General features: G+C 63.6%; 56 protein-coding genes (2 of these 56 cut by a window edge). 39 read left to right on the top strand and 17 right to left on the bottom strand.

Annotated features, from left to right (window positions below; translation table 11 throughout):
* From FCU66_RS09225 to FCU66_RS09120, 22 genes are all read left to right on the top strand, one after another.
* Positions 1-364 carry the 3' portion of a MotE family protein gene (locus FCU66_RS09225; protein ID WP_168991769.1) on the top strand. It extends 221 nt beyond the left edge of the window, so 364 of the gene's 585 nt are visible here — the last part of the coding sequence; its start codon lies off the left edge, out of view; it ends in the stop codon at positions 362-364.
* Positions 361-1,071 (top strand): flagellar basal body L-ring protein FlgH, encoded by a 711-nt coding sequence (gene flgH / locus FCU66_RS09220; RefSeq protein ID WP_136616775.1) that lies wholly within the window; start codon positions 361-363, stop codon positions 1,069-1,071. Before FCU66_RS09225 ends, flgH begins: the two co-directional genes overlap by 4 nt.
* Before the next feature lie 19 nt (positions 1,072-1,090).
* A complete protein-coding gene (locus FCU66_RS09215) occupies positions 1,091-1,585 on the top strand; it encodes a flagellar basal body-associated FliL family protein (protein ID WP_136616774.1) in 495 nt (164 codons plus the stop codon).
* Positions 1,582-2,313, top strand: coding sequence for a flagellar type III secretion system pore protein FliP (fliP, locus tag FCU66_RS09210; protein WP_136616773.1), 732 nt, complete (start codon positions 1,582-1,584; stop codon positions 2,311-2,313). Before FCU66_RS09215 ends, fliP begins: the two co-directional genes overlap by 4 nt.
* Positions 2,314-2,545: 232 nt before the next feature.
* Positions 2,546-3,547 (top strand): flagellin N-terminal helical domain-containing protein, encoded by a 1,002-nt coding sequence (locus tag FCU66_RS09205; RefSeq protein WP_136616772.1) that lies wholly within the window; start codon positions 2,546-2,548, stop codon positions 3,545-3,547.
* 268 nt (positions 3,548-3,815) lie between these two features.
* Positions 3,816-4,883: a flagellin N-terminal helical domain-containing protein gene (locus tag FCU66_RS09200; RefSeq protein WP_136616771.1), complete on the top strand. Its 1,068-nt coding sequence runs from the start codon at positions 3,816-3,818 to the stop codon at positions 4,881-4,883.
* Positions 4,884-5,035: 152 nt separating this feature from the next.
* Positions 5,036-6,682: a flagellar basal-body MS-ring/collar protein FliF gene (gene fliF / locus FCU66_RS09195; RefSeq protein WP_136616770.1), complete on the top strand. Its 1,647-nt coding sequence runs from the start codon at positions 5,036-5,038 to the stop codon at positions 6,680-6,682.
* Between the two features lie 3 nt (positions 6,683-6,685).
* Positions 6,686-7,312 carry a hypothetical protein gene (locus FCU66_RS09190; RefSeq protein ID WP_136616769.1) on the top strand — a complete coding sequence of 209 codons (627 nt, stop codon included), beginning with the start codon at positions 6,686-6,688 and terminating at the stop codon, positions 7,310-7,312.
* On the top strand, positions 7,309-8,679 hold the full coding sequence (locus FCU66_RS09185) for a MotB family protein (RefSeq protein ID WP_136616768.1): 1,371 nt from the start codon (positions 7,309-7,311) through the stop codon (positions 8,677-8,679). Before FCU66_RS09190 ends, FCU66_RS09185 begins: the two co-directional genes overlap by 4 nt.
* Entirely contained in the window at positions 8,676-10,058 is a 1,383-nt protein-coding gene (locus FCU66_RS09180) for a chemotaxis protein MotC (RefSeq protein ID WP_136616767.1), read from the top strand. The genes FCU66_RS09185 and FCU66_RS09180 overlap by 4 nt, the downstream gene beginning before the upstream one ends.
* Positions 10,055-11,446: a flagellar hook-length control protein FliK gene (fliK, locus tag FCU66_RS09175; RefSeq protein WP_136616766.1), complete on the top strand. Its 1,392-nt coding sequence runs from the start codon at positions 10,055-10,057 to the stop codon at positions 11,444-11,446. The genes FCU66_RS09180 and fliK overlap by 4 nt, the downstream gene beginning before the upstream one ends.
* A complete protein-coding gene (locus FCU66_RS09170; protein ID WP_168991768.1) occupies positions 11,376-11,963 on the top strand; it encodes a transglycosylase SLT domain-containing protein in 588 nt (195 codons plus the stop codon). Before fliK ends, FCU66_RS09170 begins: the two co-directional genes overlap by 71 nt.
* 223 nt (positions 11,964-12,186) lie before the next feature.
* Positions 12,187-12,855, top strand: a complete 669-nt coding sequence (locus tag FCU66_RS09165; protein ID WP_013529780.1) for a response regulator transcription factor — start codon at positions 12,187-12,189, stop codon at positions 12,853-12,855.
* A gap of 79 nt (positions 12,856-12,934) precedes the next feature.
* Positions 12,935-14,191, top strand: a complete 1,257-nt coding sequence (locus tag FCU66_RS09160) for a flagellar hook protein FlgE (RefSeq protein WP_136616765.1) — start codon at positions 12,935-12,937, stop codon at positions 14,189-14,191.
* 27 nt (positions 14,192-14,218) lie between these two features.
* Positions 14,219-15,673, top strand: coding sequence for a flagellar hook-associated protein FlgK (flgK, locus tag FCU66_RS09155; RefSeq protein WP_136616764.1), 1,455 nt, complete (start codon positions 14,219-14,221; stop codon positions 15,671-15,673).
* A gap of 3 nt (positions 15,674-15,676) precedes the next feature.
* Positions 15,677-16,720, top strand: a complete 1,044-nt coding sequence (locus tag FCU66_RS09150) for a flagellar hook-associated family protein (RefSeq protein WP_136616763.1) — start codon at positions 15,677-15,679, stop codon at positions 16,718-16,720.
* Between the two features lie 31 nt (positions 16,721-16,751).
* A complete protein-coding gene (gene flaF, locus FCU66_RS09145; protein WP_136616762.1) occupies positions 16,752-17,099 on the top strand; it encodes a flagellar biosynthesis regulator FlaF in 348 nt (115 codons plus the stop codon).
* The gene (flbT, locus tag FCU66_RS09140; protein WP_109659360.1) at positions 17,096-17,539 is read left to right on the top strand and encodes a flagellar biosynthesis repressor FlbT; all 444 of its coding nucleotides are present in this window, start codon (positions 17,096-17,098) and stop codon (positions 17,537-17,539) included. Before flaF ends, flbT begins: the two co-directional genes overlap by 4 nt.
* A complete protein-coding gene (flgD, locus tag FCU66_RS09135; RefSeq protein WP_136616761.1) occupies positions 17,539-17,946 on the top strand; it encodes a flagellar hook assembly protein FlgD in 408 nt (135 codons plus the stop codon). Before flbT ends, flgD begins: the two co-directional genes overlap by 1 nt.
* 24 nt (positions 17,947-17,970) lie before the next feature.
* Positions 17,971-18,237 (top strand): flagellar biosynthesis protein FliQ, encoded by a 267-nt coding sequence (fliQ, locus tag FCU66_RS09130; protein ID WP_023761707.1) that lies wholly within the window; start codon positions 17,971-17,973, stop codon positions 18,235-18,237.
* A 156-nt stretch (positions 18,238-18,393) separates the two neighbouring features.
* Positions 18,394-20,262, top strand: a complete 1,869-nt coding sequence (gene asnB / locus FCU66_RS09125) for an asparagine synthase (glutamine-hydrolyzing) (RefSeq protein WP_136616760.1) — start codon at positions 18,394-18,396, stop codon at positions 20,260-20,262.
* Between the two features lie 177 nt (positions 20,263-20,439).
* Positions 20,440-22,083, top strand: a complete 1,644-nt coding sequence (locus tag FCU66_RS09120; RefSeq protein ID WP_136616759.1) for an MFS transporter — start codon at positions 20,440-20,442, stop codon at positions 22,081-22,083.
* Between the two features lie 14 nt (positions 22,084-22,097).
* On the opposite strand, the gene FCU66_RS09115 is transcribed toward FCU66_RS09120, so the two are convergent.
* The gene (locus tag FCU66_RS09115) at positions 22,098-23,879 is read right to left on the bottom strand and encodes a chloride channel protein (protein WP_136616758.1); all 1,782 of its coding nucleotides are present in this window, start codon (positions 23,877-23,879) and stop codon (positions 22,098-22,100) included.
* A 193-nt stretch (positions 23,880-24,072) separates the two neighbouring features.
* Positions 24,073-24,372, bottom strand: a complete 300-nt coding sequence (locus FCU66_RS09110) for a putative quinol monooxygenase (protein WP_136616757.1) — start codon at positions 24,370-24,372, stop codon at positions 24,073-24,075.
* 148 nt (positions 24,373-24,520) lie between these two features.
* Between FCU66_RS09110 and flhA the strand changes: the two genes are divergently transcribed.
* The 3 genes from flhA to FCU66_RS09095 are packed head-to-tail and all read left to right on the top strand — an operon-like array spanning position 24,521 to position 27,743.
* Complete coding sequence (gene flhA / locus FCU66_RS09105) at positions 24,521-26,608, top strand: flagellar biosynthesis protein FlhA (RefSeq protein WP_136616756.1); 2,088 nt, start codon at positions 24,521-24,523, stop codon at positions 26,606-26,608.
* Positions 26,605-27,357 (top strand): flagellar biosynthetic protein FliR, encoded by a 753-nt coding sequence (fliR, locus tag FCU66_RS09100; RefSeq protein ID WP_136616755.1) that lies wholly within the window; start codon positions 26,605-26,607, stop codon positions 27,355-27,357. Before flhA ends, fliR begins: the two co-directional genes overlap by 4 nt.
* Before the next feature lie 2 nt (positions 27,358-27,359).
* The gene (locus tag FCU66_RS09095) at positions 27,360-27,743 is read left to right on the top strand and encodes a hypothetical protein (protein WP_136616754.1); all 384 of its coding nucleotides are present in this window, start codon (positions 27,360-27,362) and stop codon (positions 27,741-27,743) included.
* 58 nt (positions 27,744-27,801) lie between these two features.
* Here FCU66_RS09095 and FCU66_RS09090 read toward each other — a convergent pair whose 3' ends face one another.
* Genes FCU66_RS09090 through FCU66_RS09085 form a run of 3 tightly spaced genes read right to left on the bottom strand, consistent with a single transcriptional unit; the run spans position 27,802 to position 29,748 of the window.
* Positions 27,802-28,641 carry a DUF1194 domain-containing protein gene (locus FCU66_RS09090; protein ID WP_136616753.1) on the bottom strand — a complete coding sequence of 280 codons (840 nt, stop codon included), beginning with the start codon at positions 28,639-28,641 and terminating at the stop codon, positions 27,802-27,804.
* Positions 28,641-28,769, bottom strand: coding sequence for a hypothetical protein (locus tag FCU66_RS42510; protein WP_281285509.1), 129 nt, complete (start codon positions 28,767-28,769; stop codon positions 28,641-28,643). The genes FCU66_RS09090 and FCU66_RS42510 overlap by 1 nt, the downstream gene beginning before the upstream one ends.
* The gene (locus FCU66_RS09085; protein WP_136616752.1) at positions 28,753-29,748 is read right to left on the bottom strand and encodes a DMT family transporter; all 996 of its coding nucleotides are present in this window, start codon (positions 29,746-29,748) and stop codon (positions 28,753-28,755) included. The genes FCU66_RS42510 and FCU66_RS09085 overlap by 17 nt, the downstream gene beginning before the upstream one ends.
* Positions 29,749-29,973: 225 nt before the next feature.
* Here FCU66_RS09085 and FCU66_RS09080 point away from each other — a divergent pair, with 225 nt between their 5' ends.
* The 5 genes from FCU66_RS09080 (at position 29,974) to FCU66_RS09060 (ending at position 34,272) form a co-directional block, all read left to right on the top strand.
* Entirely contained in the window at positions 29,974-31,959 is a 1,986-nt protein-coding gene (locus FCU66_RS09080) for a BTAD domain-containing putative transcriptional regulator (protein WP_136616751.1), read from the top strand.
* An 82-nt stretch (positions 31,960-32,041) separates the two neighbouring features.
* Positions 32,042-32,653, top strand: a complete 612-nt coding sequence (locus FCU66_RS09075) for a rod-binding protein (protein WP_168991767.1) — start codon at positions 32,042-32,044, stop codon at positions 32,651-32,653.
* Positions 32,654-32,750: 97 nt separating this feature from the next.
* A complete protein-coding gene (locus tag FCU66_RS09070; protein WP_136616750.1) occupies positions 32,751-33,176 on the top strand; it encodes a hypothetical protein in 426 nt (141 codons plus the stop codon).
* A 97-nt stretch (positions 33,177-33,273) separates the two neighbouring features.
* Positions 33,274-33,789 (top strand): hypothetical protein, encoded by a 516-nt coding sequence (locus FCU66_RS09065; RefSeq protein ID WP_136616749.1) that lies wholly within the window; start codon positions 33,274-33,276, stop codon positions 33,787-33,789.
* A 198-nt stretch (positions 33,790-33,987) separates the two neighbouring features.
* On the top strand, positions 33,988-34,272 hold the full coding sequence (locus FCU66_RS09060) for an SCP2 sterol-binding domain-containing protein (RefSeq protein WP_136616748.1): 285 nt from the start codon (positions 33,988-33,990) through the stop codon (positions 34,270-34,272).
* A 96-nt stretch (positions 34,273-34,368) separates the two neighbouring features.
* On the opposite strand, the gene FCU66_RS09055 is transcribed toward FCU66_RS09060, so the two are convergent.
* A complete protein-coding gene (locus tag FCU66_RS09055; RefSeq protein ID WP_246093836.1) occupies positions 34,369-34,968 on the bottom strand; it encodes a GNAT family N-acetyltransferase in 600 nt (199 codons plus the stop codon).
* A 98-nt stretch (positions 34,969-35,066) separates the two neighbouring features.
* Positions 35,067-36,200: an ornithine/lysine decarboxylase gene (gene odc2, locus FCU66_RS09050; protein WP_136616747.1), complete on the bottom strand. Its 1,134-nt coding sequence runs from the start codon at positions 36,198-36,200 to the stop codon at positions 35,067-35,069.
* Between the two features lie 540 nt (positions 36,201-36,740).
* On the opposite strand from odc2, the gene FCU66_RS09045 reads away from it, so the two are divergent.
* The 4 genes from FCU66_RS09045 (at position 36,741) to FCU66_RS09030 (ending at position 40,892) form a co-directional block, all read left to right on the top strand.
* Positions 36,741-37,937: an amidase gene (locus FCU66_RS09045; protein WP_136616746.1), complete on the top strand. Its 1,197-nt coding sequence runs from the start codon at positions 36,741-36,743 to the stop codon at positions 37,935-37,937.
* A gap of 2 nt (positions 37,938-37,939) precedes the next feature.
* The gene (locus tag FCU66_RS09040) at positions 37,940-38,839 is read left to right on the top strand and encodes a LysR family transcriptional regulator (protein ID WP_136616745.1); all 900 of its coding nucleotides are present in this window, start codon (positions 37,940-37,942) and stop codon (positions 38,837-38,839) included.
* A 173-nt stretch (positions 38,840-39,012) separates the two neighbouring features.
* Positions 39,013-39,681, top strand: coding sequence for a DUF1007 family protein (locus tag FCU66_RS09035; RefSeq protein ID WP_136616744.1), 669 nt, complete (start codon positions 39,013-39,015; stop codon positions 39,679-39,681).
* Complete coding sequence (locus tag FCU66_RS09030) at positions 39,678-40,892, top strand: nickel/cobalt transporter (RefSeq protein WP_136616743.1); 1,215 nt, start codon at positions 39,678-39,680, stop codon at positions 40,890-40,892. Before FCU66_RS09035 ends, FCU66_RS09030 begins: the two co-directional genes overlap by 4 nt.
* Before the next feature lie 148 nt (positions 40,893-41,040).
* On the opposite strand, the gene denD is transcribed toward FCU66_RS09030, so the two are convergent.
* The 4 genes from denD to FCU66_RS09010 all read right to left on the bottom strand — a co-directional run bounded on the left by denD (position 41,041) and on the right by FCU66_RS09010 (position 44,024).
* Positions 41,041-42,015, bottom strand: coding sequence for a D-erythronate dehydrogenase (gene denD, locus FCU66_RS09025; protein ID WP_136616742.1), 975 nt, complete (start codon positions 42,013-42,015; stop codon positions 41,041-41,043).
* A gap of 16 nt (positions 42,016-42,031) precedes the next feature.
* Positions 42,032-42,244: a hypothetical protein gene (locus tag FCU66_RS09020; protein ID WP_136616829.1), complete on the bottom strand. Its 213-nt coding sequence runs from the start codon at positions 42,242-42,244 to the stop codon at positions 42,032-42,034.
* An 89-nt stretch (positions 42,245-42,333) separates the two neighbouring features.
* Complete coding sequence (locus FCU66_RS09015; protein ID WP_136616741.1) at positions 42,334-43,311, bottom strand: cation diffusion facilitator family transporter; 978 nt, start codon at positions 43,309-43,311, stop codon at positions 42,334-42,336.
* A 26-nt stretch (positions 43,312-43,337) separates the two neighbouring features.
* Positions 43,338-44,024 (bottom strand): GNAT family N-acetyltransferase, encoded by a 687-nt coding sequence (locus FCU66_RS09010; RefSeq protein WP_136616740.1) that lies wholly within the window; start codon positions 44,022-44,024, stop codon positions 43,338-43,340.
* A gap of 83 nt (positions 44,025-44,107) precedes the next feature.
* Here FCU66_RS09010 and FCU66_RS09005 point away from each other — a divergent pair, with 83 nt between their 5' ends.
* The gene (locus FCU66_RS09005) at positions 44,108-45,292 is read left to right on the top strand and encodes a pyridoxal phosphate-dependent aminotransferase (RefSeq protein WP_136616739.1); all 1,185 of its coding nucleotides are present in this window, start codon (positions 44,108-44,110) and stop codon (positions 45,290-45,292) included.
* 152 nt (positions 45,293-45,444) lie between these two features.
* Positions 45,445-45,819 (top strand): YciI family protein, encoded by a 375-nt coding sequence (locus FCU66_RS09000; RefSeq protein WP_136616738.1) that lies wholly within the window; start codon positions 45,445-45,447, stop codon positions 45,817-45,819.
* On the opposite strand, the gene FCU66_RS08995 is transcribed toward FCU66_RS09000, so the two are convergent.
* From FCU66_RS08995 to trhO, 3 genes are all read right to left on the bottom strand, one after another.
* Entirely contained in the window at positions 45,820-46,575 is a 756-nt protein-coding gene (locus FCU66_RS08995; RefSeq protein WP_136616737.1) for an SDR family oxidoreductase, read from the bottom strand.
* Between the two features lie 364 nt (positions 46,576-46,939).
* Positions 46,940-47,677: a tellurite resistance TerB family protein gene (locus FCU66_RS08990; protein WP_136616736.1), complete on the bottom strand. Its 738-nt coding sequence runs from the start codon at positions 47,675-47,677 to the stop codon at positions 46,940-46,942.
* Positions 47,678-47,801: 124 nt separating this feature from the next.
* Entirely contained in the window at positions 47,802-48,731 is a 930-nt protein-coding gene (gene trhO / locus FCU66_RS08985) for an oxygen-dependent tRNA uridine(34) hydroxylase TrhO (protein ID WP_136616735.1), read from the bottom strand.
* 189 nt (positions 48,732-48,920) lie between these two features.
* Here trhO and FCU66_RS08980 point away from each other — a divergent pair, with 189 nt between their 5' ends.
* Complete coding sequence (locus FCU66_RS08980) at positions 48,921-49,559, top strand: 2-dehydro-3-deoxy-phosphogluconate aldolase (protein WP_136616734.1); 639 nt, start codon at positions 48,921-48,923, stop codon at positions 49,557-49,559.
* A gap of 80 nt (positions 49,560-49,639) precedes the next feature.
* Here FCU66_RS08980 and FCU66_RS08975 read toward each other — a convergent pair whose 3' ends face one another.
* The 3 genes from FCU66_RS08975 to FCU66_RS08965 all read right to left on the bottom strand — a co-directional run bounded on the left by FCU66_RS08975 (position 49,640) and on the right by FCU66_RS08965 (position 53,954).
* Positions 49,640-49,831, bottom strand: a complete 192-nt coding sequence (locus tag FCU66_RS08975; RefSeq protein ID WP_136616733.1) for a hypothetical protein — start codon at positions 49,829-49,831, stop codon at positions 49,640-49,642.
* Positions 49,832-49,999: 168 nt separating this feature from the next.
* Positions 50,000-51,847 (bottom strand): peptidoglycan L,D-endopeptidase MepK, encoded by a 1,848-nt coding sequence (locus tag FCU66_RS08970; RefSeq protein WP_136616828.1) that lies wholly within the window; start codon positions 51,845-51,847, stop codon positions 50,000-50,002.
* A 574-nt stretch (positions 51,848-52,421) separates the two neighbouring features.
* A complete protein-coding gene (locus FCU66_RS08965) occupies positions 52,422-53,954 on the bottom strand; it encodes a sigma-54-dependent transcriptional regulator (protein ID WP_136616732.1) in 1,533 nt (510 codons plus the stop codon).
* 175 nt (positions 53,955-54,129) lie between these two features.
* On the opposite strand from FCU66_RS08965, the gene FCU66_RS08960 reads away from it, so the two are divergent.
* Complete coding sequence (locus FCU66_RS08960) at positions 54,130-55,962, top strand: M3 family oligoendopeptidase (RefSeq protein ID WP_136616827.1); 1,833 nt, start codon at positions 54,130-54,132, stop codon at positions 55,960-55,962.
* A 367-nt stretch (positions 55,963-56,329) separates the two neighbouring features.
* On the top strand, positions 56,330-56,392 hold the 5' end (the start) of the coding sequence (locus FCU66_RS08955; RefSeq protein ID WP_136616731.1) for a proton-conducting membrane transporter. It continues 672 nt past the right edge of the window; 63 of the gene's 735 nt are visible here — the first part of the coding sequence; it begins with the start codon at positions 56,330-56,332; the stop codon falls past the right edge of the window.

Below are 56,392 nucleotides of genomic sequence, written 5' to 3'. Positions count from 1 at the left end.
CGCCGACGCCGCCCGCGACCGCCGCTATGTCTTGCAGGCGGAGGAACTGAAGCAGCTCCAGGCCGGCATTGACGAGCGCATGAAAGCTCTGGATGCAAAAAAAGCCGAGTACGAGACCTGGCTGAAGCGGCGCGAGGTTTTCCTGGCCCGGGCCGAAGACGGCGTCGTCCAGATCTACGCCGGCATGAAACCCGACGCCGCCGCCGAGCGGCTGGCCATCGTCAACGCCGATCTGGCGGCGGCCATATTGATGAAGCTCGATTCACGCAAGGCGAGCGTCATCCTCAACGAAATGGACCAGAAGGCGGCGGCGACGCTCACCGGCATCATGGCCAGCGCAGCCCGAAGGGTAGATCCGTCATGATCCGCAAAATGCTCGTCCTGTGCGCGGTTGCCGTGCTGTCCGGCTGCGGAACCAACCTCAAGGAGGTCGGCAGGGATCCAGCCTTATCGCCAGTCGGCTCCGGCATCGACGACGGCAGCACCTCCTCCCTCTATCGCTATCCGGAAACGCCTCCGGCACCACCCAGGAAATTCTCGTTGTGGGATGACCGCCAGAGCCGGCTGTTCACCGACCCGCGGGCGCTATCCCAGGGCGACATCCTGACCGTCAAGATCAAGATCAACGACCGGGCCAATTTCAAGAACCAGAACGACAGGAGCCGCACCGCCAACCGAAAGCTCGGTTTCGACATCAGCGCGCAGTGGGACAAGGTTGGCAGCACCGCCGGCAAGGGTGCTGGCGCTCTCAACTCCACCACGGACACGACGGCCGATGGCGAGATCAAGCGTTCGGAAACCCTGGAGCTCAATGTCGCCGCCATCGTCATCGATGTCCTGCCGAACGGCAATCTGATGATCAAGGGGTCGCAGGAAGTGCGCGTCAACGCCGAACTCAGGGTGCTGACCATCGCCGGCATCGTGCGGCCGGCCGACATCGGCGCCGAGAACACCATCCCCTACGAACGCATCGCCGAAGCGCGCATCTCCTATGGCGGACGCGGCCGCATCACCGAGGTCCAGCAACCTGCCTATGGCCAGCAGATTCTCGACCAGGTTCTTCCGTTCTAGGATTGGGGAACACCGCACCGTGGCAAATGTCGAACAGGTCCAGCCGCGCAAGGGTCCCTCCCTTGCCATCCAGGCCGGCATGCTGCTGGTTGTGACGGCGGCCGCCATCGGCATGGGCTGGATGTCCGGCGGCTATCTCAAGGGCGTCGATGCCCCTGCGTCGGTACCGGTGGCGCCTGAGAACGAAGGCAAGGCCGAGCAGCCCGCCTCGACCGAACAGCCAGGCGTGGGACCGATGCTTGTCGTGCTGGCGCCGATCACCACCAACATCGCCTCGCCTGCCGATACCTGGATCAGGATGGAGGTGTCCGTCGTCTATGACGGGCCGCAGCCACAGGCAATGTCGGATGACATCCACCAGGACCTTCTGGCCCTGGTGCGTACCTTGAAGATGCATCAGATCGAGGGCGCCAGCGGCTACCAGCACCTGAAGGCCGATCTCGAGGAACGTGCCGCGATCCGCAGCCAGGGTCACGCCAAACAGATCCTCATCAGGACATTGCTGCTCGAATGAGAAAGTTCCTTCTCGCCACGGCGATGATCGCCGCCGCCACCTCGGTCGCGGCGGCCCAGCAGCTCGATCTCGGCGGCATCGGCAAGGCCGATGGCACCACCGTCGGCTACATCATCCAGATGTTCGGCCTGCTGACCGTGCTGTCGGTGGCGCCGGGCCTGCTGATCATGGTGACGAGCTTCACCCGTTTCGTCATCGCCTTCTCGATCCTGCGCGCCGGCATCGGTCTGCAGTCGACACCGGCAAACCTCATTCTCATTTCGCTGTCGCTGTTCATGACCTTCTACGTCATGGCGCCGACCTTCGACCAAGCCTGGAACACCGGCGTCAAGCCGCTGATGGACAACCAGATCACCCAGACCGAAGCCTTCGACAAGATTTCGGATCCGTTCCGCACCTTCATGCTGCGCAATGTGCGCGACAAGGACTTCGACCTGTTCGCCGATCTCGCCCGCGAGCGCGGCCAGACCGTAGCGCGCGACACCGTCGACCTGCGTATCCTGGTGCCCGCCTTCATGATCTCGGAGATCCGGCGCGGCTTCGAGATCGGCTTCCTGATCGTGCTGCCATTCCTGGTCATCGACCTGATCGTCGCCACGATCACCATGGCGATGGGCATGATGATGCTGCCGCCGACGGTAGTGTCGCTGCCGTTCAAGATCCTGTTCTTCGTCTTGATCGACGGCTGGAATCTGCTCGTCGGCAGCCTGGTGCGCTCCTTCAACTGACCGCCCGGCAACTGATTCCTGCAGCGCCGCCCTGGCCCGCTGCTCCGGCGCAAAATTCACGCAATATATTTTCGATTAACCGTCCGGTTTAGCCCTTTGGTAGGGACTTGCCCGCATATTCGCTCGCAGATGGCGGGTGATCGATTTCGAGATCATTGGCATGATGCCGCACCGTCATACCGGGAAGCCCGGTATGTCAAAAAAACACCTGTAAAATCAAGGTACGAGTACCATGTCCAGCATCATGACGAACTCCGCCGCGTTGACGGCTCTGCAGAGCCTTAACGCCACCAGCAAATCCCTCACCGACACCCAGGCCCGCATCTCGACCGGCTACCGCGTCTCGCAGGCCTCGGACAACGCCGCCTACTGGTCGATCGCCACCACGATGCGCTCCGACAACCAGGCAATGTCCACCGTTTCGGACGCACTCGGCCTCGGCGCCTCGAAGGTCGACACCGCCTACACCGGCATGAACAGCGCGATCTCGACCGTCAACCAGATCAAGGCCAAGCTGCTGGCATCCTACGGCCAGACGGACGCCTCGAAGGAAAAGACCCAGACCGAAATCACCGCTCTTCAGGCGCAGATGAAGTCCTACGCCGACGGCGCCACCTTCTCCGGCACCAACATGCTGTCCGTAGACAGTGGCGCAACAGCCACGACGGCTGCCGATGTGAAGATCCTTTCGGCGTTCAACCGTGACGCGGCCGGCGCATCTTCGATCTCGACCATCGACGTCAAGGTGGAAAGCATCAAGCTGTATGAAGCTGGCACCACCGCGGGCCTCGCGAAGGGCATCCTTGACACGTACCGCCTCGGCACCGACGGCAGTGCGGTCGCCGCGGTCTCCGGCACGCAGTCAGCCCTGGGCGCGGCTGCACTGGCCACCGACACCTATTCGGCCGCCTCGCTTTCCATCTTCTCGGGTGGCACGGCTGCCAGCGATAGCCAGATCAAGCAGATGCTGACCGTCATCGACTCCGCGCTCGCCGACATGACCAACTCGGCCACCACGCTCGGCGCCGCCAAGAGCAGTATCGACCTGCAGAAGACCTTCACCTCGGACCTGATGGACTCCATCGATCGCGGTGTCGGCCAGCTCGTCGATGCCGACATGAACAAGGAATCGACCCGTCTGCAGGCGCTGCAGGTCCAGCAGCAGCTCGGCGTCCAGGCGCTGTCGATCGCCAACGGTTCCTCGCAGTCGATCCTGTCGCTCTTCCGCGGCTAATCGCCTTCGCTCAACCACAGTTCGCACTAAGAAATCGGGCCGCGCCAAAAGCGCGGCCCGATTTGCGTTTGCTCCAGCCTCGCGCAACCCTCGTTTCTTAACTCTCAAAAGCCAACTTTTAACAGGCTGTTAACCATGCCGCGCTAGTTATGGTTAACCAATAGCTTACGACAGGCTGGCGAATCGGCCCGACCGGCACGATGCCACCCGTTGAACAGGCCTATCCGGCATGTCTGAGCATGTCGGCTTTTGAGAAGGAGCGACTTTCTTGGCGAGCATCATGACAAACGCTTCGGCGTTAACCGCACTTCAAAGCCTCAGCGCCACCAACAAGTCACTTGAACAGACGCAGGCTCGAATCTCGACAGGCTACCGGGTCTCGCAGGCCTCGGACAACGCCGCCTATTGGTCGATCGCCACCACGATGCGCTCGGACAATTCGGCCCTGTCGACGGTGCAGGATGCACTCGGCCTCGGCGCCTCGAAAGTCGATACCGCCTACACCGGCATGAACAATGTGCTGACAACGATCGGCCAGATCAAGACCAAGCTGCTTTCGACCGTCGGCCAGACGGACGCAGCCAAGGCAAAAACCCAGACCGAGATCAAGGCGCTTCAGGCGCAGATGAAGTCCTTTGCCGACGCGGCCACCTTCTCCGGCTCGAATTTCCTTGCGGTGACCTCCAAGCAGGTCTTGGCCGCCAATGACGGCGTCCAGCCCGACTCGCAGATCGTGTCCTCATTCAATCGCTCTTCATCCGGCGCAGTCTCGATCGGAACGATCAACATCGATGTCGAGGGCACCAAGCTTTTCGACTACGGCCTGGCCACCGGCGTCAAGAACTACGGCACCCTCGATCGCCAGACCTCCATCTATGCCACTGGGGCCGCCCAGACCCTGTATGACACCGCCTATTCGGCCGCGATCGCGGGCGGAGCAACGGACATCGCCGCAAACACCGCCGGCCAGACGGCGGCGGGAGCGGTGGTGGCCAAGGTCGACAATATTTCCGCCTACAACCTCGACATCACGGCGGCCGGGGTAACCGACGACATCATCACGCAGATGGTGACCAGGATCGACAAGGTCATGGCCCAGCTGACCGACTCCGCCACCATCCTCGGTTCGGCCAAGAGCAGCATCGACCTGCAGAAGACCTTCACCCAGAGCTTGATGGACTCCATCGACCGCGGCGTCGGCCAGCTTGTCGATGCCGACATGAACAAGGAATCGACCCGCCTGCAGGCGCTGCAGGTGCAGCAGCAGCTCGGCATCCAGTCGCTGTCGATCGCCAACAGCGCCTCGCAGTCGATCCTGTCGCTGTTCAAGAACTAATCGCGGGCGCACCGGCGCCCTCCTTTCGCATCCCGCCCTCCTTTTCGCACTCCGATTGACGGGCCGCGCCGCAAGCGCGGCCCGATTTCATTTTCGCACAAGCTTCGAGGACTAGAGTTCCGGCGGACAATCATGCTGGGAGTCGTTGAACCGTGCCGGAACAGATCCAGAGCATCATCTCGAATCTCCGCGGGTTTGGCGTGAAGCGCCTCGCCATGCTGGCGGGCATCGCCGTTCTGGTGATGGGCGTCATCGGCATCGCCTCGGTCTATCTCAACCGCCCCGCCTACGACACGCTCTATGTCGGGCTTGACCGCGCCGACGTGAACCAGATCGGCCTGGTGCTGGGCGAAGCCGGCATCGGCTTCGATGTCGGCGCCGACGGAACCTCGGTGCTGGTGCCGGCCGGCACCACCGCGCAGGCGCGCATGCTGCTTGCCGAAAAGGGCCTGCCGACCAGCGCCAATGCCGGCTACGAACTGTTCGACAATGTCGGCTCGCTCGGCCTCACCTCCTTCATGCAACAGATCACCCGCGTGCGCGCGCTGGAAGGCGAGATCGCGCGCACCATCCAGTCGATATCGGGCATCAAGGCGGCGCGCGTGCACATCGTCATGTCCGAGCGCGCCAATTTCCGCCGCGACGAGCAGCAGCCTTCCGCCTCTGTGGTCATCCGCTACGCCGGCATCGACGCCGAGAAGAGCGCCATGTCGATCCGCCATCTTGTCGCCGCCGCCGTCCCCGGCCTGTCGGCCGACAAGGTGACGGTGCTCGATTCCAGCGGCAATCTGCTGGCTGCGGGCGATGATCCTTCCAACACCAGCGCCGCCCGCACGCTCGGCGTCGAGCAGACCGTCGAGACGCAGATCGGCGACAACATCCGCCGCGCGCTGACGGCCTATCTCGGCCCCGACAATTTCCGTGCCAGCGTCAAGGCCGAGGTCAACACAGACACCCGTCAGACGGAAGAAACCATTTTCGATCCGAACTCCCGCGTCGAGCGCTCGGTGCAGTCGGTGCGCGCCAACGAGAACAACAATCAGAAGCAGGCCTCGACCCCGGCCAGCGTCGAGCAGAACCTGCCCGAGACCCAGGCAACCGCCACCGACGGTCCGCAATCCTCCTCGCAGAACGACCGCAGGGAAGAGATCACCAACTACGAGATCAATTCAAAGAAGATCGCCACAGTCTCCAACGGCTACAGCGTCACCAAGATGTCGATTGCCGTCGTCGTCAACCAGCAGCGGCTGATGACCATCCTCGGCAAGGACGCCACGCCGGAGCAGATTGCCAAGCGCGTCGCCGACATCCAGAAGATGGTGACCTCGGCAACCGGCTTCGACGAAAAGCGCGGCGACGTCATCGACGTCTCGGCGGTCGAGTTCATCGATGGGCTGGATGGCGAAGCGATCCCGCAGGCTGGAATGCTCGATTCCATTGGCCAGCATGCCGGCACCCTGATCAATGCCGGCGCCTTCATCGTCGTGGTGTTCCTGGTCGCCTTCTTCGGCCTGAGGCCGATGGCGTCGGCTCTGACGGCAAAGGCGACACCGGCCCTGTCAGGCCCCAGCTTCGATGATGTCCAGCGCTCGCTGCCGACGCCGGAGGCAACGGCCGCCGCCGACAATGCAGCGGTTGCCGCCTTGCCCGGCTCGCGCCCAGGTCCGACACCACTCGACGATCTTCGCCAGAAGATCAGGCCGGCGCCGCAGGATCGGCTTGCCCGGATGGTCGACCTCAACGAAGAGCGCACCGCGCAGATCCTGCGCAAATGGGCTGCCCAGGAAGTCGCGGTGTAAGCCATGCCCTCCGTAGCCCTCTTCGACCTTCTGCCTGATTTCGGCACCCGCACGCAACGTGCCGGCCAGCCCCGGGCCGCCGCCGATCCGCAACACAAGCCCGAGACGCCAGCGCCGCAAGCCGACATCGGCACGCTGATCGCGGAAGCGGTTGCCCAGGCTGAAGCGGCGCTCGAGACACGCCTGTCGGTTGCGCATGATGCCGCACTAGAAGCCGAACGCCAGGCCAATGCAGAGGAAGCAAGGGTATTTCTCGAAAGCCTCGGCGACGATGTCGGCAAGGCGGTCTCGTCGCGCATCGATGCCATGGAGGCGCGCGTGACCGGGCTTGTCGCCGCCACGGTCGCCCGCATCATCGGCGGCATCGTCAGCGACGATCTGCAGAAACGCTCGATCGAGGTGCTCGCCAGCGCGATACGCGAAGCGGTCGGCGATGCCGAAGCGGTGCGCATCGCTGTGCGCGGGCCGCTCTCGCTGTTCGAGACACTGAAGGCATCGCTCGGCTCTCGCGCAGCCAATCTCGACTTCGTCGAGGCACCAGGCTTCGACCTCACCGTCGCCATCGACGAAGCGGTGTTCGAGACACGCATGGCCGAATGGTCGACGACCCTTTCAGAGGTTCTGGCATGAGCGTCGCCGAGGCCGGACACACACCCCACGAAATCATCATCGTGCGGCGTGGCCATGACGACCATGACGAGGCCCACCATGGCGGCGTCTGGAAGATCGCCTTCGCCGATTTCATGACGGCCATGATGTGTTTCTTCCTGGTCATGTGGCTGATCAACGCCGCCAACGAGCAGACCAAGGCAGCCGTCGCCAGCTACTTCAACCCGGTCAAGCTGGTCGACCGCAATTCGAGCCGCAAGGGCCTGGAGGATCTCGGCGACGGTCCGCGCGCGATCGGGACGACGGCCGACAATCCGAAGAAGGCGACCAGCAAGGCCGGCCAGGACGGCGATGGCTCGGCGGAACGCAAACAGGACAAACAAGAACTCCCGCAGGCGGAACACTCGGACGAGCATCTGTTCGCCGATCCTTACGCGGTGCTTTCGGAAATCGCCACCGATACCGGCGTCATGCAGAATGTCAGCCAGAAGGGTGACGGCGGCGCGCAGGCAGCCGGCCCGGCGACGGGCGCCTCCGGCGGCGCCTCCTATCGCGATCCCTTCGAGCCGGATTTCTGGTCACAGCAGGTGGCGGCGCCCGCCGCCGAGGCCAGTGCCGAGCGCACCAGGATCGAGGGCGATCCGGTCAAGCCCGGGGACAAGACCGCCGAAACGCAAGTGCCCAAAGTCAAAGCCGTACCGCCTGTCACGGCCGCACCGCTCGAGCCTCTGGCCCAGGACGCGACAGGCAAGCAAGCCGCGAACCCCGCCACGGCAATGGCCAAGGCCGGCGACACGAAGCCAAGCGAGATCAAACCTGGCGAGACCAAGCCGGGCGACACCAAGGCCGCGAATGCGGCCAAGGTCGAGGCTGATGCGCAAAAGCCTGCCAAGCCGGACACCGGCGAGAAGGCGCCGACCGCCGCCGCTGTCAAGGCCGCGGCCGACGTCAAGCGGCAATTGGCCGATGCCTTCAAGCCCGGCGACAAGCTGCATGACGGCGTCTCGGTCGAAGCCACCGACAAGGGCGTCGTCATCTCGATCACCGACCAGCTCGACTTCGGCATGTTCGAGGTTGGCTCGGCGCTGCCGAGCCGCGAACTGGTGCTGGCGATGGAGAAGATCGGCCGCATCGTCAACAGCCAGAAGGGCACCATCAGCATCAACGGCCACACCGACGCCCGGCCGTTCCGCAGCGACAGCTACGACAATTGGCGACTGTCGACGGCGCGCGCGCATTCCGCCTACTACATGCTCGTGCGCGGCGGCGTCGACGAACGCCGTATCACCGAGGTCGCCGGCTTCGCCGATCGCCAGCCGAAGGATCCCGCGGATCCATTGTCGGCCGTGAATCGCCGCATCGAAATTTTGATGGCGACCGGCGGATGAGGCGAGCGGCCGTCACCAGCCGGTTGATTGGCCTGTTGCTGCTGGCCGGCGGATACCCTTCGGCCGGCTTTGCCCAGGATGCGCTGGAGCCGTATCAGCTGGTGCGCTCGTTGCAGCTCATCCAGGACCGCATAGCCGCCGGCGATCATGCCGCCCTGCCGATGCAGGCCAAGCTGCTGGAAATGGCGGATGCGCGCCTGCGCGCGGCGGATGCCGAGGATTACAAGGATCCGAAGAATTTTCGCGCCCTGCTTGTCTACGGCATGAGCGGCGGCAACCCGGTGACCGTCGAAGCCGCCACGTCGCGCGCCACGACCGACCCGCAAAGCCTTGCCATAGCCAAAGGCGTGATCGACTACCTCAACGGCCGGCCCGGCGAGGCGATCGAAGCGTTGAATCCGATCGATCCCATGGCGCTGCCTCCCGATCTCGGCGCTTTCCTTGCCCTGGTCAAAGGCTCGCTGCTTGCCGGCGACCAGCCGGCGGCCGCACTCGGTCTGCTCGACGAGGCAAGATTGCTCAGTCCGGGCACGCTGGTCGAGGAAGCGGCACTCCGCCGTTCGGTCGGCATTGCTGTCGCGCAAGGTGACGCGGCACGCTTCGCGCTTGCCTCCACCCAATATGTCGAGCGCTACCTCTATTCGCCCTATGCCAGCCAGTTCGCCGACTCCTTCGTCTCCGGCGTCATCGCGCTGCATATGTCGATCAGCCAGGACAAGCTGGGCGACATCACCTCGATGATGGATCCCGAGCGCGAGAAGGTGATCTATCTGCGCATCGCCCGCCGCGCCGCGATTGACGGCCTGAACGAGCTGTCGGCTTTTGCTTCGGCGCGGGCCGAGCAGGGCCGCGACGGCAACACCAACCAGGACGATCCACGCGCCCTGCTCTATGCCAGCCTTTCCACCGTCACCTCGGGCACCATCGAGGACGTTCGCGCCAAGCTCGGCAAGATCGACCGCACCAGGCTGTCGGAAGGCGACCGCGCCTTGCTCGACGCCGCTCAGGCCATTGCCGGCGAGGTCGTCGCGCCGCCCGCCACCCTTCCCAAGGAAAAGCCTGCCCCTGTTGCGGCCGAGCAAACGCCGGCGCCCGAGATCGCCACGGCGCAAGGCGCCGACGACAGCGGACTGCCACCGGTCGAAGGCGCGATCGCGGAGCAACCTGCCGTCACCGCAGCCCCTGGCGGACCAGCGGCCAATGCGCCGAACACGGTGGCGGTTGCAGCCACATCCACCGACACAGCGACTGTCATGCCGGCCTCGGCACCGTCGCCGGCAGCCGGTCCCGAGCCCACCGATCCGACCGACGCCGCCATGACCAGAACACGTCGACAGCTCGACCTGATCGACCAGATGCTTGGAGCCGCCCCCAAATGACCACCAGCCTCGGCTCGGCCTTGCCAGGATTTGCCTCCACGCGCACGACGTCGGAGCAGCCGGCTGCGAATGGTAGGAACGACGACGCCGGCTTCGGCAAGATGCTGCGCGGCGACACGGATCCTGCCCGCCCGGAACGGCAGCCGACGACCGAAGCGGGATCGCGCGACCAGCGCTGGGCCAAGCTCGCCGCCGGCCTTGCCGGGCATGGCGGCAAGGCCGAACCGGCATCGGCCGATCCCGGAAAGGCCGCCTCGGCCAAGGTGCCGACCGTGAAAATCGGCAAGGACGATCTGGAGGCAAAGGCGCACAAGGACGACGCTGAAGAGACGACGCCGGATGCCGATGCCGTGCCGCTCCAGGACGACCTGTCGTTGCTGATCGCGTTTCATGACCTGCGGCATTTCTCGACGTCGGCCAAGGCGGCCGGGCGCGACGCGGCACCCGGCGACAGCCCGCCGAACCCGGCGCTCGATGGACAAGCTCCCCTGCCAAAAAACTATCGATCAAGATCCACGGCCGGACGCGAGGCCCTCGAAACCATGTCGAAGCCGGAGCAAGTGTCGATCGTCGACGGGCCTTTGACGGAGCTTGACGCCCAGCCGCCGAGCTCTGCCTCCAGCGCGCCGAAACGCGACAACACAGTGGCCGCCCTGAAGCTGCCGGACGCGCCGGCTGCCGACGTGCCTGGCGTGCAGTCGAAGCACGCCGCGTCGGCGATGAAGAGTATCGGGGATGTCCAGTCCTCGATGCGGCCCGAAGCGGGAAAACAGTCCCTGTCCGCCGCACGCATCGACGTGGTGTCCGAACAGAGCTTCCCCGCACCGCCGCAGAGTCCCATCAGCCAGGCAGCCCTCAATGTGATCAACGCCATAGCCGCCGACAGCGGCCCGCAAAAGGCGCTTTCAGCCTCATCCGCGGCCGCTCAGCTGGCCAGCCCTGTTGCCGTTCCGACACATGTGTTGAAGATCGAACTTCACCCCGCCGAACTCGGCATGGTGACGGCCCATCTTCGCCTCTCCGGAGAACAACTTTCGATTGAGCTGAAGCCTGAAACACACGACGCCTATCGTCGGCTGTCCGCCGACAGCGAGGCCATCGTCAAGTCGCTGCGGGGGCTCGGCTTCGAGGTTGACAAGGTCACAATCTTACAACCTTCGGTAGCAATTCCCTCTACAGCCCGCACCGATGCAACCGCCCCCTTGCCGGCGGCAACAGGCCGCGATCCATCATCCTTTCAACCGGGGAATTCGGGCGGCGGCAATGGTGGAGCCGGCGGCCAGCAACCGGGTCGGCAATCCTCAGGGAACCGCAACGATGACGCCCAGGACTACGGCCGTGGCACTTCGCCTTCTCGCGAGCGCGCTGGCGGCGATATCTTTATCTAGCGCGGCAAGTGCTGCCGCGACCGCGGCCAACCCTTGCGAGCCGGAGATCCTGCGCGCCGCCGATCGCTATGGCGTGCCCGCCGGCATCCTCTATGCCGTTGGCTTGACGGAGACCGGAAACAAGGGAAGCCTTCAACCCAACGCCTTGAATATAGAGGGAAAAGCGGTCTTTCCGAGAAGCCGGACCGAGGCCCTTGCCGCCTTCGCCAATGCCCGGCGCGAGGGCAAGACGCTGATCGATCTGGGCTGCATGCAGATCAACCACCACTACCACGCTTCGCATTTTCGCAGCGTCGAGGACATGCTCGACCCACACCAGAACGTCGACTATGCGGCGCGCTTCCTGGCCAGCCTCCATGCCCGCCACGAGACCTGGTCGATGGCCGTCGCCCGCTATCATGCCGGCCCCGACAACGATCCGGCGCAGAAGATCTATGTCTGCCGCGTCATTGCCAACATGGTCGCCACCGGCTTTGGAAAATGGACCGCGAATGCTCGCGGCTTCTGCAACCCGTAAGCGTATTTCCCGCTTCTAATAGGCCAAGCGCGCAACCTTGTTTTGCCCTTTTGACTTGGTCAGATCTTGCCGCCGAAAGCATATCTGGCTGCATGCTAATGCAACCGGTGCGATTCCAGACTCCCAAGAAACTAGCTACAAGAAATGACGGTTGTTCAGGATTCTCGCCAGCGGATACGCCTCTCTTCACGGGGCAAATGATTTGATTCGGAAGGCGGGGCCGATGATTGTAATCGTTGACGAGCGCGAGCTCGTAACAGAGGGATACAATTCACTTTTCGATCGTGAGGGCATCGCCTGTGCAGGCTTTGCATCCGGCGAGTTCGGTGAGTGGGTGAACTCGGCCGCCGACACCGATCTGCGCTCGGTCCGGGCCTTCCTCATCGGCGACTGCCGCGAAGGTTCCATCTCTCCCCGCCAGATCCGCGACCGCACCGGCGCTCCGGTCATTGCGCTCAGCGAACAGCATTCCCTGGAGAACACGCTGCGGTTGTTCGAGAGCGGCGTCGACGACGTCATTCGCAAGCCCGTTCATATCCGCGAGATCCTGGCCCGCATCACCGCCATCCGCCGCCGCGCCCAGGAAGACGTCGCCTACACCGAGATCGGCGCTATGCGCATCTTCATGGACGGCCGCGACCCCGAGATCGACGGTCAGCCTTTACCCTTGCCGCGCCGCGAACGCCGCATCCTCGAATATCTGGCAAGCAATCGCGGGCGCCGGGTCACCAAGACCCAGGTTTTCAACGCCATTTACGGCATCTTCGACGAAGAGGTCGAGGAGAACGTGGTGGAAAGCCACATCAGCAAACTGCGCAAGAAGCTGCGCGAAAAGCTGGGCACCGACCCGATCGATTCCAAGCGTTTCCTCGGCTACCGGCTCGTCTTCTGATGCAGCGCCGCGCCAGCCTCGCGCAAGAAAACACGCGTAGCCTCGTAGCCAGTGGCATGGACACAGCGGAGACGTTTCGATGAGCCTCTATGGAATGATGCGGACCGGCGTTTCCGGCATGAACGCGCAGGCAAACCGCCTGTCGACGGTCGCCGACAACATCGCCAATTCCGACACCACCGGTTACAAGCGGTCCTCCGCCGAATTTTCGACGCTGGTCATGCCGTCGACGGGCGGCGCCTACAATTCCGGCGGCGTCACCACGACGATCCGTCAGGCGGTCAGCGATCCGGGCGTGCTTCAGTACACGACCTCGGTCTCCGACCTTGCCGTCAGCGGCGATGGCTTCTTTGTCGTCCAGGATCCGAGCGGTACGCCCTATCTGACCCGCGCCGGCGCTTTCGTTCCCGATGGGCAGGGCAGGCTGGTCAACTCGGCCGGCTTCCAGCTGATGGCCTACAGCTACGAGAATGGCGTGCCGGCAGCGACGGTCAACGGTTTCGAGGGACTGGTTCCGGTTGTCATCTCCGACCAGGGAATGACCGCAACGCCGAGCACCGAGGGTACCTATGCCGGCAACCTGCCGGCGGGCGCGACACCGGTCGCGGCCGGCAATCTGCCCACGACCAATGCTGTCGGCGCGCAGTACACTTCGAAATCCTCGATGGTTGCCTATGACAATCTCGGCAACAAGAAGCTGCTCGACGTCTATTTCACCAACACAGGCGCCGGCACGTGGCAGGTTTCGGTCTTCGACCAGTCGCAGGCCACGCCCGGAACAGCATTCCCCTATACCGGCGGCGCGCTTGGCTCGGCCAACCTGACCTTCGACACCACCACTGGCAAGCTCACCGGCGCTGTCGACAGCGTCTCGCTCACCGTGCCCAATGGCGCTGCCTTTTCACTCGATCTGTCGGCGCTGACCCAGCTCGGCACCGGCTTCACCGTTTCCGACGCCCAGGTCAACGGCAACGCGCCGAGCACCATCGACAAGGTCCAGATCAGCAAGGACGGCACCATCTACGCGCAGTACAAGGACGGCTCGACCAAGCCGCTCTACAAGATTCCGCTGGCCGACGTGCAGAGCCCGGACCAACTCACCGCGCTGCCCGGCAACGTCTACTCGCAGGGCACCGAATCCGGCGCGGTCCGCGTCGGCTTCGCCAATGAAGGCAAGCTCGGCTCCATCATCTCCGGCGCGCTCGAGAATTCCAACGTCGATATCGCCGAAGAACTGACCAACATGATCGCGGCGCAGCGCAGCTACACCGCCAATTCGAAAGTCTTCCAGACCGGTTCCGATCTGATGGACGTCCTTGTCAACCTGAAGCGATAAGACGGGCGCCGCCCGCGAAAGACCCGCATGTCACTGTCTACCGCATTGAGTATCGCCCAGTCGGCGCTTATGAACACCGCGCGACAGACCAGCGTCGTCTCGCGCAACGTCGCCGACGCCTCCAACCCGGACTATTCGCGCCGCCAGGCCGTCGTCACCAGCACGGCGCCGGGCGCGCGTTCGGTTGATATCCAGCGCGCCACCAACGACCTTCTGTTCCGCCAGAACCTCGCCGCGCTGTCGGCCTGGAGCGGCCAGAACGCGCTCTATAGCGGCATGGATCAGCTGGGCGTTGCGGTCAACGGCGTCGACAATGCGTCCTCGCCCTCGACCGCGATCGCCGACCTGCAGAAGGCGCTGCAGCTCTACGCCACCTCGCCGTCCAACCAGAACCTCGGCGCCAGTGTCATCGACGCGGCCAAGCAGGTCGTGCGCTCGCTGAATGAGGGCTCCAAGGCCGTCCAGGATTTCCGCACCCAGACCGACGGCCAGATCGCCACCGCCGTCGACGACCTGAACTCGCTGCTCAGCCAGTTCCAGGATGCCAACACGGCGGTCATGTCCGGAACCCGTTCCGGCACCGACGTTTCCGACGCGCTCGACCAGCGCGACGCGCTTTTGAAGAAGATTTCGAACTATGTCCCGGTGTCGACCTTCACGCGTGGCGACAATGACATGGTCATCACCACCGGCGACGGCACGACATTGTTCGAAACGATACCGCGCACGGTCACCTTCGCGGCATCCGCCGGCTACACTGCGGGCGCCGCCGGCAATGCCGTCTATATCGACAATGTGCCGATCTCGGCGGGAGCCGGCGGCAACACCAGCGCCAGCGGCACGCTTGCCGGCCTGCTGCAATTGCGCGACGGCGTCGCCTCGACCATGCAGAGCCAGCTCGACGAGACCGCGCGTGGCCTGATCACCGCCTTTGCCGAGACCGCACCTTCGATGCCCAATGCCGCCGGCCTGTTCACCTGGTCGGGGGCGCCGGCCATCCCGGCCGCGGGCACGTTGGTCAACGGCCTTGCCGCGTCCATCAGCGTCAATGCGGCGATGGACCCGAGCAGCGGCGGCAATCCGACGCTGCTGCGCGACGGCGGCGCCAATGGTGCCGCCTATGTCGCCAACACCGGTGGCGGCGCGTCCTATTCCACCCTTCTGGTTGCCTATGGCGATCGGCTCGACCAGCCAATGACTTTCGACCCCGCCGCCGGGGTTTCGGCAACGTCCAGCGTTTCCGACTACGCGGCCAATTCAATCGGCTGGTTCGAGGGCGTGCGCCAACAGGCTTCGACTGCCTCCGACGCCAAGGAAGCACTGGCGTCGCGCAGCGCCGAGGCGCTTTCCAACGCGACCGGCGTCAATGTCGACCAGGAAATGTCGCTGCTGCTCGACCTCGAACACACCTATCAGGCATCGGCCCGGATGATGAAAACCGTCGACGACATGCTGACGGCCTTGCTCAACGCGGTGGGATAATCCATGACTTCAGTCTCGTCAGCCGCTTTGTCGAATGCCATGCGCTCCCAGCAGATGCGCATGCAGGCCGATCTCGTCAAAGCCACGAAAGAATCCTCGACGGGCAGGGTCGCCGATGTCGGGCTGGCTCTCGGCGGGCGCACCACCCAGGCCGTCACCTTCCAGCGCGATCTTGACCGGCTCAATGTCATCATCGATTCCAACGGCCTGGTCGGCGCCCGGCTCTCCTCGACGCAGACCTCGCTTAGCCAGCTCTCCAGCGCAGCGCAGGCCTTGCTGTCCGCCCTGACCACCGCCTCATCGAGCGATTCTTCCAACAGTCTCACCCAATCCTCCGGCAAGGCGACCATCCAGCAGCTGACCTCGATCCTCAACACCAGCGTCAATGGCGAATACCTGTTCGCCGGCACCAACACCGACGTCAAGCCGATCAACGACTTCACCGCCGCCGGCTCGCCCGCCAAGGCGGCGTTCGATGCTTCCTTCGTCGCCAATTTCGGTTTCACCCAGGACGATCCGCTCGCGGCCAACATCACGGCTGCCCAGATGGACGATTTCATCACCAATGATGTCGCGCCGCAGTTCACGGGCGCGGGTTGGCAGGGCAACTGGTCGAACGCCACCGACCAGCAGATCGTCAGCCGCATCGCCCTCAACGAAACCACACCGACCTCGACCAGCGCCAACAGCGACGGCATCCAGAAGCTCGCAATGGCCGCAGCCCTGGTCTCCAGCCTGATGTCCAGCAACATCAGCCAGGCCGCGAAGAATACGGTCGTCAGCCGCTCGACGGCAATCGTCGGCGAAGCTCTGAGCGGCATTGCCCAGGTTCAGTCCGAGGCCGGTATCGTCCAGAAGCGGGTTTCCGATGCGAACGACCGGATGAAAACGCAGGTCGACCTTTTCGAAAGGCACATTCTCGATCTGGAAGGTGTCGATCCGGCCGAAGCCGCGACCCGCGTCGCCGACCTGACGCAGCACATCGAAACGTCCTTCGCGCTGACAGCACGCCTGCAGCAGCTCAGCCTGTTGAATTACCTGACCTGACAACGCTTAACGGAACGGTAGAGCCCCAACGATGTACCAATTCTCCTACGCCGACATCCAGAGCACCTCCGTTGCCGACGCGAAGGACCGCGAGCGGGAACTCCTGACCCGCTCGATCGACATGCTGGCGGCGGCGGCGGCGGCCGGCCACGGTTCGATGGAGGCGACCGAGGCGCTGCATTTCACCAACCGCGTCTGGACCGTCTTCGTCGAGGATCTCGGCTCCAGCGACAACGCCCTGCCCAAGGAACTGCGCGCCAACCTGATTTCCATCGGCCTGTGGCTGCTGCGCGAGGCGGAGGACATCCGCCAGGGCCGCACCAACAATTTCGAAGGGCTGATCGAGGTGTCCCAGATCATCAGGGACGGCATTCAATGACCAACACGCTGAAGATATCGCTGAAGCCGAACGAGAAGATCTACATCAACGGCGCCGTCATCCGGGTCGACCGCAAGGTCACCGTCGAATTGATGAACGACGTCCAGTTCCTGCTCGAAAGCCACGTGATCCAGGCCGACGACGCCTCGACACCGCTCAAGCAGCTGTATTTCATCCTGCAGGTCATGCTGATGAACCCGGCCGGTGCGGCCGGGGCGCGCGACATGTTCCGGCGTTCGCTGCCGCTGCTGCTGGCAAGCTTCGAGGACACCCAGATCTGCGCTGCGCTGAAACAGATCGACCGCATGGTCGGCGAGGATCATATCTACGAGGCGCTGAAGGCAATTCGCGCGCTCTATCCGCTCGAACGCCGCGCGCTGGGCGGCAATGACGACGTTCCGGGTGCCGAGCGCCCGCTGGCTGTGGGAGCACGATACTGATGAACGTGGACATGACGACGACGATACCGACCGGCGCCAACCAGGCCACCGCGTCGACTTCGAAGACAGCGGTCGACTACCAGTCCTTCCTGAAGCTTCTGATCGCCGAGATGAAGAACCAGGATCCGACCAAGCCGATGGACTCGACGCAGTATGTCGCCCAGCTCGCCACCTTCTCGCAGGTCGAGCAATCGGTGCAGACCAACACCAAGCTCGACCAGATCATGCAGTCCTCGGCATTGTCGCAGGCCGACGCACTGATCGGGCGCTCGATTACCTCCGCCGACGGCAAGACGACGGGCACGGTGGCGTCGGTGCGCCTCGCCAGCAGCGGCCTCATCGCCGTGCTGCAGAACGGCACCGAAGTCGCGGTCGGCTCGGGCGTCTCGGTCAAGGCAGCGAGCTGACGCTTTCGACAGAGAGCCAGTCCCATGAACGAGGCCGACGCCCTCGATATCGTCCAGTACGCGGTATGGACGGTGCTCACCGCGTCCGCGCCGGTGGTGCTGGTCGCCATGGTGGTCGGCATCGGCATCGCCCTCATCCAGGCGCTGACGCAGGTCCAGGAGATCACCTTGACCTTCGTGCCGAAGATCGTCGCCATCATGCTCGTGGTGGCGCTGACCGGCCCCTTCATCGGCAGCCAGATATCGGCCTTCACCAACGTCATCTTCGAGCGCATCCAGAACGGGTTCTGAAGCGCGCTTGCGAAACCGCTGGCCCCGCTTGCAGGCGGCTGGGTTCCGGTTAGATTGCCATCGTGCCATCCGGCAAGGCAGTCGCTGGTCTGATGTCACCGCATTTGCATCGATGTCTTCGCGGAAGCCCATGAACCAGGCCAGATCGACCGGACCATGTGCGGCATAGCCGGGGTCTGGCGCAAGCGGAACCCGATCGCCGGCGGCGACCTCGCCGACGTTGCCCGCATGATGCAGGCGCTGGCGCACCGTGGTCCCGACGACCATGCCACATGGAACGACAGCCGGCTCGCCCTGGGGCACCGGCGGCTCTCGATCATCGATCTCTCGGCCGCGGCGCGCGAGCCGATGCTCACCGCCTGCGGCCAGGGCGTGCTGGTCTACAATGGCGAGGTCTACAATTACCGGTTCCTGCGCGACACGCTGCAAGCGGAAGGCCGGGTCTTTCGAACGGTCTCTGACACCGAGGTGGTTCTCGAGGCCTTGCACCACTGGGGCCCGGCCAACGCCATTCCGCTGTTCGACGGCATGTTTTCCCTAGCCTATTTCGACGCGCGGGCCGGCGCCTTGTGGCTTGCGCGCGACCGCCTCGGCATCAAGCCGATGTCGGTGGCCGAGACGGGCGACCGGATCCTCTTCGCCTCCGAGGACAAGGCGATCCTGGCCTGCGATGACGTCGCGCGCGACGTCGATGCCCGCGAGATCACTTTGCGCCTCGCCTGGCAGAGCCGCGACTCGAGCTTCAGCCTGTTCCAGGGAATTGAGCGGCTGCCGCCGGCAGGCCTGTGGAAGATCAGCGACACCGGCATCGAGAAGCGCTGCTTCTGGCACGTGCTCGACGTCCTCGACGCGGCCCGCATCGCCAATGATACGGCCACCGACGCCGAGCACATGGCAACGCTGGAGGCGTTGGTACGGGACAGTGTCGAACTCCACTGCATCGCCGATACCAGCCTCGCGGCGGCTTGCAGCGGCGGCGTCGATTCCGGCCTCGTCACCACGCTGGCGAAACGGTTCAGGCCCGAGATATCAGCCTACGTCGTCGACCCGCGCGTCGGCCACAGCGAAGCCGAGGATGCCGAACGCACCGCCCGTCATGCCGGCGTGACCCTGCACAGGGTGCCGGTCGACAAGGACCGGTTTCTCGAACTCTGGCCAAGAGCCGTCTGGCACCTGGAAAGCGACGGCTGGCATGCAAGCCATGTCGGCCTGCTGGCACTTGCCGAGCAATGCCGGGCCGACGGCGTCAAGGTGCTGCTTACCGGAGAAGGCGCCGACGAACTGTTTGGCGGCTATGGCTGGCAGGTGGCCAGCATGAGATTGTGGCGCCCCTGGTCGTGGCCGGGGCGGCTGTTTCGGTCGAAGCGCCGGCTTGCCCTGAGGTTCGAGCGTCAGCGCCAGGCCCCCTTCCGGACATCGATTGGCTCCACTCATGGCTGGGATCGCAACATCGTGCTCAGGGCGCTGTCGCCGGAACTGAACTTTCTGCAAATGAGGATCTTCGACCGGCTGGAACCAGTGGCGTCGCTCGGCGACCGCGCCTTCCTGGGCTGCTGCCTCCAGGACATGTATTCGCACCTGCAGGACCTGCTGCACAGGCATGACCGGCTGAGCATGGCAGCGTCCGTCGAACTGAGGGTGCCGTTCCTCGAAAACCGGCTGATCGACTTCGCCATCCATCTGCCGAGGCGGCACAAATACCGCCAGAAGCAAGGAAAATGGCTGCTGAAGAAAGTCGCGGAAAAACACATTCCGCCGCAGAATGTCCATGCCCGAAAGATCGGTTTCGAGGTGTCTGGCAATTTCACCGCCGGCACGCAGGGCTTGCTGCACGGCGGTCTTCTGCGCGACGCCATGAAGTGGCCTTCATCCTCCGTCGACGACCTCATCGACCTGGCGAGGCGCGACCAGCCATCGCGGCTGCGGCTGGTGGGCATGGAGCTTTTCCTTCGCCTGCATGTCGGCGGCGAGACCACGAGCCAGCTCACCGAAGCGCTGCACGCGGCGGTCCGTGACGCGCGCTGATCGACGCATGCCCTCGGATTTGGTGGCAGATAAGGCGTGGACCTCCTCTATCCCATTGTTGGACCATGAGCTTTTTCGAAAGACATTCGCCCTTTGCGGCGCCATGCCCTACTTTCGGCAAACGGTCTGAGCAAACGGATCGTCTGACGAATCGGCACGACATGGCAGGAACCCCAGATGATTGACGAAAAGCCGGAAAGCGAGAGCGTCTCGGCGCTGGCGCCCTTCCGGCACGGCATTTTCCGCGCCGTGTGGGGCGCAAGTCTCGTCTCGAATTTCGGCGGCCTGATCCAGGGCGTCGGCGCCGCCTGGATGATGACCACGATCGCCACCTCGCCCTATCAGGTCGCCCTGGTCCAGGCTTCGACCACCTTGCCGATCATGCTGTTTGCGCTCGTCGCTGGCGCCATCGCCGATAGTTTCGACCGGCGCAAGGTGATGCTGGTCGCCCAGACCTTCATGCTGGTGGTCTCGGTGCTTCTGACCCTGTTCACCTGTTCCGGCCTGATCACGCCGTGGACGCTGCTTGCCTTCACCTTCCTGATCGACAGCGGCACGGCGCTCAACAACCCGTCATGGCAGGCCTCCGTCGGCGACATCGTTCCTCGCAACAAGGTGCCGGCCGCCGTCGCGCTCAATTCCCTGGGCTTCAACCTGACGCGCAGCGTCGGCGCGGCGATCGGCGGCATCATCGTCGCCGCAGCCGGTGCGGCCGCCGCCTTCGCGGCGAACGCGGTGAGCTATATCGGCCTGATCGTCGTGCTGGCGCGCTGGAAACCGGACGTGCCGGTATCGACCTTGCCACGCGAGTCGCTGGGTGCCGCCATGGGCGCCGGCCTGCGCTATGTCGCCATGTCGCCCAACATCGGCAAGGTGCTGGTCAGGGGCGCTGCTTTCGGCTTCAGCGCAGGTGCTGTGCTGGCACTGCTGCCGCTGGTGGCGCGTGACGTCGTCAAGGGCGACGCGCTGACCTACGGCATCATGCTCGGCGCTTTCGGCGTCGGCGCGGTCGGCGGCGCGCTGATCAGCGTCAGGCTGCGGCAGTTGCTGTCCAGCGAGACGATGGTGCGCTGTGCTTTCGCCGGCTTCGCCGTCTGCGCCTTCAATGCCGCCGTCAGCCATCATGCCTGGCAGACGTCGCTCGGCCTGCTTGTCGGCGGCGCCTGCTGGGTGATCGCGCTTTCGCATTTCAACGTCACCGTGCAGATGGCGACACCACGCTGGGTGGTCGGCCGGGTGCTGTCGGTCTATCAGACGGCGACCTTTGGCGGCATCGCGCTCGGCAGCTGGATCTGGGGCGTCGTCGCCGATGCGCATGGCGCCGAAACCGCGCTGATCGCCGCCAGCATCGCCATGCTGGCCGGCGGCGCCATCGGTCTTTTGCTCCCGCTACCGCAACAGCAGGTGCTCAACCTCGACCCGCTCAATCGCTTCAAGGAACCGCATTTGGCGCTTGACCTGAAGCCGCGCAGTGGTCCCATCGCCATCATGATCGAGTATGTGATCCGGCACGAGGACGAACCGGAATTCCTCGCCATCATGGCCGAACGCGGCCGCATCCGCCGTCGTGACGGCGCCCGCAACTGGACACTGGCGCGCGATCTCGAGAATCCCACCATATGGATCGAGCACTACCACACGCCGACCTGGATCGAATATGTGCGCCACAATGGACGCATCACCCATGCCGACGCCGTCATCGGCGAGCGTGTGCGGGCGCTGCACAGCGGCGACGAGCCGCCCCGCGTGCGACGCATGATCGAGCGCCCGACGACCGCGGGCACAGCGCTTGTGATGGCCAAGGGACCAATCGAGCATTGACCCTTGGGGGGTGCTTAACCCTCGCCCGACAGGTCCCGGCGCGCCTTGTCGAGTTCCTCGGCATAGCGCCGCATCAAATGGCCTTCGGTCAACAGCCCCAGAACGATATGGTCGGTGAAATCCTCGACCACGGCGAGTTCTTCGGCGCCCGCGCGCTGGAACGTCTCGGCGGCGGCCTGCACGTTCATGCTCGGCACCAGCACCGCGTCCTTGTATTTGGCAAGATCGCGCACCGGCACCTCGCCATCGGAGGGATCGCTGTGCAGTTCGGCCACGATCAACACGCCGACATAGTGATCGCCCGCGTCGACGGCGATGACGCGCTGGGCTGAACCGAGCGGTACTTGCTTGCGGAAGGCCGCCAGCGTCGTCGAGGCATAGATGGTCTTGATGTCCTTGCGCATCATCGAGCCTACGGTGAGGCTGCGCATCCACCCGACATCGTGGGCACTGCGGATGGTCTCGCCGCGCAGATGGAAGCGCCATGTCGAGAACGAGTAGCCGAAGGTCTCGCGCACCAGGATCGCCGACATGATCGAGGCGGCCAGCACGACACCGGTCAGCGTCAGGTCGCGGGTCGATTCCAGCGCCAGGAAAGTCATCGTCAGCGGACCGCCGACGACACCGACGGCAAGCGACGTCATGCCAACGACGGCGGCAACGGCAGGGTCGATGCCGGTTGCCGGCGAGACGACAACCATGACATCCGCAAACGCCTTGCCGAGCAGCGCGCCGAGGAACAGCGAGGCGAAGAACAGCCCGCCGCGGAAGCCCGAACCCAGCGAGACCGCCGATGCCGCCAGTTTGAGCACGAAGACGCTGGCCACCACGGCCAGCCCGTAATTCATCGAGAATTCGCGATGCAGCGCGCCATGGCCGCTGGACAGGACCTGCGGCGTGATCAGCCCCAACAAGCCAACGATGACGCCGCCAATGACGGGGCGCAGCGACGCATCGATCGACAGCCTGGCGAAACCGCGCTCGATCAGTGTCACCAGATGCATGATGGCGATCGAGGCGGCACCGCCGAGCAGGCCAAGCAGCAGGAACGGCACGTACTGGCTGGCGGTGAGCGCCGGCAGGCCGGAAAGCTCGAGCGGAAACGGCACGCCGCCGAACATTTCGGCGGTCAGAGAGGCGCAGATTGCGGCGGTCATGACAGGTGCGACATTGGCGACCGAGTAGATGCCGATGACCAGTTCGAAGCCGTAGAAGGCGCCGGTCAGCGGTGCATCGAAGGCGGCGGCGATGGCGCCGGCCGCACCACAGCCGACCAGGATGCGGACATCGTTGCGGCGCAGCCTGAAAATGCCAGCCAGCCGCGATGCCAGGCCGGAGCCGACCTGCGTGTAGCCGGCTTCCAGCCCGACCGAGGCGCCAAAACCGCTGGAGATCATGGTCTGGCCGGCAATGATGAAGGTGTCGGTCAGCGACATGCGCCCACCGTAGAGTGCATTGGCTTCGATCGGGTCGATCGGCGTGCGGAATTTCCGTATCCTGAGCCAGACCACCGTCAGCCCAAGCAGGATGCCGCCGATCGCCGGTATCAGCGCCTGCATCGGATTGGCGAGCGAGAACATGGCGGAAAGCCGGCCGCCGGGCTGGACGCCGAACAACAGCCCGTGCAGATCCTGCACGATCTGGCTCATCGCCGTGACCAAAATGCCCGCCATGACACCTACGACGCCGGCCAGAATGACCACCGCGATGCCGCGCGCCTCGAGCAGCGGCAGCGACCTGATCAGCACCGCGCGCAGCCGGCGTGCATAAACTTGCGGTTGGTTTCTGGAAAGCACCGGGGCGGCTCGCCGATATCGGAAAGGGCAATGGAAGGCCCGCCTGATACGCCCGGCGACACGGCATGGCAACCACAATGGCGACAGACAAGGCGCCATTGTGGCATGGACCGGCAGCTTGCGGCCGTTACTGCCTTGACTGGAACGCAACGGCGCTCGCCGGCGACCGGCAGGCAGCCGGTCGGCGGATCGATCAGGTCGGCATGGGCTCGCCGGCTTCATAGAGCACGAGGTTGCGCTCGCCTATGCCAAGCGCCGGCCAGCTTGCGCGCCAGTCGGCAAGGTGCGGCGAGGCGAAATGGAGGTCGAGCGCTGCCCTGTCGCTCCAGATTTCCGTGACCCGGATGAGCCCGGCATCGAAGACGTCCTGCGCGTAGGAATATTCGAGGCAACCGGGCTCGGCGCGGCTACCGGAAACCATGCGCTCCATTGCGGGCTTGGCTTCCTCCAATTTGTTTGGCGGCAAGCGGATGGTGCCGATGATCAGAAGCATGGGTTCTTCCCCTTCTTTGCGAGGCCGGCCGACACGGCGACCTGCGCATGATCGTTCGAACTAGCCAGTCTCCCACCCTCGCGCAAGCTTGGCGGGCTACCCTCACAGGGCTGTCGCGCGCTCGGCAGTCAATGGTTTTGGGGACGACATGGCGATCAGCGAAAGCATCCAGCCCGGCGCGGTGGCCAAGAATGGCCGCGACGTTTTCTTTGCCATCGGCATCGTCATCATCCTGGCCGTGCTGTTCTTGCCGATCCCGGCCTTTCTCATCGACATCGGCCTCGCCTTCTCGATCGCGCTTTCGGTGCTGATCCTGATGGTGGCGCTGTGGATCCAGCGGCCGCTCGATTTCTCGTCGTTTCCGACCGTGCTGCTCATCGCCACCATGCTGCGGCTGTCGCTCAACATCGCCACCACGCGCATGATCCTGTCGCATGGCAATGAGGGCACCCACGCCGCGGGCTATGTCATCGCCGGCTTCTCCAAGCTGGTGATGGCCAGCGACTTCGTCATCGGCCTCATCGTCTTCATGATCCTGATCGTGGTGAACTTCATCGTCATCACCAAGGGCGCCACCCGTATCGCCGAAGTCGGCGCGCGCTTCACCCTCGACGCCATCCCCGGCAAGCAGATGTCGATCGACGCCGACCTTTCCGCCGGCATGATCGACGACAAGACCGCACAGCTTCGGCGTCGCGAACTGGAGGAAGAGTCCTCCTTCTTCGGCTCGATGGACGGTGCCTCGAAATTCGTCCGCGGCGACGCCATCGCCGGCCTCATCATCACCGCCATCAACATCGTCGGCGGCATCGCCATCGGCTACATCAGACACGGCATGGGCATGGGCGAAGCCGCCGACGTGTTCATCAAGCTGTCGGTCGGCGACGGCCTCGTCACCCAGATCCCGGCGCTGATCGTGTCGCTGGCCGCCGGCCTGCTCGTCTCCAAGGGCGGCACCCGCGGCTCGACCAACCAGGCGGTGTTCGGCCAGCTCGGCGCCCATCCGCGCGCGCTGTACGTGGCGGCATCGCTGCTGGTGCTCCTCGGCCTGATGCCCGGCCTGCCGCTGTTCCCGTTCTTTGCGCTTGCCGCCGGCATGGCCGGCCTCGGCTACATCATCCCGATGCGCGCCAACCGCGCCCTCGCCGAAGCCGAGGCGATCAAGGATCAGGAAAAGGCGACCAAGGTCGAGGAGGAGAAGAATTCGGTCAAGGCCTCGCTCGCCACCGCCGAGATCGAGCTTTTGATCGGCAAGCAGCTGTCGACAAGGCTGCTGACGTCGCATCAGGAACTGGTTTTCCGCATGGGCAAGATGCGCAAGAAATTCGCCACCCAATATGGCTTCGTCGTACCGGAAGTGCGTGTCGCCGACGATTTCGCCATCCCGCCGAAGAGCTACCAGATCAAGGTGCACGGCACCGTGGTGGCCGAATACCAGATGCGTGTCGGCGAGATCATGGTGCTGCTCGGCAATCGCGACATCCCCGAAATACCGGGCGAGGAAATCCGCGAGCCGGCCTTCGGCATGCGCGCCTATTCGGTGGTCGAAGCCTTCGCCGAGGATCTGAAGCGCGAGAACTACACCTTCGCCGACAACATGTCGGTGCTGCTGACCCATCTCTCCGAGGTCATCCGCAACAACCTGCCTCAGCTTCTGTCCTACAAGGACATGAAGGCGCTGCTCGAACGGCAGGACCAGGAATATCGCAAGCTCGCCGACGAGATCTGCACCACGCACATCTCCTATCCCGGCCTGCAGGCGGTGCTGAAGCTGCTGCTCGCCGAGCGTGTCTCGATCCGCAATCTGCACCTGATCATCGAGGCCATCGCCGAGATCGCACCGCATGTGCGCCGCACCGAGCAGATCGTCGAGCATGTCCGCATCCGCATGGCCCAGCAGATCTGCGGTGACCTCTCCGAGGGCGGCGTGCTGAAGGTACTGCGCCTCGGCAACCGCTGGGATCTCGCCTTCCACCAGAGCCTCAAGCGCGACGCCAAGGGCGAAGTGCGCGAGTTCGACATCGACCCGCGCCAGCTGGAGGAATTCGGCCAGGACGCGACCAAGGCGATCAAGAAATATCTGGAAGCCGGCGAGCGTTTCGTGCTGGTCACCGCGCCCGACGCCCGCCCCTATGTGCGCATGATCATCGAGCGGCTGTTCACCACGCTGCCGGTGCTCAGCCATGTCGAAATCGCCAAGGGCGTCGAGATCAGGGTGCTCGGAACCATATCGTGACCGTGCTTTCGCAAGGCGTCGTCATCGCGGGGTTCCTCGCCTTCTGCCGCATCGGCGCCTGCTTCATGCTGATGCCCGGCCTGTCCAGCGCCCGCGTTCCGGTCCAGGTCAGGCTGTTCGTCGCGGTCGCCGCCACCGGCGGCCTGCTCGCCTTCCTGTGGGACAAGATCTTTCCCTTCGTCGATCCGCGCCCGCAGATCCTGGTGCCGATGATCATCTCGGAACTCCTGGTCGGCGGCCTGATCGGCGCCATGACCAGGCTCTACATGGAAGCCCTGCGCTTCATGGGCTCGGCCATCGCCATGCTGATCGGCTATGGTGGCTCGGGCGGACCGGCGATCGAGGAGCCGGAACCCCAGGCGGCCCTTGCCGCCATCATCTCGTTCTCGGCCCTGTTGATGCTGTTCGTCTTCGATTTCGACCACGAGATAATACGCGCGCTGGTGTCTTCCTACACGGTCGCGCCAGTCAACATCTTCTTCAACCCGCAGGCCGCACTGGTCGATGTCACCGACACGGTGTCGGACACCTTCTTCCTGGTCATCCGCCTCGGCAGCCCGTTTGTCGCCTATGCCATTCTCGTCAATCTGACGATCGGCTTCGTCAACAAGCTGACCCCGCAAATCCCGATCTATTTCATCTCCCAGCCCTTCATCATAGCCGGCGGCATGATCATCTTCTATTTCGCCGTCGGCACCATGCTGTCGCTGTTCGTCGACGGCTTTGTCGACCTGACATTGGCAAGATAGAAATGAGCCCGCGCAAGGACCGCCTCAGGAAATTGGTCAAGGTGCAGGAACAGCTGAAGGCGCTGCACGAAACCCGTCATGCCACCTTCCTTGCCGCGGCCAGTGCCGCCGAGGCCGAAGTCCGCGATCTTGTCGGGCATTTCGACCAGGACAATTCTCTCTCCGGCCTGTTTCCCGATCTCTACCACCGCCGCATCGCCCAAGCCGTCGTCCGCCAGGAGGCGAACCTGGCAAGCGCGAAGCAAGAAGCCAGCCTCATCGCCGCCGCGACCGCCCGCACCAACATGGTCGAGCGCGCCTACAAGGACGTGCGCAACCGCGACGAGCGCGAACGCTCCGACCGCGAGCGCCTGGATATTATCGCGCAGAAGCGGGGTGGGGAGTAGTGCCGTGGTGCTGATAGTTGGTCCAAATCTGTTAGGCTAATCCTCTCAATGTCCGGAATTACGGTTGCGAAGAGCGCCCATCCGTCTGTTGCGGGAATTGCCGGTCGACGTTCATGCTTACTTCCGTGACCAGCTTGCGGCGAAGAGCCATAGCGTAGTCGTTTGGCCCCTTCGGCGTTATGACAAAGGCTTGGGATCCGCCAATGACCGATTTGGCAAAATAGGATGCCAATGATTGGTCGGGATTCTCATCTTCCGTTGGAATGGCGATCGCGTTGATCGTGTATCCCTTGGCAATAGCGTTCAGCCTGCTCGGTTGAACGGGAAGTCCGTCGTTGTTCTCACCATTGGAAGAGATGTCGATTACTTTCTTGGCCGCCTTTCCCGGAAACTGGTCGAGCAGAAGACTTCCAACGTCGATGGCCGAGGAAACGGACGTTCCGCTTCGCCCTCTGCGAATATAGCCGGTATCGCCTTTCTTGCTGATCACCTCCGCAGCCGCCTTGGCATCTTCCAGCCCGCAGATGCTTGTCCACGGCAGCACAATGCGTGTGTGCCCGGGACTCGACCATTCAAAGTAGGCCACGCTGATGCAGCCAACGTAGTTCCGCGTGACGGCTGCTATGATCTCTGGCGAAGTGAGCGCTGCAGCATGACCCTCGCGCTGCAGGTCGGCAATCTCCGGATCGATCGAGGACGAGAAGTCGACAGCGAATACAACGGCAACATCAACGTCGGCTGCGTGTGCCTGTAGTCCCCAAAACACCGAAGCTGCAAGTGTCCCCGCCAGTCTCAGGAATGAACTGGCCCGCTTTGCCAGCTCTCTGGGGGATCGCTCCGTCGCGCGAAGCGCCGATACCAAATGTACGAGCGACAGAAGGATTGCCCGCGCGTTCATCACAGCACCCCCGCGACAAGTACGGCCGCCATCGACACGGCGACCGCTGCCAGGCCGATTGAGGCCATCAGCGCCGTGCCGGGTGGCAGTCGGGTCTGGAATACGTTCGCATCACCGGCAAGGGTCATCACATTCCTCCATTGAACCTGAATTGGGGGCGGGACGATCGCCCGCCCAAGCTGCACGCGTAGTCACAAAGGCAGGCGCCGCGTCGAAGGGAATAGGACCGGCCAGCAAGGGCGTGCGTGCCCGCGGCGTTCGGTTCGACATTGCGACGGACAGGATCGCACCGAGAATGATCGCGGCACCCATTGCGCCCGCGGGTGAGTTCCGTTCGCCGAGGAAGATCGCCGCGCCCAGCGCCCCGAAAACGCTTTCGGCACTGACGATCACCGCGGCATGACTGGCGGAGGTGAAGCGCTGGGCGGCAATCTGTATGCCGAAGGCGATTGCGGTGGAGAACACGCCGAGGACTGCGAGTTCCGGACCGGCCGCAAATGCAGCGGCCAGCGACAGGTTGCCTTGCAATTCCCCGAGCGGCAGGGCAAAGGCAGCGGCGCCCAGGAACTGTGTCGCCGCGGCAGTGAACGGCCGCGCATGGGTCTGCATGTGCCGGCCAAGCTCGACCATCCAGAGCGCATAGCAGGCAGCCGACAGGATGGCGGTGAGATCGCTGCCGCTGAGACCGGCGATCCCGCCGGACAAAAGCAGGGCCCCGAGCACGGTCAACCCCGCGGCGACGGCAAGGCTCGCTGTCGGACGTTCGCCGATGAGCAGCCAGGCGGCCAGTGGTGTCATCACCGTTGCCGTGCTCACCAGGAAGCTAGCATTTGTGACTGTGGCGCCGAGATAGCAAAGCTGCTGAAGCGTGATGGAGATGGCAAATAGCAAGCTCACCTTGGCCAGGCTGGAAAAATAGCCCGGCCCGGCAGGCAGTCGCCTTTCGGTCAAGACGAAAGGCAGCATAAGCAGCCCACCGATCAGGCAGCGCAGGCCGACGGCACTCAGCGGGTCGAGATGAGCAAGCACCGTCTTTTGCGCGACATTGCCCAAGCCCCATAAGGCAGCGGCAAACAGCAGCAGCAAATTGGCCTTGAGCTTGGACATCCACCGCATCCCTCGGACCAAAGCCTGTCGCGGGCTTGCGATGGCTCCAACCACTTCAGGGCGCCCGGTTCGATCCGCTACAACCGGTGTTTTGCTCAGTTGCCCCTACTTAAGCGATGCCTTAATTGATCTGCCGTCACAGTAGCGCTTGAGCGCGTGGCTCTACCGGTTGCGAAGCGTTAGTTTTGAGTTAGGATTTCGTCAGGCTGGGAAGCTGTTAAGCAAATGCAACGTGAGGACAGCGTCGCCACAAGTAAAATCTCACTCTTCGGCGGCTTCCGGATTGACAAGGAAACTGTCGGTCCACTCTGGCTGACCGGGAAGCGGGGCCCCGCGATCATTGCCTATCTGGCCCGGTGTCCGGGCATGGCGGCGACAAGAGAAAGGCTGGCTGATCTGCTATGGGGCGATAGCGACAGCGAACACTCGCGCAATAGCCTGCGGCAAACCCTCAGCGTTCTACGCCGGGATCTATCACGGGCTGGTGTGGATATCATCCATTCCCAGAGGGAGTTGATCAGCCTCAAGCCGGATGCGGTTCGAGTAGACGTCGAGGAGTTTGAATCCGGGCTCTCCGCCCGTTCCGCGCCGGAACTCGAGACGGCTCTGGCGCACTACACCGGACCGTTTCTTGACGGGGTTTATCTGGGGAGCAACGCTTTCGATGATTGGGCCGCGTCGGAACGCGACAGACTGCTGAGCCGCGCACTTGAGGCCTTCGAAAAGTTGGCCCGCCTCGTCGACGCGGAAGCCGGGGTCATCCTGGTCGATCGTGTTCTGGCCATGGAACCGACGCGGGAAGAAGCCTATCGGCTCAAGATGGAATTGCTCCTCGCATGTGGCCAACGCGACAGGGCGATCAGGACATACGAGGCTTGCAGAAGCATGCTGAAGAAGGAGTTCGGCGTCGACGTCGGCCCGCAGACGCGAGCGCTTTGGCAATCCGTGCTGTCTGCCGCCGATACGGCGTCAAATGTGCAGTCGGCAAATGCTGTTCCAGCCAGCCAGCGCCTCGGGCGTCCATCGATCAGCGTTGCCGACTTCATCAATCTGACCGGAAAGCAAGGCGACGACTTTTTCGCCAAGGGGCTCGTCCAGGACATCACCACGGCCCTCTCCGGGGTGGCCGATTATGTCGTGCTCTCTGCGCTTCCACACGTGGAGAAGAACGACCCTGCCGAAGAAACCAAAATCCCGGGAATGCTCCGGGCGCGATATGTGCTCAGCGGCAGCGTCCAGAGATCCGGCAATGGGCTGAGGGTGAACATCCAGCTTGTCGATGCAGCCGGCGGCCACAACGTCTGGGCCCAGAAGTTCGACGGCCACTCCGAGAACGCGCTGGAATTCCAGGACAGGATCGCACAGGCTGTTGTCCTGGCAGTGATCCTCGACCTTCAACTGACCAACTGGAAAGTCCGCGACAAGAGCCCGCCTGGTCCCCCTGAAGTGCGCAGGTTGGTGAACGAAGCTCTCATGAAGTATTTTGAGATGACCCGGGACTCGCTGTTGGTCGGGATAGAGCTTGCCGAGAAGGCTGTCTCGATAGGTCCCGACAACGCTCGTGCGAAGCGGACGCTCTCGATCATGATTTCCATGGGCGTGGCGTTTGGCGCGCTCCCCCGGGAGCCGGGGCAGATCGAGCGTGCGGTCGAGCTTGCGGAAGCAGCGGTACGGGCAGTGCCTGACGACGAAATTGCCCGCTGCATCCTGTCGTTCGCTCTCGAAAGTTGCGGCCGCATCGACGAGGCGATCGCCGAATGCCAGCATGCAATCGGCCTTAACCCAAGCTATCCGACCGGCCACGGCGACATTTCGATGCTCTTTGCGTTGCGCGGACAGGTCAGCGAAGCAGTGCGTGAGGCCAATGAGGCAATCCGGCTCGGAACGCATGACGTTATCGACTTCTGGCGTCACCATGGCCTCGTTGTTGCACTGTTCGCCGACGGAGACGATCGGCGGGCGCTCGAAGTCGCCCGCAGGGTTGTCAGGACAAAGCCGGGATTCGTTCGCGGCGCCCTTTATTGGGCCGCGGCCGCGTCGGCAACCGGGAACAACGAAGAGGCCTCGCGGGCCATCCATCATTGCCTGTCACAACTTCCGCATCTCAACCTGGGTAATGTCTGCCCCGGCTTTGTGCCTCGCTATGTGAAGGATCATCACCACGCGAGATTCCTTGAAATGCTGTCGAGGGCTGGCCTTCCTGCTTCCTAGTGGAACCTGGCTACGCGACCGGGATCCGGAGAAACCAGATCAGGCCGGCCTCTTGGCAAGCCTGCCACAAGCTTGTTGAGGCATGGTCTGGCTAAGGAAACCCGACAAAAGGCGGACGTTCTTGGCGATTTCTCCACCCAGCGACATCGTTATGGATGTGGCCCGAGCCGTCGACCCGACGGACATCGAGGCCGCCCGTGCCGCGCTGACAAAGCGGGCTGGCGGTGCCGCGGGCACATTTTCGGTCGACAGCGCCGCTTCGGTCGATGCCGGCTCGATCCTGTCGCGCGCCACCGCCGACAAGGCTGCCGCCTCAACCGATCCCGCCAAGAAGTTCAAGAAGTTCGAGGCGATGGTGCTGCAGACCTTCATCCAGAACATGCTGCCCAAGGACACCGAAGGCGTCTATGGCAAGGGCCTGGCTGGCGACATGTGGAAATCGCAACTTGCCGAGCGGGTGGCCGACGTCATGGCCGAACGCGGCGGCATCGGCATCGCCAAGTCGATGCTTGCCGATCACTATATCGAAGGCAAGCGCGTCGTGCCGGTCGGTCCGGTTTCGGGCGGGCCGGAAAAGACCGAGATCGATCAACAGAACAGCCTGTCGACCTCGTTGGTGCATGAATTTCAGCGCAGGGCGGCGCGGTCGATCACCGGTGACGAGACCACCATCAAGACAGACATCAAGATCTAGGGCATGCCCCAAGCCGGGAACCGGTCTGGGGAAAAGACCTGCTCAAACACTGAGATAGTGCGTATCCGAGTTTCAATCTAACCAGACCGGGATTTTCATGGCCGACTTTTCGGAATTCACCCCCAACCTGCCAGCCCGCACGACCGCGTCGGAAGCGCCGATCCCGTTCGCGCGGCCTGGCAACCTCGCCGCCATCATCGGCCGCATCGAGGAAGTGGTCGAGGAAGAGACGGCCGGCATCCGCAACGCCACCAACTACGATCTCAAGGCGTCGAACGCCCGCAAGAGCCGCTACCTCTACGAGCTGACCCGCGCCATGAAGGGCGGCAGCGAAGCCGAATTCCTCGAACAGCACCGCGAGGGCCTGACCCGGCTGCGCCAGAAGCTGGCGAAGAACGAGGCGGCGATCCTAGCGCACCTCAGCGCGGTCAACGAAGTCGCCAGCCTGCTGCGGCACGCCATCCAGCGTGCGGAAACCGACGGCACCTATTCCGCCGGCGAGTTCGGCTGGATCAAGGCATGATGCCGAACACCAGGGATAGATCGGCGATCCTGCCCAGGCTTGAGGGCAGTGCCACATTGCCATTGCAAGGGAATGACCAAGGGGATGGCAGGGTCTGATGATCAAGGTCATCGCCATCGCCGTCTGGATCTGTGCTGCCACACTGGGCGCCGTGTTCTATTCGTTCCAGGCTGCCGGCGAGCGCGGTGTCGGCGAAAAGCCGAAGCCGATGCTGGGCGGGCTCGACTACGTCAAGACCGACATCATTTCGGTGCCGCTGATCCGCGATTCCCAGATCGGTGGCTATTTCCTGACCAAGCTCGTCTACACGGTCGAACCCGAGCAGATAAAGAAGCTGTCGATTCCGGCGGAAGCGCTGATCACCGACCAAGTCTATTCCTACCTGTATTCCAATCCGCAGATCGACTTCACCAATAAGGTGACGATCGATCTCGATGCCTTCCGTGCCGCGATCCGCGATACCGTCAACGCGCGTGTCGGCGCCCCCTTGGTGCATGAGGTTCTGATCGATCAGGTCAATTTCCTGTCAAAGGACGAAATCCGCGACAACTGGCTGCGCCGCAAGAAAAGCGAGACGGCGAGCGAAATGACCAAGGCGTTCAAGGAACACTGAGTTGCCCTGCTCATAGGCCCCAATCCCATCGGGCCTCACCTGCCGTGACGGCAGGAACCAGCCGCCGGAATCCGCGTTGACGTAAACGTCAACCCAAAGCTATATGCGGCAGCGACCGTGATCGCGAAACCGCGGCATGGGCTTCGGCTGGATCGAAGCGCCGTTGCGAGACAGATGCAACCAGACAAGGAGAACAGCGTGAGCGTTCAGGAGATTGCCGAGAAGATCAAGTCGCGCGTGGCAAGCAGCGGGTTCGATCGTTCCGTGAAATTCGACACCGGCAGCGACGGCGTCATCGTCATCGACGGCGCGACCGTCTCGACATCAGATGCACCCGCCGACTGCACCATCAAGCTCTCGCTCGACGATCTGGATTCGCTGATCGCTGGCGACCTGAACCCGACCATGGCGTTCATGACCGGCAAGATAAAAGTCGAAGGCGACATGACCGTCGCCATGGCGCTCAACCAGCTGATCGGCTGAAAGCAGGCAGCCGCCCAAGGCGGCGCCCACCAATCGCGAAAAAAACGCCGCCTTTTCGGGCGGCGTTTATGCATGAGCTGCCGGCGGCTTCGAGTCTCAAGCCGCCGATGTCAATTCCTGCGCCTTCAGCTTGCGGCCGGCAGCCTTCAGCGTGCCGTGCACGCCGTCAAGCGCACCGTCCACCAGTTCCAGCGCCAACAGGCGGTGCCGCTCATAGGGTCCCGGCATGGCAAGCGAACCGGTCCTGGAGGCCGAGAAGCCGAAGCGTCCATAAAAGGGCGCATCGCCGACCAGCAGGATCGCCGCGTGGCCAAGGCGCGCCGCCTCGGCGATGGCACGGCGCATCAGCGCCGAGCCGATGCCAGCATTCTTGAGCGACGGATCGACGGCGAGCGGACCAAGCAGCAGCGCGGCCTTGCCGCCCTCGCCCAGCGTGACATCCCACAGCCGCACCGTGCCGGCCACGCCGCCCGAAGCATCGCGGGCAACGAAGGCCAGGCCTTCCGAGGGCCGGCGGCCGCGCCGCAGCTTCTCCGACGACTTTTTCCGCCGCTTCGGCCCCATGGCCTCGTCCAACAGCGCTTCACGCGCGGCAATGTCGGTCGCAGTTTCGGCAACAACGGCAATGGCGCTCTCCCCCTCAAGCGGGGAGATTGCGCGCGCAGCGCCGTCAACAATGAAATTTGCAATGTCCATTTCCGTGATCCCTGGCGAGCGGAGATTGTTCCACAGGCGAGCCCAGGCGGGCGATTTGCTCGCCCGCGCCGGATGATCTGATCGGTTCTTTCGAACCGTCAGATCACGTAGGATCGGAGAGGCTCGAAGCCGTTGAAGGCGACCGCCGAGTAGGTGGTCGTGTAGGCGCCGGTGCCTTCGATCAGCACCTCGTCACCGATCGTCAGCGACAAGGGCAGCGGATAGGGCGTCTTCTCGTACATCACGTCGGCCGAATCGCAGGTCGGGCCAGCGAGCACGCAGGGCGCGGTCTCCGTGCCGTCATGCGCGGTGACGATCGGGTAGCGGATCGCCTCGTCCATCGTCTCGGCCAGACCGCCGAACTTGCCGATGTCGAGGAACACCCAGCGCACATTGTCGTTGGCTGCCTTCTTGGAGATCAGCACGACTTCCGACTTGATAACGCCGGCATTGCCGACCATGCCACGGCCCGGCTCGATGATGGTTTCGGGAAGCGCATTGCCGAAATGCTTGCGCAGCGCCGAGAAGATCGCCTGGCCATAGGCCTGGGCGGCCGGCACGTCACGCAGATAGCGCGTCGGGAAACCACCGCCCATATTGACCATCTTCAAGACTATGCCTTCCTCGGCGAGCGTCGCGAACACCACCTTGGCGTCGGCCAGCGCACGGTCCCAGGCGGTCAGGTCGGTCTGCTGCGAGCCGACATGGAACGACACGCCATAGGCGTCGAGGCCGAGCCCCTTGGCGTGGCGCAGCACGTCGACGGCCATCGCCGGCACGCAGCCGAACTTGCGCGACAGCGGCCATTCGGCGCCCTCGCCATCGGTCAGTACGCGGCAGAACACGCGGGAGCCTGGAGCGACACGGGCGATCTTCTCGACCTCTTCGACGCAGTCGACCGCGAACAGCCGGATGCCGAGCTGGTAGGCGCGTGCGATGTCACGCTCCTTCTTGATGGTGTTGCCGAAGGAGATGCGGTCCGCCGGCGCACCGGCGTCCATCGCCATCTCGACTTCGGCAACGGAAGCGGTGTCGAAGGACGAGCCCATCGCAGCAAGCAGGCGCAGGATTTCCGGCGCCGGGTTTGCTTTCACCGCGTAGTAGATCTTGGAATCGGGCAGCGCCTTCTCGAAGGCGCGGAAATTGTCGCGCACGACATCGAGGTCGACGACGAGGCAGGGGCCGGACGGACGTCGGGTGGCGAGGAAGTCAAGGATGCGCTGGGTGGCCATCGGGGTCTCTCCATCAGCGCCTTTCGGCGCGCAATAAGGCTGCGGGACGCGGGCTGTCAGCCTCGCGAACACGCGGTGGACAAAGGCGGGACGGAAATCCATGGAACCAGCCGGTGGAGACCCCGGAACCATGAAGCGCCGTCTCGCGGCGGTGAACCTTGGCCTTGCCCGGCCTCGGTTCGCTTTGTCTGCCTTGGCTTGGATGGGAGACCCGTCCGCACTGCCGGCAATGAAGGTGTGCCTCTTCAGTAACCCCGGTTTTTGGACAACCGGCAGAACACCAGAAAGGCCCGCACCGTCGTTGCTTCAAGGTGTCCTCGGGCTGGCGGTTGGCCGCTAGACCGACTGGAGGGGTTGGCTCCAGTTACCTTACCGATTTCCCTCACCATTCGAGGATCGGCGGACACCCACAGGCACGTGCGACTTTGGGCAAGCGCGATATATGGCTGCTGGCCGTCACAATCAATAAAAATCGTATCCCAGGTTGTAAAATTTCTGGCATCGAACGATGTTGCGGCAACCGTATCCGGATATCGAACGATGACAGGCACGCACGGCCCTCTCAATGCCTTTCTCGATCTTCGCCAGATGCCGGTGGCACATGCCGAGCTCGGCCCGCTGGCCGGCCTGCGGTTGGCCGTCAAGGACATCTACGACGTCGCCGGCTACCGCACCGGTTGCGGCAATTCCAGGAAGTTAGCCGAAAGCCACGCCGCCTCGCGCACCGCACCGGCCGTGCAGATGATTCTCGATGCCGGCGCGCGCTTCGTCGGCAAGACGCAGACCGACGAGCTTGCCTTCGCGCTGTTCGGCCAGAATGCGCATTTCTCGTTTCCGGTGAACCCGGCAGCGCCCGACCGCGTCACCGGCGGCTCGTCATCGGGGTCGGCGGCGGCGGTGGCGGGCAGGCTGGCCGACATCGCCACCGGCTCCGACACCGGCGGCTCGATCCGCGCGCCGGCGAGCTTTTGCGGATTGATCGGGCTGCGCACCACCCATGGCCGCATTTCGCTCGATGGTACGATGAAGCTGGCGCCGAGCTTCGACACGTTCGGCTGGTTCGCCGACGATATCGAGACCTACGAGACCGTCGGCAAGCTACTGCTCGGCCGCGACCCGCACCAGCACACACTGGACCGGCCGCTGGCGCTGGGCTGGCTGGATGGCATGGTCGCCCGCCCGGCGATTGCCGAATATGCAGGAATGAAGGCGCTGGCGAGCGCGGTCTTCGGCGCGCCGGCGACGCCGGCAATCCGCTTCACCTCATCTGCGGATGAACTCTACTGGTGCTTTCGCCGGCTGCAGGCCAGGGAGGCCTGGGCGGTGCATGGCGAATGGATCACCAGCGGCGAGCGAGATCTTGGCCCCGGCGTTGAAGAGCGCTTCGGCTTCGGCCGTGCCGTCGACGACAAGACGGCCCAGGCCGAAAAGGTGCGCCGGCTGACCTTTCGCGGCGAACTGAGCGCCCTGCTCGGCAAGGACGGCTTCCTTGTCTTGCCGACGGTGCCGGGCCCGGCACCTTACGTCGACAGCACGTCCGAGCAATTCCAGGCCTATCGTGAACGGGCGCTCCAACTTCTGTGTCTCGCCGGCCTGTCCGGCTTTCCGCAAATCACCTTGCCCATCGGCTCGGTCGCCGGCGCTCCGTTCGGCCTGTCGCTGCTTGGGCCTTCCGGCAGCGACATTGCCCTGATACGGCTCGGCCGGAAACTTCTCGACGCGGCACGAAAGGCCTGACCATGGACACACTGACCCGCATGCGTGCCTTCATCGACGTGGTCGAGGCCGAGGGCTTTTCGGCGGCGGCGCGCAAGATCGGCCGCTCCAAGGCCCTTTTGTCGAAATATGTGCGCGAGTTGGAAGACGAGCTCGGCGCGTTGCTGCTCAACCGCACCACGCGCCAGTTCTCGATGACCGAGGCCGGCCACACCTATTACCGGCGCGCCTCAGAGATCGTGCGCGAGGTCGACAGCCTGGCCGACGCCGTGCGTGAATCCTCCGGCGACGTGCGCGGCCGGATCAAGCTGTCGGCGCCGCGCACCTTCGCCGACGCGCCGATCGGCCAGTCGCTGATCGATTTCGCCAAGCAGCATCCCGACATCGTGCTCGACATCCAGCTCGACGACCGCTTCGTCGATTTGGTCGAGGAAGGCTTCGACCTTGCGGTGCGCATCTCGCGGCTGGAGAACTCGTCGCTGATCGCCAGGCGGCTGGCGCCGTTTTCGATAAAGCTCTGCGCCTCTCCCGAACTGATCGCCAAGCATGGCACGCCGACACGGCCGCAGGATCTCAACCGCATGCCCTGCATCGTCGACACCAATGGCCGCGGACTGAACAACTGGCCGTTCAAAGGCGACAATGGCGATCCGGTGAGCGTTTCGGTGTCGGGTCCGATCGAGGTCAACAGCCCGATGACGGCGCGTGCGGCGGCCGTGGCCGGGTTGGGGTTTTCCGTCCTGCCGGATTTCATTGCCGCGCCCGACCTCGCGAGCGGCCAGCTGGTGTCGGTGATGGATGACCGCATCCTGTCGGGCGGTGGCATCTTCGCCGTCTACCCGCACCGCCGCTATCTGCCGGCCAAGGTCCGCGTTTTCGTCGACTTCCTGGTGCAGTGGTTCAAGACGCGTGAAGCCGCTTAGCCGGTTTCAGCCGTCAAGCGCGTTGCGCCACGACGCGCTTTGAGTTTTTGTTGTGCGTGTCGTCGTCCCAAAACCGCTGCGCACTTTTGGGCGACACCCAGCAGCGGTCCCAATTTCGCCCCCTTTCTGGTAACTCTCGACATCTCTCCGGGGCCCATGGAATCGCGACCGAAATGCATCTGAAACGGCACGCAATCATGCTGGCTTCGGCCTTGGCGGCGACCTTTGCCGCCACGGGACCAGCTTTTGTGCACCCGCACGTCTTCGCCGAGGCTCGCCTCGACGTGATCCTCTCCCCGGATCACCAAAGTGTGAAAGCGCTGCGTCATCTCTGGCGCTTCGACGATCTGTTTTCCTCGACGGTGATGATGGAGTTCGACAAGAACTCCGACCTGAAGCTCGACGACAAGGAACTGAAGGAGGTTGCCGACACCGTCCACGCTTCGCTGGCCGAGTTCAATTACTTCCAGCTCGTCACCGTCGACGGCAAGGATGTGGCGATGACGCCACCGCCGCATTTGATGGCCAATTTCGACAACGACCAGTTGATCATCCTGTTCGAATCCGAGCCGAAGGTGCCGATCAAGCTCAACGGCAAGATCGATATCGGCGTCTACGACCCGACATTCTACACGGCAATCGACTTCACCGAGGATTCCAACATCACGGTTGAAGACCTGCCGTCGAACTGCACCAGCAAGGTGATCCGTCCGGACCCGGACGAGGCGATCAAGGAAAACCAGAAGACCCTCACCGATGCCTTCTTCAACGATCCGACCGGCACCGACATGAGCAAGATCTTTGCCACCAAGCTCGAACTGACCTGTCAGCCAGAAGGATGAACCCGGTGACGAAACCGTCCCTGCGTTTGGCATTCGGCCTGTTGGCCGTCACTGTCGTCATGATGCATTTTGCCAACGTCGCCCATGCCCAGAGTTCGCTCGGCGTCGGCGTCAATGACGGCATGGCGCCCACCACCGGCCCGTTTGCCCACGTCCTGATGTGGATCAATCTCAGGCAGCAGGAATTCTATCGTGCGCTGGCAACGGCGATGAAGGCGATGCGCCAGGACGGCAGCAAAATCTGGATACTCATCGGCCTGTCCTTCGCTTACGGCATTTTCCATGCCGCCGGCCCCGGCCACGGCAAGGCGGTGATCTCGTCCTACATGGTTGCCAATGAGGTGGCGCTGCGGCGCGGTATCCTGCTGTCCTTCGTCTCGGCGCTGCTGCAGGGCCTGACCGCGATCGCGGTGATGCTGCTCGCCTATTTCGTCCTGCGCGGCACCACCATCTCGATGACCGACGCGGCCTGGTTCATGGAAATCATGAGCTATGTCTTCGTCACCATCTTTGGCGCCTGGCTGCTGTGGCGCAAGCTTGGTCCTTCCATCCTGCGCCTGTTTGGCAGAGGACCCGCCTACAGCCTGTCGGCGGCTCATGCCGGTCACTCGCATGGTGGCCACTCGCATGGTGGCCACTCGCATGCCGGTCATTCTCACGCCGCTCACGACCATTCGGCGCTTGCCCATTCACATGCGCTTCACGCGCATCACGACCATGCGGCTCATGATCACTCCCATGACCATGACGATCATCACCACCATGATCATGCGGCACACGATCATGCTCATCATGACCATCCTCATCACGATCACGCGGCGGGTGAGGTCTGCGACACCTGCGGCCACTCGCACGCGCCGGACCCGGCGCTGCTGTCGGGCGACCGCTTCGACTGGCGCACGGCCTGGTCGGCGGTGGCGGCGGTCGGCATCCGCCCCTGCTCCGGTGCGCTGATTGTGCTCAGCTTCGCACTTCTCAACGGGCTCTGGCTCGGCGGCCTGCTGTCGGTGCTGGCGATGTCGCTGGGCACAGCGATCACCGTCTCGGCCCTGGCCACACTTGCGGTGACCGCCAAGAACTGGGCGGTGTATTTCGCCGGCGACGGCCGCATGGGCAACCGCATCCATTCGATCGTCGAGATCGGCGGCGCTGCCTTCGTCTTCCTGTTCGGATTGCTACTGCTGTCGGCCAGCCTAACGGGCAGCGTTTGACCCATAAGTAGCGCCCGAAGGTGTGTTGAGATTCAGGTCAGGCCGTGCCGAGAACGGTTGATACCGAGAACCGGAGCGGAGCGTACTTAAGTACGTGAGCACCGGAAGCGCAGGTATCAGCCGTTCGCAGGCCGGCATCACCTGAATATCAATACACCTTGCCGCCGAGCTCATCCTCGATATGCGCGCGGATGATCTCGTCAAAACTCTTTTCGGCACTGAAGCCCAGTTCCCTCGAGCGCCTTGCCTCGAACCGCGTCGGCCAGCCCTTGACGATCGCCCAGATCGTCGCGTCCGGCTCCTCGCGGATCAGTTTCACCACCTTTGGCCCGGCGATGCGTCCCAGCGCCTCGATCTGCTCGCCGACGGTGACGGCGACGCCGGGCATCGTCAGATTGCGGCGCGGCCCGACGGTGGCGCCGTCGATCTGAGCCGCATGGATCAGGAAATTGACTGCCGAGCGCGGGCTGGCGTGCGTGTGCACGACCGAGCGCGGCACCGGCAGGATCGCCTCGTGGCCGCTCAAGGGCTCGCGGATGATGCCGGAGAAGAAGCCCGACGCCGCCTTGTTCGGCTTGCCCGGCCGCACACAGATGGTCGGCAGCCGGATGCCGATGCCGTCGAAGAAACCGCGCCTGGAATAGTCGGCCAGCAGGGCTTCGCTCATCTGCTTCTGCGTGCCGTAGGAGGTCAGCGGCGTCGGGTGGAATTCATCAGGGATGACATCCGGGAACGGCGCACCGAACACCGCGATCGACGAAGTGAAAACGACACGCGGCGCAAAACCCGCCAGCCGGATGGCATCGAACAGCGCCCGTGTGCCGTCGAGATTGACGCGGTAGCCGAGATCGAAATTGGCTTCCGCCTCGCCCGATACGATGCCCGCGAGATGAAAGACGACATCGGGACGCGACGCGACCAGGCGCTCAGTGGCACCCGCCTCGGCGAGATCCCCGGTGTGGAGGGTGACGCTGACGCCGTCCATGCTAGGTGCCTGCGGTGGCACGATGTCGTGCAGGTCGAGCGCGGTGATCTTGCCGCCGCGCAGCGTGCCGTCCTTGGCCAGCCGGGCGATGAGCTTGCGGCCGACCATGCCCGCGGCGCCAGTGATCAGAATGCGCATGTCGAAAATCCCTTGCCTACTTGCCCTGATTTTTGCGCTGGTTGCGGGCCCGCAGCCAGAACACCAAGAAAAACGCCAGCACGAAGACGATGCCAAAAAGACCGGCCAGCACGGTCGAGAGGCTACCAAGGGCCAACATCACGGTCGGCAGATAGTAGGCGCCGATACCGAACAGAAGCATGATCCACACCGCAGCGATAACAGCATTCCTGGTGTCGCGGTCCATCACGCCGCACCAGGGCAGCGGGTGTTCATCAAGCTGATTTTCAAGGTTTTGCAACTCCTGAGGCAGGACCAATCGACATCAATCGATCGATCCTAGTGATGGTGGTCGTGATGCGCGGCCGCATCATGCTCGTGCCCGTGGTCGTGATCGTCGTGGTCGTCGCCGTCGTCGGCGCACTGTCCGAATTCCGATTCCACGGTGGCATGGCTGATGCCGTGCTCGCTGGCAAGCCGCTTCTTGACGGCGCTGACCGCCTGATAGGCATCGACGCTCTCCTCGAGGCAGGCATGCAGCGTCGCCATGTTGCTGGTCCCGTCGAGCGACCAGACATGCATATGATGCACTTCGCGCACCCCCACGACCGTCGCCTCGATGTCCCTGGCGATCAGATCGCGGTCGAGGCTTGGCGGCACGCCCTCGAGCAGGACATGGGCGGCTTCACGCATCAGCGACCACGCGGTGTACAGGATAAGCAGCGAGACCAGGACCGACAGGATCGGGTCGATCGGCGTCCAGCCGGTCGCCAGGATGACCAGCGCCGCTGCGATGGCCGCGGCCGAGCCGAGCAGGTCGCCGAGCACATGCAGGATGGCGCCGCGCATGTTCAAGCTTTCACGGTCGCCGCCATGCAGCACGAAGAACGAGCCGATGTTGACCAGCAGGCCGAGGATCGCCACCGCCAGCATCGGCCCGCCCAGCACCGGCGCCGGCGCCTGCAGGCGCCCCCAGGCTTCGTAGACGATCCACAGTGCGATGACGAAGATGGCAATGCCGTTGGTGTAGGCCACCAGCGTCTTGACCCGGCCGAAGCCGTAGGTGAGACGACCGGTCGCCGGTCGCCCGGCAAGATGAAACGCATACCAGGCAAGGCCGAGCGCGATCGAGTCGGCGAGCATGTGGCCGGCATCGGCCAGCAGCGCCAGCGATCCGGTGAGGATGCCGCCAAGCGCCTCGGCAACCATGAAGCCGCCGGTCAGGCAGGCTGCGATCAGCACGCGCTTCTTGTCGGTCGAGCCATGCACATGGCCAGCGCCGTGATCATGCCCGCTGTGATCGTGGGTATGCGCCAATGGCAACTCCCGTTACGCGCCTGATCTCACGCCCCGAACTGCGCGCGAAAATCCTCGAGCCGTCGCTTCTGCTGGCCGTCGTCATCGAAATTGGCCGGGTCGAGCCATGCCTCGTAGGCACTGCGCAGCGCCGGCCACTCCTTGTCGATGATCGAATACCATGCCGTATCGCGGTTTTCACCCTTGACGATGAGATGCTGGCGGAAAATGCCCTCGAACTTGAAGCCGAACCGTTCGGCCGCCCGCTTCGATGGCTCGTTGCGGTTGTTGCACTTCCATTCGTAGCGGCGATAGCCAAGTTCGTCGAAGATGTACTTCATGAACAGGAACTGCGCTTCCGTCGCCGCCGGCTTGCGCGAGATGAGCGGTCCCCAATAGATGTTGCCGATCTCGATGACGCCATAGGCAGGATCGATGCGCATCAGCGTCTGGCGTCCTGCGATCTTGCCGCTGGCCTTGTCGACAACAGCGAAGAACAGCGGATCTTCACTCGCGGCCGATTTTTCCAGCCATGGTTGCAGATCGGCGCGAGTCTCCGGCACGGTGTCGAAAAGCCAGCGAAACCGCGTATCGCCATCGGCGACAGCCGATGCTTCATACAGGCCATCACCGTGCTTTTCAGCACTCAACGGCTCGAGGCGGACAGTACGTCCGTCCAGGACTTTGCGTTCCGGACGCGGGCGTGGCTGCCAATCCGCAAGATTTTCCGACACCGAAGACTCCAATCCGTTTGACATTTGCGGTTGGACGCTCACAAAAACGCGACCCAACAGCAAGAACCACACGGACGGGAAAAATGCTCCACACGATTTCGGCCTTCGACCGTCTCGGCGAGGAAAACGCCTTTGCCGTGCTGGCGCGCGCGACGGCCCTTGCGAGCCAAGGCCGCGACATCGTCAATCTCGGCATCGGCCAGCCGGACTTCAAGACGCCGCAGCACATCGTGGAGGCGGCGATCAAGGCGCTGCGCGACGGCCATCACGGCTACACGCCGGCCAACGGCCTTTTGGCGACGCGCGAGGCGGTGGTGCGGCGCACGCTGACCACCACCGGCGTCGAGGTGTCGCCCGAAGCTGTGATGATCCTGCCCGGCGGCAAGCCGACCATGTTCGCCGCGATCCTGATGTTCGGCGAGCCCGGCGCCGAGATCCTCTATCCCGATCCGGGCTTCCCCATCTACCGCTCGATGATCGAGTTCACCGGCGCCGCCCCGATCCCGGTGCCGATGCGCGAGGAGAACGGCTTTGCCTTCTCGGCCGAGGAGACGCTGGCGCTGATCACCTCGAAGACCAGGCTGTTGATCCTCAACTCGCCGGCCAACCCGACCGGCGGCGTCACGCCGCGCGCCGAGATCGAGAAACTGGTCAAGGGGTTGGAGAAGCATCCCGACGTCGCCATCCTTTCAGACGAGATCTACGACGTCATGACCTATGACGGCGAGACGCATTGTTCGCTGCTCGGCTTTCCCGAGATCCGCGATCGGTTGATCGTGCTCAACGGCTGGTCGAAGACCTGGGCGATGACCGGTTGGCGCATGGGCTGGTCGATCTGGCCGAATGGCGACAAGGGTGCCCATCTCTACGACAAGGTGCGCAAGCTGGCGGTCAATTGCTGGTCCTGCGTCAACGCGCCGAGCCAGTTTGCCGGCATCGCGGCCATCGACGGCCCGAAGGACGACGTCGACAAAATGATGCGCGCCTTCGACCGCCGCCGGAAGATCGTTGTCGAGGGGCTGAATGCCTTGCCCAACATTTCGTGCATCACGCCCAAGGGCGCGTTCTATGCCTTCCCCAACGTGTCGAAGACCGGCTGGAAAGCAAAGAAGCTCGCTTCGGCCCTGCTTGACGAGGCCGGCGTGGCGCTAATCGGCGGCCCCGATTTCGGCATTCTCGGCGAAGGCTATATCAGGCTCTCCTACGCCAACTCCGAGGAGAACATTTTGCGCGCGCTGGACAGGATCGGGACGTTCCTGGCGAAGTGAGCCTCAAAGCGGGCCGGTGGCCTCTTTCCGGGTGGTTGCGACTGGCGACAATGATGGTGTCATGATCCGTCCGGAGACGCACGCCCAGGGCTGGGCGTGCGCGTTGGGAACAGCTACGTTCCCCTGGATCAGGATCGAAGCAGGTGCCTCAGATGTTCTATGCAATCCTTGCCTATCACGTGGAAGATGCGATCAAGGCGCTGACGCCGCAGGAAGATGCGGCGCTGATGGCCGACCTGCTGAAGATCAACACCCGGCTTCATGAGGAAGGCACGCTTGGACCGTCCGCGCGTCTGGGGGCGACAAACGATGCCTGCACGCTGCGCGGCCCGGGCGACGGCATGATCATCGACGGCCCTTTCGCCGAAACCAAGGAGCAGTTGCTCGGCCTCTATGTGGTCGACTGCACCGCGAGAGACGACGCCATCGCGATCGCCCGCGACCTTCGCCGCGTCAATCCTACCGCCGTTTACGAGATCAGGCCCATTCTGCTCTTCAAGCCCGGCGTGCCGCTGGCGGGGAAATAACTACCCACGCCCAACAAACGGCATCTTGGTCGCCATCACCGTCATGAACAGCACATTGGCGTCGAGCGGCAGGCTGGCCATGTGGACGACGGCGTCGGCCACGCGCTGAACGTCCATCACCGCTTCGGCGGCGATCGAGCCGTTGGCCTGCGGCACGCCGACCGTCATCGGCTGCGCCATGTCGGTCAGCGCATTGCCGATGTCGATCTGGCCGCAGGCGATGTCATAGGGGCGGCCGTCGAGCGCCAGCGTCTTGGTCAGTCCGGTGATGGCATGCTTGGTCGCTGTGTACGGGACCGAGCCAGGGCGCGGCGCATAGGCCGACACCGAACCGTTGTTGATGATGCGGCCACCCATCGGCCTCTGCTTGCGCATGGCGCCGAAGGCAGCACGGGCGCACAGGAACGAACCGGTGAGGTTGACGCCGACAATATCGTTCCACACCGCGACCGGGATCTCGTCGATCGGCGTCGACTTGTAGCCCATGCCGGCATTGTTGAAGAGCAGGTCGACACGGCCGAAGGCCTCCGCCACCGTCTCGAACAGATCGTCGACCTGTTCAGCCTTGGAGATGTCGCAGGCAACCGCCAATGCCTTGGCGTCGGTGCGGCCGGCCTCGGCGACCGCGGCATCCAGCACGGATTTGCGGCGTCCGCAGAACACCGTGTTCCAGCCGGCCTTGAGCAGCGCCGTAGCGACGCTCTTGCCGATACCCGTGCCGGCGCCGGTGACGATGGCTGTTTTTTGCTCGGTCATGATTGTCCTCCGTGACGCCTCAGCCATCGCAAATGATCGCAGCTGTGACAAGCCGGACAGGATGCAAGAACACACCTGCCGACAAAAAGGGCGGTCATTGGCGACCGCCCTGATCTGAACCGGGCTTGGGAGGAGGAATAGCCGATCCGACTGCCTAGAATGATGCGCTTGCTGGGTTAACGCAAGGTTAACACAAGAAAGGCGGCCTGTGCCGTTTTGGCTTTGAGTCTGTTTCGAAAATCGCTCTGGCGAGTCATATGATGGTGGTTTCGAGAACCGGAGCGCAGCGGACATTTGGGTCCGTGAGCACCGGAAGCGCAGAAAACGCCATCAGATGGCCGCCAGAGTAGAGTTTCCAAGGCTCTTACCAGCGCGAATTGGGTGAAGTCCCCGCCTTGGCTGGCACCTTGGCTGCCGAAACCGTCGCCTCGACATGGTCGACCAGCGCGTCCGGCAGGCCAAGCCGGCCGGCAAGCAGGTCGAGATAGCCGCGCTCGGCGCGTGTGTCGGGATCGATGGTCAGGCGCGATGCCGTATAGAGTTCGAGCTTCTGCGCATCGGACTTGGCGCCGGCCACCAGCGCGTCGAGGTCGAGCGGGCTTGCCAGCTCCGCCATCAGGAATTTTTCGGCATCAGGGCCTATGCCGGCCACGCTGAGCTTGCCGGCGATCTTCTGGCGCTCGTCATCGTCGATATGGCCATCGGCCTTCGCCGCCGAGATCATCGCCCGCACCAGGGTGAGGGTGAATTCGTCCTCGCCCTGTGGCGCCTGCGACGGGTGGAAAGCGGTGTCCTTGGGCGGCGGCAGCAATTCCGGTTCGCCGGCCGCCGGCGCTTCCGCAGGTGCGTTGCCGGCCTTGTAGTTCTGGTAGGCTTTGTAGGCGAGGCCGCCGATCGCGGCCAGTCCACCAAGCTTCACCGCAGCGCCCGTCACCTCGCGGCCGGCACCGGTTCCGAGCAGCACTGCGGCCAGCGCGCCGGCGGCCAGCGGATTGTCCTTGGCCATCTGCACGGCCTGACCCGCCTTGTCGCGGACCGTGCCGCTGGTGCCGGGGATTTGCGAACCGAGCAGATCGTCGAGAAGCTTCTTGGGATCGAACATTCAATGCCTCCAGGATTTGCCCGGCCGAACGGGCAGGTTTCGAACGTCGCAGAGGTAAGTCCCGTACCCCAGCATTACAATGACAAACCGTCGCTTTGCCGTGACCGCCGAAACCAGGACGGACCTAAGATCCGATATGCCGGCCCCTGCCCCGCGCCGCGGCGAGTTCGACCTGCCGCTGGCGTTCGGCATAGCGCTGACGGTCCTCGTCCGAACGCGCATCGAAGCAATGCGGGCACGAAACACCGGCGGTAAACTTCGGCGACGATCGCTCGCTTTCGGTGAGCGGATGGCGGCAGGCGCGGCAGAGTTCCGCTTCACCCTCGGCGAGGCCGTGCGACACCGAAACCCGCTCGTCGAAGACGAAGCACTCGCCTTGCCAGAGGCTCTGTTCGGCCGGAACCTCTTCAAGGTATTTGAGGATGCCGCCCTTGAGGTGGAACACATCCTCGAAGCCGAGCGACCTGACATAGGCGGTCGCCTTTTCGCAGCGAATACCGCCAGTGCAGAACATCGCGACCTTGCGGCCTTCGAGTTCCGCCCGGTGTGCTTCCACCCAGGCCGGGAACTCGCGAAAGCTTGCGGTGGCTGGGTCGATAGCGCCCCTGAAAGTGCCGATCGACACCTCGTAGGCATTGCGCGTGTCGATGATAACAGTATCGGGTTCGGAAATCAGCGCGTTCCAGTCGGCCGGCGCGACATAGGTGCCGGCGCTTTTCGAAGGGTCGATATCATCGACTCCCATGGTGACGATCTCGCGCTTCAGCCGCACCTTCATGCGGTGGAACGGCATTTCCGCAGCCACGCTGTACTTGACCTCGAGGCCGGCGAGCCCTTCGATGGCTTCGAGATACCCGATCAGTTCGGCAATCGCCGTTTCGCCGCCGGCAACGGTGCCGTTGATGCCTTCATGCGCCAGAAGCAGCGTGCCCTTGATGCCGCGCCCACAACAGAACGCAGCGAGCGGCGTGCGCAGTTCGTCGAAGGCGTCGAGCCGGGCAAACCGGTAGAGCGCGGCGACACGGACGGGGTTTGTTGACGTGGACAATGTCATTGCCAAGGCAACTAGACGGTCGTCGCAGCCGTTTCAAGGCAGAGCGACTTCATCAGCCCGTCATCGTGTATGATGGTAGTGGCCGGCATGACCGCCCACAGCGCGTGACATCGCGACACGCTTCGTTTCATGGACAGAAAAACACCCGTCTGCTAATCGGTTGAATTATCCCACGCCACGGAGAGACAGATGCCCAGCAAGACCGAAAAACTCCTGTCGCTCCTCAACGGCCAGCCGGTCATCCCGGTGCTGAAGATCTCTGATGTCGCCAATGCCGTGCCGCTGGCCCGCGCTCTGGCACGCGGCGGCCTGCCGGCTATCGAGATCACGCTGAGGACCGCCGACGCGCTGGAAGCGATCCGGCGGGTGGCTGGTGAGGTCGAGGAAGCCATCGTCGGCGCCGGCACCATTCTCGATATCAGGCAGTTCGAAGAGGCAGCCGCCGCAGGCTCTCGGTTCATCGTCAGCCCCGGCATCACCCGCGAGCTTCTGGCGGCAGCCGCCGACAGCGATGTTCCGCTGCTGCCTGGTGCCATCACGCCTGGCGAGATCATGGCGGCGCGGGAAGCCGGCTTGCGCTTTCTCAAATTCTTCCCGGCCGAGCAGTCGGGCGGCATCGCTTCGCTGAAGGCCTTCGCCTCGCCGCTCGCCGATGTGAAATTCTGCCCGACCGGCGGCATCACCGGCAAGAACGCCGCCGACTATCTCAGCCTGCCCAACGTGGTCTGCGTTGGCGGCTCCTGGGTGGCGCCCGATGATTTGGTCAAGGCCGGCAAGTGGGACGAGATCGAAGCCCTGGCGCGCGCGGCGAGCAAGCTCGCAAAATAAGGCTCTCATGAAAAAACCCGACCGACTTGCGTCGACCGGGTTTTGCCAGATGTTTCTGCCAAAGCTGCTTTGAGCCGGGATCAGTTGCAGACCCTGACTTCCCTGACCACCTTGTGGTGGTGCTTCCAGGTCGTGACCAGCTTGGTCCTGCAGTGCTTCTTCATATGCATATGGTCGTTGGTCTTGACGACAATGGTCGCGGCCTGCGTGGGAACGATGACCGCCGAAGCGGTTGCCAACGCAATGACCGATGCCAATAGAATGTTCTTCATGGATATCCCCGGGTTTGAACGAACACCGGAGAAACCCTTGAAAAGCCGGGCAGTTCCACGATCACGGCAATGTCAGAGCGGCGTGATTGGACCAGCGGCGAGCAGTGCGGCCGCGCAACAAAAAAGCCGCGCAGGTTGCCCGGCGCGGCACTGTCGATTGATTGGTCGTCACTTGGTCTGGAAGCGGGCGACCGACATGAACTTGACGGCGTTGCCGGTGAAGCGGTTGGCATCGGCCACCTGGTTGCTCGGCTGGAAGCCGGCAGTATAGACCTCGCTCGGCGGCGTGTGCACGATGCTGTAGGCGTAGCCGGGCGCCGTCGTCGAGCTTGCAACGGCGGCGACATGCTCGCCGCTGGTCAGCGCCCAGCGGGCGGCCTGCGGCGCGGCAGCAACCACCATGGCCTTGGGACCTGGCTTCAGGTCGCGGGCCGTGGCTCTCGATTCCTTGCGGGTCGTCTTGACGCCGGCACCGATCGCGGCGGCCGGATCGGAGCCGGCCGGACGAGCAACGACAGCCTCGCGCGGCGTTGCGGCGTCAGTGCCCGACGGATCGTTGAAGGCCGAACGCGGCTCGGACTCGGACAAGGAAGCAACCTGGTACGCATCAGCCGCGCCGACCTGGGCATTGGCCTCGTCGAGCACGGCCTTGACCGCATCCGGCCTGGCCATCTCAGGGCGCGCCGTCGGCAGCACCGAGAACGCATCGGTCGCGGTCTTGCCTTGATCAGCCGTCTCGGCCAGCGCCATCAGCACATCCTTGCTGGGCGGCGGAGCCAGAGCGGCTGGCAGCGAATCGTCGGGACGCCATGTCGGCAACGGTACGTTGTTGACCGCGACCTGGGCCGGATCAGCCGAAGCCGATGCATCGGCAGCCGTTGCATCGGCCATGCCGAAAGGAACGTTCGCCGGCGCGTGTGCGGTCGCCACGGCTTGCTCTGTGGTGGCTGTCGCATCGGCCATGGCAAAAGGAACGTTCTCAGGCGGCTGGGCGCCGACATCGGCCTTCGGCCGCGGTGCGAAATCAGGCAGCGGAATGCTGCGTGCCGGCAGCGCCGCGATGATCGTCTCCGGCGTATCCTGTTCCGGCTCCGGAGCCTGCTCCTCGGTCACCTGCGGAATTTCGGCGCGCTGCGCATTCTCCGGCGCCACGATGGCGATGCCCGGAAGGTTGCTGGTTTTGGCTGCCGCAGCCGGCTTCAGGTTTCTGGCCTTGGGTGGGGGTGCAGCCGAAGCGGTCTCGACATCGGCGCTGTCGTCGGCCTCGTCGTCGCCGCCGCCGCCAAAGAAAGCCGACAGGAACCCACCCGATTTTTTGCTGCTGCCACCGGCGCTGGCCAACTCGATGGCCGGCGCGCCTGCCCCCTTGCGCGCCTTGTAGGAGGCGAGCGCCTGCTCAAAGCCGGGCAGCGGCCTGCCGTCGCTCGGCACATGCAGCGTCTTGCCATTGGGGAACAGGCTGACCAGTTCCTGGCGGCTGATGCCGGGCCAATGACGAACATTGCCGACATCCATGTGGACGAACGGCGAACCGGATGACGGATAGTAGCCGACGCCACCGCCCTGCATCTTGAGACCGATGTTGCGCAGCTTCTTCAGCGGCACGCCGGGAATGTAGAAATCCATCGCCTTGCCGAGCATGTGCTGGCTCTTCTCGGCGACGCCCCTGCTGCGGCTGCGCAGCATCGAGTTCGTCGACGGCGAGCGATAGCCGCAGACGACCTGGATGTAGTCCGTGGCGCCTGCTTCCCGGTACGCTTCCCAGACCAGATCCAGCAGACGCGGATCCATCTTGGTCGGCTCGTTGCGGCGCCAGTCGCGCAGAATGATGTTGATCTTCCTGAGACCCTCGGGAACGTAGCGGCCGTTGCGCTTGTAGACGATCTCTGCCTTCTCGTGGGTGTGGAGGTGATAGAGCTTCAGCGAACGCGTTTCGGCGCTGGCTCCGGTCGCAGCCGCGGCAACAAAACCAAAAGCGACAATCAACACCGCCAGCCATTTCGGCCAGACGCTCAGATGATGGTGCCGCCCGTTTGTGTGTCGTTCGATTCTGTTCAAATCAAAAGGCCTTGCAGGCTGCCGTTTGTCCCCGGATTTGTCCAAACGGATGTGTCGTCCTCACATCCGAATATCGATCCTAATGGTTAATCATCGCTTATTGAAGCCGAAATGCGGTAACACCGTGGCGATATCCCGTCAAAAATTGTACACAGGGTTTCTTGGTAAACCGCTGGTTTAGATCAGATTTCCGCCTTCGCTCGAAACACGATCTGTTACCGTTAGCCTTAATGCGTGAACAGAGCTGTCCACAGGCCTGCCACAACCCACCGAAAGCCCGATACAGGGCCCGTTGTGGCATTGCAAGCTGGCGCCGGCCTTGTGGCCGAAGCGATATCCCGAACCGAAGGCAGCGCAGCAGAGGGTGGGAGCGCGGTTTTCGGAAAGATCGTGCGTTCTGAAATGTGTTGAGATTCAGATCAGGCTGAGTCGAGGACGGTGGGTTCCGAGAACCGGAGCGGAGCGTCCATTGGGTACGTGAGCACCGGAAGCTACCGTTCACGACTCGGCCTGACCTGAATCTCAGCACACCTTAGGAAGCGAGCCGGTCGACGCGGCCGGTCTCCGGATCGATGCCGTATTCCTTGAGCTTGCGATAGAGCGTCGAGCGGCCGATGCCGAGTCGGCGGGCGACTTCGCTCATCTGGCCGTTGTAGTGATCGATGGCGAGCTTGATCATTTCGAGTTCGACATCGGCCAGCGCACGCACATTGCCGCGTTCGTCGAGCGCCCGCAACGTGCCGAAGCGAGGCTGCAGCCTGGCCGGCGGATCGGACTCGGTCGCCAGGATGCCCTCGCCGGGTAAGGCTTCTTCATCGCCCTCTAGAGGCAAGGACAACGACGGCGCATCGCCATCCGTGTCGAGATTGACGGTGCCTTCCACCTGCGCCCGGATCTGCGGAAAGTCCTCCGTGGTCAGCACATCGCCTTCGCAAAGCACCGAGGCCCGGAAGACGGCGTTTTCGAGCTGTCGGATGTTTCCCGGCCAGTCATAGGCCTGCAGCACGGCAAGCGCTGCGGCCGAAATGCCTTGCAGGCGATGACGCGGGTCGGCCGGCGCCACCTTGTCCATGAAATGGGTGACCAGATAGGGGATGTCGTCGCGGCGGTCGCGCAGCGGCGGCACGAAGATCGGGTAGACGTTCAGCCGATAGAACAGGTCCTCGCGGAACTTGCCGTCCTTGACCTGCTGCAGGAGGTTGCGGTGCGTCGCCGAAATCAGCCTGATGTCGACCCTGACGGTCGAGCGTCCGCCGACCGGATCGACCTCGCCGTCCTGCACGGCGCGCAACAGCTTGACCTGCACGTCGAGCGGCAAGTCGCCGATCTCGTCGAGAAACAGCGTGCCCGAATGCGCTTCTACGAATTTTCCGGTGTGCTTGTCGGTGGCGCCGGTGAACGAGCCCTTCTCGTGGCCGAACAGGATCGATTCGACCAGATTGTCGGGAATGGCGCCGCAATTGACGGTGACGAAGGGTTTCGAGCGGCGGTCGCCGCTGCCCTGGATGGCGCGCGCCACCAACTCCTTGCCGACGCCGGATTCGCCCTCGATCAGGATCGGGATGTTGGATGCCGCCGCCTTCTGGCCAAGGCGGATCACCCTGTCCATGGCCGGGCTGTGCGTGATCATGTCCTTGAAGGTCAGAAGGCCGCCGCGCCGGCGCGACGTGCGCTTGACCTCGCCCTCGACGGCCTCAACCTTGAGCGCATTGCCGATCGACGCCTGCAGCCTGTCGGGAGACGCCGGCTTGACGACGAAATCGAAGGCGCCGTGGCGCATCGCCGAAACCACAGTCTCGATGCCGCCCTGCGAAGTCTGCACGATGGCCGGGATATTTATGTCGCGCTCGCGCATCGCTTTGAGCACGCCGATACCGTCGAGGCCGGGCATGACCAGATCGAGGATCACCACTGAAACCTCGCGGGCGCTGGGCCCGTCGAGAATATCGAGAGCGGCCGCGCCGCCATCGACGACGACGGCCGTGTAGCCGAACCGCGTCACCGCCGCTTCGAGCAGCCGGCGCTGCACGGGATCGTCATCGACTATGAGTATGGAACCTGTCATGACTGGTGTGACTGCCCGCCCGAGGAATTCTGCCCTGTGGACCATCTTGGCACAGGGTTCTAAATAAGGTTTCAAAAAACCCGGTGAATGAATTCCTTAGGATTTGACCGGCTTCTCGTTTCCCCTTGAACCTCGGCCACGGAAGGTGTCGGCAATGCACATGGTCTCTGGGCACATGGTTTCTGCTCGGCAGCTTGCGGCGCCAGCGTCCGGTCAGGGCGCGGCCGAGCTTGGCAACCTGCCGGAATGGAACCTTGCCGATCTCTATGCCGGCATGGATGCGCCGGAACTGAAGCGCGACATCGCCAAGGCCGCCACTGATGCGATCAGCTTCGAGAGCCGCTGGAAGGGCACGCTGGCCGCCGAGGCAGCGCGCGGCAGCGCCGGCAGGCTGGGCGAGGCGCTTGTCGCCTACGAGGCACTGGAGGAACTGATCGGCCGCATCGTCTCCTATGCGGGACTGGTCTATGCCGGCAACACCGCCGATCCGCAGCGTGCCAAGCTCTATGGCGACATCCAGGAGAAGATGACCGACGCCAGCGCGCACCTTCTGTTCTTCGCGCTCGAACTCAACCTGATCGACGATGCCGCCATCGAAGGCGCGCTCGCCGGTGATCCCGCGTTCGGCCACTACCGGCCGTGGGTGCTCGATCTGCGCAAGGACAAGCCCTACCAGCTCGAGGACCGTGTCGAGCAGCTCTTCCACGAAAAATCGATCACCGGGCGCGGCGCCTGGAACCGCCTGTTCGACGAGACGATGACCGACCTTCGCTTCGACATCGATAGCGAGGAACTGACGCTGGAGCCGGCGCTGAACCGCTTGCAGGACGCCGATGGCGAGGTGCGCCGCCAAGCGTCCGAGGCGCTGGCCACGACCTTCCGCAAAAATTTGCGCACCTTCACGCTGATCACCAACACGCTGGCCAAGGACAAGGAAATATCCGACCGCTGGCGCGGCTTCGAGGACATCGCCGATTCACGCCATCTCGCCAACCGCGTCGAGCGCAGCGTGGTGGATGCCCTGGCCTCCGCCGTGCGCGATGCCTATCCGCGCCTGTCGCACCGCTACTACGCGATGAAGGCACGCTGGCTGGGCATGGAGGTGATGAACCACTGGGACCGCAACGCGCCGTTGCCGGATACGCCCCAGGCGATCATCGGCTGGGACGAGGCCAGGAACACCGTACTGTCGGCCTATCAGCGCTTTTCGCCCGACATGGCGGAGATCGCGCGAACCTTCTTCGACCGCAACTGGATCGACGCGCCGGTGCGGCCTGGCAAGTCACCCGGCGCCTTCGCGCATCCGACCGTACCGTCGGCGCACCCTTATGTCCTGCTCAACTACATGGGCAAGCCGCGCGATGTGATGACGCTGGCGCATGAGCTTGGCCATGGCGTGCATCAGGTGCTGGCCAGCGGCCAGGGTGCGCTGATGGCCTCGACGCCGCTGACGCTGGCCGAGACGGCGTCCGTCTTCGGCGAGATGCTGACCTTCCGCTCGCTGCTCGACCAGACCACCGACAGGCGCGAGCGCAAGGCCATGCTCGCCCAGAAGGTCGAGGACATGATCAACACGGTCGTGCGCCAGATCGCCTTCTATGAATTCGAGCGCAAGGTGCATGCCGAACGCAAGAATGGCGAACTGACCTCCGACAGGCTCGGCCAATTCTGGCTCGAAGTGCAGGCCGAAAGCCTCGGGCCGGCGATCAAACTGCGCGAAGGCTACGAGGTGTTCTGGACCTACATTCCGCACTTCATCCATTCGCCCTTCTACGTCTACGCCTATGCTTTCGGCGACTGCCTGGTGAACTCGCTCTACGCGGTCTACCAGAACGCCGAGCGCGGCTTCCAGGACAAGTATTTCGAGATGCTGCGCGCCGGCGGCACCAAGCATCATTCCGAGCTTCTGGCGCCCTTCGGCCTCGACGCCACCGATCCCGCCTTCTGGCAGATCGGGCTTGGCGTCATCAGCGGCCTGATCGACGAGCTGGAAGCGCTCGACGCTTGAAACGCGCAAGCGTCGCCCGCTCGCAGAACAGTTTAGCCGGAATGCATGTCGGGATGGCTCTATTATTGGCCTAAATATCTGTTCTTGAAGTACTCTCCACCGAAGTTTTCCGATAGCTTTCCACAAGCTCTATGATAGCCTTCGCTCCAAGCTCAGCCGGAGCGCATGCGGATCGGCGAGGAAAAATCTCGGTCGGTCGTGGCGCTCAGGCGAACGCGACAACGGCCGTTGGCCATGGGCAAGCAAAGCCGATCGCTGACAGCTCCACCGAAGCCGGCTGTTCTGCGAACCGCGGAACCACCATCGAGTAGTCCTTCGCCGAAGGTCACGACCCCACGGCAGACGGATCTGACTGGAGAGAGAGACAATGGGCACTTTTTTCTACATGCTCCTGGCGTTCCTGGTAGGCGTGTTGGTGGGCTGGTTCCTC

It is taken from the genome of Mesorhizobium norvegicum, from assembly GCF_004919685.1.
Classification (GTDB): Bacteria; Pseudomonadota; Alphaproteobacteria; order Rhizobiales; family Rhizobiaceae; genus Mesorhizobium; species Mesorhizobium norvegicum.
This window is presented reverse-complemented; position numbering and strand designations above follow the sequence as displayed.

Excerpts from the sequence above, each read along its gene's own strand:
- FCU66_RS09055 (WP_246093836.1), bottom strand. The coding sequence starts at position 34,968 with ATGGACATTGCAAATTTCATTGTTGACGGCGCTGCGCGCGCAATCTCC.
- flhA (WP_136616756.1), top strand. The coding sequence starts at position 24,521 with ATGGCGATCAGCGAAAGCATCCAGCCCGGCGCGGTGGCCAAGAATGGC.
- trhO (WP_136616735.1), bottom strand. The coding sequence starts at position 48,731 with ATGACATTGTCCACGTCAACAAACCCCGTCCGTGTCGCCGCGCTCTAC.
- flaF (WP_136616762.1), top strand. The coding sequence starts at position 16,752 with ATGTACCAATTCTCCTACGCCGACATCCAGAGCACCTCCGTTGCCGAC.
- FCU66_RS08975 (WP_136616733.1), bottom strand. The coding sequence starts at position 49,831 with ATGAAGAACATTCTATTGGCATCGGTCATTGCGTTGGCAACCGCTTCG.
- FCU66_RS09065 (WP_136616749.1), top strand. The coding sequence starts at position 33,274 with ATGATCAAGGTCATCGCCATCGCCGTCTGGATCTGTGCTGCCACACTG.
- fliK (WP_136616766.1), top strand. The coding sequence starts at position 10,055 with ATGACCACCAGCCTCGGCTCGGCCTTGCCAGGATTTGCCTCCACGCGC.
- flgD (WP_136616761.1), top strand. The coding sequence starts at position 17,539 with ATGAACGTGGACATGACGACGACGATACCGACCGGCGCCAACCAGGCC.
- FCU66_RS08990 (WP_136616736.1), bottom strand. The coding sequence starts at position 47,677 with ATGTTCGATCCCAAGAAGCTTCTCGACGATCTGCTCGGTTCGCAAATC.
- FCU66_RS09090 (WP_136616753.1), bottom strand. The coding sequence starts at position 28,641 with ATGAACGCGCGGGCAATCCTTCTGTCGCTCGTACATTTGGTATCGGCG.
- FCU66_RS09150 (WP_136616763.1), top strand. The coding sequence starts at position 15,677 with ATGACTTCAGTCTCGTCAGCCGCTTTGTCGAATGCCATGCGCTCCCAG.
- FCU66_RS08980 (WP_136616734.1), top strand. The coding sequence starts at position 48,921 with ATGCCCAGCAAGACCGAAAAACTCCTGTCGCTCCTCAACGGCCAGCCG.
- FCU66_RS09160 (WP_136616765.1), top strand. The coding sequence starts at position 12,935 with ATGAGCCTCTATGGAATGATGCGGACCGGCGTTTCCGGCATGAACGCG.
- flgK (WP_136616764.1), top strand. The coding sequence starts at position 14,219 with ATGTCACTGTCTACCGCATTGAGTATCGCCCAGTCGGCGCTTATGAAC.
- FCU66_RS08995 (WP_136616737.1), bottom strand. The coding sequence starts at position 46,575 with ATGACCGAGCAAAAAACAGCCATCGTCACCGGCGCCGGCACGGGTATC.
- FCU66_RS09085 (WP_136616752.1), bottom strand. The coding sequence starts at position 29,748 with ATGTCCAAGCTCAAGGCCAATTTGCTGCTGCTGTTTGCCGCTGCCTTA.
- FCU66_RS09030 (WP_136616743.1), top strand. The coding sequence starts at position 39,678 with ATGAACCCGGTGACGAAACCGTCCCTGCGTTTGGCATTCGGCCTGTTG.
- FCU66_RS09005 (WP_136616739.1), top strand. The coding sequence starts at position 44,108 with ATGCTCCACACGATTTCGGCCTTCGACCGTCTCGGCGAGGAAAACGCC.
- FCU66_RS09095 (WP_136616754.1), top strand. The coding sequence starts at position 27,360 with ATGAGCCCGCGCAAGGACCGCCTCAGGAAATTGGTCAAGGTGCAGGAA.
- FCU66_RS09075 (WP_168991767.1), top strand. The coding sequence starts at position 32,042 with ATGGTCTGGCTAAGGAAACCCGACAAAAGGCGGACGTTCTTGGCGATT.
- flgH (WP_136616775.1), top strand. The coding sequence starts at position 361 with ATGATCCGCAAAATGCTCGTCCTGTGCGCGGTTGCCGTGCTGTCCGGC.
- FCU66_RS09080 (WP_136616751.1), top strand. The coding sequence starts at position 29,974 with ATGCAACGTGAGGACAGCGTCGCCACAAGTAAAATCTCACTCTTCGGC.
- asnB (WP_136616760.1), top strand. The coding sequence starts at position 18,394 with ATGTGCGGCATAGCCGGGGTCTGGCGCAAGCGGAACCCGATCGCCGGC.
- FCU66_RS09045 (WP_136616746.1), top strand. The coding sequence starts at position 36,741 with ATGACAGGCACGCACGGCCCTCTCAATGCCTTTCTCGATCTTCGCCAG.
- flbT (WP_109659360.1), top strand. The coding sequence starts at position 17,096 with ATGACCAACACGCTGAAGATATCGCTGAAGCCGAACGAGAAGATCTAC.
- FCU66_RS09190 (WP_136616769.1), top strand. The coding sequence starts at position 6,686 with ATGCCCTCCGTAGCCCTCTTCGACCTTCTGCCTGATTTCGGCACCCGC.
- FCU66_RS08965 (WP_136616732.1), bottom strand. The coding sequence starts at position 53,954 with ATGACAGGTTCCATACTCATAGTCGATGACGATCCCGTGCAGCGCCGG.
- FCU66_RS09035 (WP_136616744.1), top strand. The coding sequence starts at position 39,013 with ATGCATCTGAAACGGCACGCAATCATGCTGGCTTCGGCCTTGGCGGCG.
- FCU66_RS09120 (WP_136616759.1), top strand. The coding sequence starts at position 20,440 with ATGATTGACGAAAAGCCGGAAAGCGAGAGCGTCTCGGCGCTGGCGCCC.
- FCU66_RS09205 (WP_136616772.1), top strand. The coding sequence starts at position 2,546 with ATGTCCAGCATCATGACGAACTCCGCCGCGTTGACGGCTCTGCAGAGC.
- FCU66_RS09170 (WP_168991768.1), top strand. The coding sequence starts at position 11,376 with ATGACGCCCAGGACTACGGCCGTGGCACTTCGCCTTCTCGCGAGCGCG.
- FCU66_RS09180 (WP_136616767.1), top strand. The coding sequence starts at position 8,676 with ATGAGGCGAGCGGCCGTCACCAGCCGGTTGATTGGCCTGTTGCTGCTG.
- FCU66_RS09185 (WP_136616768.1), top strand. The coding sequence starts at position 7,309 with ATGAGCGTCGCCGAGGCCGGACACACACCCCACGAAATCATCATCGTG.
- FCU66_RS09070 (WP_136616750.1), top strand. The coding sequence starts at position 32,751 with ATGGCCGACTTTTCGGAATTCACCCCCAACCTGCCAGCCCGCACGACC.
- FCU66_RS09000 (WP_136616738.1), top strand. The coding sequence starts at position 45,445 with ATGTTCTATGCAATCCTTGCCTATCACGTGGAAGATGCGATCAAGGCG.
- FCU66_RS09040 (WP_136616745.1), top strand. The coding sequence starts at position 37,940 with ATGGACACACTGACCCGCATGCGTGCCTTCATCGACGTGGTCGAGGCC.
- fliQ (WP_023761707.1), top strand. The coding sequence starts at position 17,971 with ATGAACGAGGCCGACGCCCTCGATATCGTCCAGTACGCGGTATGGACG.
- FCU66_RS42510 (WP_281285509.1), bottom strand. The coding sequence starts at position 28,769 with ATGACCCTTGCCGGTGATGCGAACGTATTCCAGACCCGACTGCCACCC.
- odc2 (WP_136616747.1), bottom strand. The coding sequence starts at position 36,200 with ATGGCCACCCAGCGCATCCTTGACTTCCTCGCCACCCGACGTCCGTCC.
- denD (WP_136616742.1), bottom strand. The coding sequence starts at position 42,015 with ATGCGCATTCTGATCACTGGCGCCGCGGGCATGGTCGGCCGCAAGCTC.
- FCU66_RS09165 (WP_013529780.1), top strand. The coding sequence starts at position 12,187 with ATGATTGTAATCGTTGACGAGCGCGAGCTCGTAACAGAGGGATACAAT.
- FCU66_RS09110 (WP_136616757.1), bottom strand. The coding sequence starts at position 24,372 with ATGCTTCTGATCATCGGCACCATCCGCTTGCCGCCAAACAAATTGGAG.
- FCU66_RS08960 (WP_136616827.1), top strand. The coding sequence starts at position 54,130 with ATGGTTTCTGCTCGGCAGCTTGCGGCGCCAGCGTCCGGTCAGGGCGCG.
- fliP (WP_136616773.1), top strand. The coding sequence starts at position 1,582 with ATGAGAAAGTTCCTTCTCGCCACGGCGATGATCGCCGCCGCCACCTCG.